Source organism: Janthinobacterium silvisoli, from assembly GCF_014200725.1.
Classification (GTDB): domain Bacteria; phylum Pseudomonadota; class Gammaproteobacteria; order Burkholderiales; family Burkholderiaceae_D; genus Janthinobacterium.
This window is the reverse complement of sequence record NZ_JACHCL010000009.1, coordinates 55,993-113,035: the sequence shown is the minus strand read 5'-3', so window position 1 is coordinate 113,035 and position 57,043 is coordinate 55,993. Positions and strand designations below refer to the sequence as shown.

The 57,043-nt window shown below is 61.0% G+C and carries 54 protein-coding genes and 1 tRNA gene (1 of these 55 cut by a window edge); 37 read left to right on the top strand and 18 right to left on the bottom strand.

Annotation, left to right across the window (positions count from 1 at the left end):
• Nucleotides 1-21: 21 nt before the first annotated feature.
• The 3 genes from HDE75_RS25230 to HDE75_RS25220 form a co-directional block, all read right to left on the bottom strand.
• Complete coding sequence (locus HDE75_RS25230) at nt 22-1,317, bottom strand: MFS transporter (RefSeq protein ID WP_183682415.1); 1,296 nt, start codon at nt 1,315-1,317, stop codon at nt 22-24.
• 45 nt (nt 1,318-1,362) lie between these two features.
• Nucleotides 1,363-2,244, bottom strand: coding sequence for an N-acetylmuramic acid 6-phosphate etherase (locus HDE75_RS25225; RefSeq protein WP_183682413.1), 882 nt, complete (start codon nt 2,242-2,244; stop codon nt 1,363-1,365).
• Nucleotides 2,245-2,333: 89 nt separating this feature from the next.
• The gene (locus HDE75_RS25220) at nt 2,334-3,074 is read right to left on the bottom strand and encodes a GntR family transcriptional regulator (RefSeq protein ID WP_183682410.1); all 741 of its coding nucleotides are present in this window, start codon (nt 3,072-3,074) and stop codon (nt 2,334-2,336) included.
• Between the two features lie 347 nt (nt 3,075-3,421).
• On the opposite strand from HDE75_RS25220, the gene HDE75_RS25215 reads away from it, so the two are divergent.
• From HDE75_RS25215 to HDE75_RS25165, 11 genes are all read left to right on the top strand, one after another.
• A complete protein-coding gene (locus tag HDE75_RS25215; protein ID WP_260174388.1) occupies nt 3,422-4,699 on the top strand; it encodes a D-amino acid dehydrogenase in 1,278 nt (425 codons plus the stop codon).
• 77 nt (nt 4,700-4,776) lie between these two features.
• Nucleotides 4,777-5,220: a YchJ family protein gene (locus tag HDE75_RS25210; protein WP_183682407.1), complete on the top strand. Its 444-nt coding sequence runs from the start codon at nt 4,777-4,779 to the stop codon at nt 5,218-5,220.
• Nucleotides 5,221-5,260: 40 nt separating this feature from the next.
• The gene (locus HDE75_RS25205) at nt 5,261-6,883 is read left to right on the top strand and encodes a carboxyl transferase domain-containing protein (protein ID WP_183682404.1); all 1,623 of its coding nucleotides are present in this window, start codon (nt 5,261-5,263) and stop codon (nt 6,881-6,883) included.
• A gap of 15 nt (nt 6,884-6,898) precedes the next feature.
• Entirely contained in the window at nt 6,899-7,687 is a 789-nt protein-coding gene (locus tag HDE75_RS25200; protein WP_183682401.1) for an enoyl-CoA hydratase/isomerase family protein, read from the top strand.
• A gap of 20 nt (nt 7,688-7,707) precedes the next feature.
• Complete coding sequence (gene bioA / locus HDE75_RS25195) at nt 7,708-9,036, top strand: adenosylmethionine--8-amino-7-oxononanoate transaminase (protein ID WP_183682398.1); 1,329 nt, start codon at nt 7,708-7,710, stop codon at nt 9,034-9,036.
• Between the two features lies 1 nt (nt 9,037).
• Nucleotides 9,038-10,234, top strand: a complete 1,197-nt coding sequence (bioF, locus tag HDE75_RS25190) for an 8-amino-7-oxononanoate synthase (RefSeq protein WP_183682395.1) — start codon at nt 9,038-9,040, stop codon at nt 10,232-10,234.
• A complete protein-coding gene (gene bioD, locus HDE75_RS25185; RefSeq protein WP_183682392.1) occupies nt 10,224-11,006 on the top strand; it encodes a dethiobiotin synthase in 783 nt (260 codons plus the stop codon). Before bioF ends, bioD begins: the two co-directional genes overlap by 11 nt.
• Before the next feature lie 46 nt (nt 11,007-11,052).
• Nucleotides 11,053-12,099: a biotin synthase BioB gene (gene bioB, locus HDE75_RS25180; protein WP_183682390.1), complete on the top strand. Its 1,047-nt coding sequence runs from the start codon at nt 11,053-11,055 to the stop codon at nt 12,097-12,099.
• Between the two features lie 88 nt (nt 12,100-12,187).
• Nucleotides 12,188-14,200, top strand: coding sequence for an acetyl/propionyl/methylcrotonyl-CoA carboxylase subunit alpha (locus HDE75_RS25175; RefSeq protein WP_183682386.1), 2,013 nt, complete (start codon nt 12,188-12,190; stop codon nt 14,198-14,200).
• 9 nt (nt 14,201-14,209) lie between these two features.
• Nucleotides 14,210-15,142, top strand: a complete 933-nt coding sequence (locus tag HDE75_RS25170; protein WP_183682383.1) for a 2-hydroxyacid dehydrogenase — start codon at nt 14,210-14,212, stop codon at nt 15,140-15,142.
• A 1-nt stretch (nt 15,143) separates the two neighbouring features.
• Entirely contained in the window at nt 15,144-16,064 is a 921-nt protein-coding gene (locus HDE75_RS25165; RefSeq protein ID WP_183682379.1) for a hydroxymethylglutaryl-CoA lyase, read from the top strand.
• A 128-nt stretch (nt 16,065-16,192) separates the two neighbouring features.
• Here the strand turns inward: HDE75_RS25165 and HDE75_RS25160 are convergent.
• A tRNA-Pro gene (locus HDE75_RS25160) sits at nt 16,193-16,269 on the bottom strand.
• A 165-nt stretch (nt 16,270-16,434) separates the two neighbouring features.
• On the opposite strand from HDE75_RS25160, the gene HDE75_RS25155 reads away from it, so the two are divergent.
• Complete coding sequence (locus HDE75_RS25155; protein WP_183682376.1) at nt 16,435-17,076, top strand: hypothetical protein; 642 nt, start codon at nt 16,435-16,437, stop codon at nt 17,074-17,076.
• Nucleotides 17,077-17,177: 101 nt separating this feature from the next.
• On the opposite strand, the gene rsmI is transcribed toward HDE75_RS25155, so the two are convergent.
• Entirely contained in the window at nt 17,178-18,086 is a 909-nt protein-coding gene (rsmI, locus tag HDE75_RS25150) for a 16S rRNA (cytidine(1402)-2'-O)-methyltransferase (protein WP_183682373.1), read from the bottom strand.
• Nucleotides 18,087-18,146: 60 nt separating this feature from the next.
• On the opposite strand from rsmI, the gene HDE75_RS25145 reads away from it, so the two are divergent.
• From HDE75_RS25145 to HDE75_RS25115, 7 genes are all read left to right on the top strand, one after another.
• Nucleotides 18,147-19,451 carry a penicillin-binding protein activator gene (locus tag HDE75_RS25145; RefSeq protein WP_183682370.1) on the top strand — a complete coding sequence of 435 codons (1,305 nt, stop codon included), beginning with the start codon at nt 18,147-18,149 and terminating at the stop codon, nt 19,449-19,451.
• A 10-nt stretch (nt 19,452-19,461) separates the two neighbouring features.
• Entirely contained in the window at nt 19,462-19,812 is a 351-nt protein-coding gene (locus tag HDE75_RS25140) for a YraN family protein (protein ID WP_183682367.1), read from the top strand.
• Between the two features lie 57 nt (nt 19,813-19,869).
• Nucleotides 19,870-20,466, top strand: coding sequence for a phosphoheptose isomerase (locus tag HDE75_RS25135; protein ID WP_183682364.1), 597 nt, complete (start codon nt 19,870-19,872; stop codon nt 20,464-20,466).
• A complete protein-coding gene (locus HDE75_RS25130; protein WP_183682361.1) occupies nt 20,459-21,133 on the top strand; it encodes a BON domain-containing protein in 675 nt (224 codons plus the stop codon). The genes HDE75_RS25135 and HDE75_RS25130 overlap by 8 nt, the downstream gene beginning before the upstream one ends.
• Before the next feature lie 65 nt (nt 21,134-21,198).
• Nucleotides 21,199-21,720 (top strand): TlpA disulfide reductase family protein, encoded by a 522-nt coding sequence (locus HDE75_RS25125; protein WP_183682359.1) that lies wholly within the window; start codon nt 21,199-21,201, stop codon nt 21,718-21,720.
• A 98-nt stretch (nt 21,721-21,818) separates the two neighbouring features.
• Entirely contained in the window at nt 21,819-22,409 is a 591-nt protein-coding gene (locus HDE75_RS25120) for a sigma-70 family RNA polymerase sigma factor (protein WP_183682356.1), read from the top strand.
• On the top strand, nt 22,406-23,101 hold the full coding sequence (locus HDE75_RS25115) for an anti-sigma factor (protein ID WP_183682352.1): 696 nt from the start codon (nt 22,406-22,408) through the stop codon (nt 23,099-23,101). Before HDE75_RS25120 ends, HDE75_RS25115 begins: the two co-directional genes overlap by 4 nt.
• Nucleotides 23,102-23,103: 2 nt before the next feature.
• Here the strand turns inward: HDE75_RS25115 and HDE75_RS25110 are convergent, their stop codons facing one another.
• Together HDE75_RS25110 and HDE75_RS25105 are read right to left on the bottom strand one after the other, a co-directional pair.
• On the bottom strand, nt 23,104-23,526 hold the full coding sequence (locus HDE75_RS25110; protein ID WP_183682349.1) for a PaaI family thioesterase: 423 nt from the start codon (nt 23,524-23,526) through the stop codon (nt 23,104-23,106).
• Nucleotides 23,527-23,628: 102 nt separating this feature from the next.
• Nucleotides 23,629-24,786 carry a PepSY-associated TM helix domain-containing protein gene (locus HDE75_RS25105; protein WP_183682346.1) on the bottom strand — a complete coding sequence of 386 codons (1,158 nt, stop codon included), beginning with the start codon at nt 24,784-24,786 and terminating at the stop codon, nt 23,629-23,631.
• Nucleotides 24,787-25,030: 244 nt separating this feature from the next.
• Between HDE75_RS25105 and HDE75_RS25100 the strand changes: the two genes are divergently transcribed.
• From HDE75_RS25100 to HDE75_RS25085, 4 genes are all read left to right on the top strand, one after another.
• On the top strand, nt 25,031-25,579 hold the full coding sequence (locus HDE75_RS25100) for a YbhB/YbcL family Raf kinase inhibitor-like protein (protein WP_183682343.1): 549 nt from the start codon (nt 25,031-25,033) through the stop codon (nt 25,577-25,579).
• Nucleotides 25,569-26,402 carry a helix-turn-helix transcriptional regulator gene (locus HDE75_RS25095; RefSeq protein ID WP_221291997.1) on the top strand — a complete coding sequence of 278 codons (834 nt, stop codon included), beginning with the start codon at nt 25,569-25,571 and terminating at the stop codon, nt 26,400-26,402. Before HDE75_RS25100 ends, HDE75_RS25095 begins: the two co-directional genes overlap by 11 nt.
• 56 nt (nt 26,403-26,458) lie before the next feature.
• Complete coding sequence (locus tag HDE75_RS25090) at nt 26,459-26,803, top strand: hypothetical protein (RefSeq protein ID WP_183682340.1); 345 nt, start codon at nt 26,459-26,461, stop codon at nt 26,801-26,803.
• A 96-nt stretch (nt 26,804-26,899) separates the two neighbouring features.
• Nucleotides 26,900-29,104 carry a TonB-dependent receptor gene (locus tag HDE75_RS25085; protein WP_183682337.1) on the top strand — a complete coding sequence of 735 codons (2,205 nt, stop codon included), beginning with the start codon at nt 26,900-26,902 and terminating at the stop codon, nt 29,102-29,104.
• A gap of 115 nt (nt 29,105-29,219) precedes the next feature.
• Here HDE75_RS25085 and HDE75_RS25080 read toward each other — a convergent pair whose 3' ends face one another.
• The 6 genes from HDE75_RS25080 to pdxR all read right to left on the bottom strand — a co-directional run bounded on the left by HDE75_RS25080 (nt 29,220) and on the right by pdxR (nt 36,887).
• Nucleotides 29,220-30,893, bottom strand: a complete 1,674-nt coding sequence (locus HDE75_RS25080; protein ID WP_183682334.1) for an NRAMP family divalent metal transporter — start codon at nt 30,891-30,893, stop codon at nt 29,220-29,222.
• A gap of 8 nt (nt 30,894-30,901) precedes the next feature.
• Entirely contained in the window at nt 30,902-32,233 is a 1,332-nt protein-coding gene (locus HDE75_RS25075; protein ID WP_260174382.1) for a carbohydrate porin, read from the bottom strand.
• 544 nt (nt 32,234-32,777) lie between these two features.
• Nucleotides 32,778-33,440 carry a uracil-DNA glycosylase gene (locus HDE75_RS25070; RefSeq protein ID WP_183682330.1) on the bottom strand — a complete coding sequence of 221 codons (663 nt, stop codon included), beginning with the start codon at nt 33,438-33,440 and terminating at the stop codon, nt 32,778-32,780.
• 143 nt (nt 33,441-33,583) lie between these two features.
• Nucleotides 33,584-34,600, bottom strand: a complete 1,017-nt coding sequence (gene lipA, locus HDE75_RS25065) for a lipoyl synthase (protein ID WP_183682327.1) — start codon at nt 34,598-34,600, stop codon at nt 33,584-33,586.
• Nucleotides 34,601-34,636: 36 nt separating this feature from the next.
• Nucleotides 34,637-35,341: a lipoyl(octanoyl) transferase LipB gene (lipB, locus tag HDE75_RS25060; protein WP_183682325.1), complete on the bottom strand. Its 705-nt coding sequence runs from the start codon at nt 35,339-35,341 to the stop codon at nt 34,637-34,639.
• Between the two features lie 88 nt (nt 35,342-35,429).
• Nucleotides 35,430-36,887, bottom strand: a complete 1,458-nt coding sequence (gene pdxR / locus HDE75_RS25055; RefSeq protein ID WP_183682322.1) for a MocR-like pyridoxine biosynthesis transcription factor PdxR — start codon at nt 36,885-36,887, stop codon at nt 35,430-35,432.
• Nucleotides 36,888-37,000: 113 nt separating this feature from the next.
• Here pdxR and HDE75_RS25050 point away from each other — a divergent pair, with 113 nt between their 5' ends.
• Nucleotides 37,001-38,200: a multidrug effflux MFS transporter gene (locus tag HDE75_RS25050; protein WP_183682318.1), complete on the top strand. Its 1,200-nt coding sequence runs from the start codon at nt 37,001-37,003 to the stop codon at nt 38,198-38,200.
• On the opposite strand, the gene HDE75_RS25045 is transcribed toward HDE75_RS25050, so the two are convergent.
• The 3 genes from HDE75_RS25045 to HDE75_RS25035 all read right to left on the bottom strand — a co-directional run bounded on the left by HDE75_RS25045 (nt 38,193) and on the right by HDE75_RS25035 (nt 41,405).
• Entirely contained in the window at nt 38,193-38,468 is a 276-nt protein-coding gene (locus tag HDE75_RS25045) for a DUF493 family protein (protein ID WP_183682316.1), read from the bottom strand. The two genes, HDE75_RS25050 and HDE75_RS25045, sit on opposite strands and share 8 nt — an antisense overlap.
• A 366-nt stretch (nt 38,469-38,834) precedes the next feature.
• Entirely contained in the window at nt 38,835-40,646 is a 1,812-nt protein-coding gene (locus HDE75_RS25040; protein ID WP_183682312.1) for a DUF6600 domain-containing protein, read from the bottom strand.
• 117 nt (nt 40,647-40,763) lie between these two features.
• The gene (locus tag HDE75_RS25035; RefSeq protein WP_183682309.1) at nt 40,764-41,405 is read right to left on the bottom strand and encodes a LysE family transporter; all 642 of its coding nucleotides are present in this window, start codon (nt 41,403-41,405) and stop codon (nt 40,764-40,766) included.
• 181 nt (nt 41,406-41,586) lie between these two features.
• Between HDE75_RS25035 and HDE75_RS25030 the strand changes: the two genes are divergently transcribed.
• Nucleotides 41,587-42,534, top strand: coding sequence for a DUF808 domain-containing protein (locus HDE75_RS25030; RefSeq protein ID WP_183682306.1), 948 nt, complete (start codon nt 41,587-41,589; stop codon nt 42,532-42,534).
• 75 nt (nt 42,535-42,609) lie between these two features.
• Here HDE75_RS25030 and HDE75_RS25025 read toward each other — a convergent pair whose 3' ends face one another.
• Nucleotides 42,610-42,936, bottom strand: coding sequence for an Imm32 family immunity protein (locus tag HDE75_RS25025; RefSeq protein ID WP_183682450.1), 327 nt, complete (start codon nt 42,934-42,936; stop codon nt 42,610-42,612).
• A gap of 233 nt (nt 42,937-43,169) precedes the next feature.
• Here HDE75_RS25025 and HDE75_RS25020 point away from each other — a divergent pair, with 233 nt between their 5' ends.
• The 11 genes from HDE75_RS25020 (at nt 43,170) to HDE75_RS24970 (ending at nt 54,921) form a co-directional block, all read left to right on the top strand.
• Nucleotides 43,170-44,822: a methyl-accepting chemotaxis protein gene (locus HDE75_RS25020; RefSeq protein WP_183682303.1), complete on the top strand. Its 1,653-nt coding sequence runs from the start codon at nt 43,170-43,172 to the stop codon at nt 44,820-44,822.
• A 22-nt stretch (nt 44,823-44,844) separates the two neighbouring features.
• On the top strand, nt 44,845-46,299 hold the full coding sequence (hemN, locus tag HDE75_RS25015) for an oxygen-independent coproporphyrinogen III oxidase (RefSeq protein ID WP_183682300.1): 1,455 nt from the start codon (nt 44,845-44,847) through the stop codon (nt 46,297-46,299).
• A gap of 9 nt (nt 46,300-46,308) precedes the next feature.
• Entirely contained in the window at nt 46,309-47,052 is a 744-nt protein-coding gene (locus HDE75_RS25010) for a sulfite exporter TauE/SafE family protein (RefSeq protein WP_183682296.1), read from the top strand.
• Entirely contained in the window at nt 47,052-49,475 is a 2,424-nt protein-coding gene (locus tag HDE75_RS25005) for a heavy metal translocating P-type ATPase (protein WP_183682293.1), read from the top strand. Before HDE75_RS25010 ends, HDE75_RS25005 begins: the two co-directional genes overlap by 1 nt.
• A 3-nt stretch (nt 49,476-49,478) precedes the next feature.
• Entirely contained in the window at nt 49,479-49,655 is a 177-nt protein-coding gene (gene ccoS / locus HDE75_RS25000) for a cbb3-type cytochrome oxidase assembly protein CcoS (RefSeq protein WP_183682290.1), read from the top strand.
• A gap of 171 nt (nt 49,656-49,826) precedes the next feature.
• Nucleotides 49,827-51,254 carry a cytochrome-c oxidase, cbb3-type subunit I gene (gene ccoN / locus HDE75_RS24995; protein ID WP_183682287.1) on the top strand — a complete coding sequence of 476 codons (1,428 nt, stop codon included), beginning with the start codon at nt 49,827-49,829 and terminating at the stop codon, nt 51,252-51,254.
• A 15-nt stretch (nt 51,255-51,269) separates the two neighbouring features.
• Nucleotides 51,270-51,884: a cytochrome-c oxidase, cbb3-type subunit II gene (gene ccoO, locus HDE75_RS24990; RefSeq protein WP_183682284.1), complete on the top strand. Its 615-nt coding sequence runs from the start codon at nt 51,270-51,272 to the stop codon at nt 51,882-51,884.
• Between the two features lies 1 nt (nt 51,885).
• Nucleotides 51,886-52,080 carry a cbb3-type cytochrome oxidase subunit 3 gene (locus tag HDE75_RS24985; RefSeq protein WP_183682281.1) on the top strand — a complete coding sequence of 65 codons (195 nt, stop codon included), beginning with the start codon at nt 51,886-51,888 and terminating at the stop codon, nt 52,078-52,080.
• Nucleotides 52,073-52,993, top strand: a complete 921-nt coding sequence (gene ccoP / locus HDE75_RS24980; RefSeq protein ID WP_183682278.1) for a cytochrome-c oxidase, cbb3-type subunit III — start codon at nt 52,073-52,075, stop codon at nt 52,991-52,993. The genes HDE75_RS24985 and ccoP overlap by 8 nt, the downstream gene beginning before the upstream one ends.
• The gene (ccoG, locus tag HDE75_RS24975) at nt 52,993-54,381 is read left to right on the top strand and encodes a cytochrome c oxidase accessory protein CcoG (protein ID WP_183682276.1); all 1,389 of its coding nucleotides are present in this window, start codon (nt 52,993-52,995) and stop codon (nt 54,379-54,381) included. Before ccoP ends, ccoG begins: the two co-directional genes overlap by 1 nt.
• Before the next feature lie 15 nt (nt 54,382-54,396).
• Entirely contained in the window at nt 54,397-54,921 is a 525-nt protein-coding gene (locus HDE75_RS24970) for a FixH family protein (RefSeq protein WP_183682273.1), read from the top strand.
• Nucleotides 54,922-54,924: 3 nt separating this feature from the next.
• Here the strand turns inward: HDE75_RS24970 and fnr are convergent, their stop codons facing one another.
• The gene (gene fnr / locus HDE75_RS24965) at nt 54,925-55,683 is read right to left on the bottom strand and encodes a fumarate/nitrate reduction transcriptional regulator Fnr (protein WP_183682270.1); all 759 of its coding nucleotides are present in this window, start codon (nt 55,681-55,683) and stop codon (nt 54,925-54,927) included.
• A gap of 217 nt (nt 55,684-55,900) precedes the next feature.
• Here fnr and HDE75_RS24960 point away from each other — a divergent pair, with 217 nt between their 5' ends.
• On the top strand, nt 55,901-57,043 hold the 5' end (the start) of the coding sequence (locus HDE75_RS24960; protein ID WP_183682268.1) for a hybrid sensor histidine kinase/response regulator. Its footprint extends 1,944 nt past the window's final position; 1,143 of the gene's 3,087 nt are visible here — the first part of the coding sequence; it begins with the start codon at nt 55,901-55,903; its stop codon lies off the right edge, out of view.

Sequence of the window (57,043 nt, the reverse complement as noted above, 5' to 3'; positions counted from 1 at the left end):
CACGCACAGCCATCATGAACGTCAGGCAGCCTTCTTGCCGAATTCGGGATCGATCTTGACCAGCGCCGCCATGATGAAGGCGGGCACGGTGGCGATGCAGACCCAGATGAAGAAGTGCTGATAGCCTAGCCATTGCTGTATCCAGCCGCTGGCCATGCCGGGCAACATCATGCCCAGAGCCATGAAGCCCGTACAAATGGCGTAATGGGCGGTTTTATGGGCGCCGTCGGACACCATGATCATGTACAACATATAAGAAGCAAAACCGAAGCCATAACCGAATTGCTCCAGTGCGATGCCGCCAGCGATCAGATAGATATTGCTGGGCAAAGCCGTGGCCAGGTAAACAAATACCAGGTCGGGCAAGTGCACAGCCAGCACCATGATCCACAACATACGCTTCAAGCCGAAGCGGGAAATCACATAACCGCCCAGCAAACCGCCCAGGGTCAGCGCGATCACGCCGATGGTGCCGTAGACCAGGCCGACTTCTTCCGTGGAAAGTCCCAGGCCGCCCTTGCTCACGGGGTCCAGCAGGAAGGGCGCGGCCAGTTTCAGCAATTGCGCTTCGCCAAGGCGGAACAGCAGTAAAAAACCGAGGATGACGACAATATCTTTTTTCTTGAAGAAGGCGGCAAAGGTGGCAAGGAATTCCTGCAGCGGCGAGGCGCCGTCACGCGCGATGCTGGGCTTATCGTCGGCTGGCTTGGGCAACACAAAATAGTGATAGATGAAGAGGGCGATGAACAAGCCCGCCAGGATGGCGAACACGCTGGACCAGGCCAGTTGCACATTGCCCGTGACATGCGTCAGATAGCCGGCCAGAAACACCAGGCCGCCCTGACCGGCGATCATCGCCAGGCGATAAAAGGTGCTGCGCACGCCGACGAAGGCCGCTTGCTGGTGTTGCTCCAGGCCCAGCATATAAAAACCATCGGCGGCAATATCATGCGTAGCCGAACTGAAGGCCATCAGCCAGAAAATCGCCAGGCTGATCTGGAAGAAATGGGGCAGGGCCGTGGTCAAGGCCACCAGCGCCAGCGCCGCGCCGATCACCAGCTGCAAGCCGATAATCCAGAAACGCTTGGTACGGTACATATCGATGAAGGGCGACCATAGCGGCTTGATGACCCATGGCAGGTACAGCCAGCTCGTGTAGAGCGCGATATCGGTATTGGAAAAACCGTAGTTCTTGTACATGATCACGGACAGTGTCATGACAACAACATAAGGGATGCCCTGGCCAAAATACAGGGTGGGGATCCACTGCCATGGATTAGTCGCGCGCGCTGGCGCGCTGTGTTTCACAAGCTCCATACATCCTTCGTCTTCGACCGGACAAAAGAATGATGCGCCATCGGATCAAGCCGCCAGTGCTGCCCGCACACTGCCGTTCGCTCCGGCCAACAATGCCTGTGCCTGGTCTGTGGTGATTTTTTTTAACAAGGCAACCATCGCCACCTTGACGTGAAACTGGCATTGCTCCAGCACTGCCCTAGCCTGCGCTTCATCGGCGCCGGTGGCGTGCATGGTCAACCGCACCGCCCGCAAAATCAGCTTGGCGTTGGTCGGCTTCAAGTCTACCATCAAGTTTCCATAGGTTTTATGCAAACCGACCATCAGCGCACTGGAAATCGTATTCAGGGTAATTTTTTGCGCCGTGCCCGCCTTTAGCCGGGTGCTGCCAGAAATCACTTCCGCGCCCGTGTCGAGCACGATGCCGTATTCCGCCTTCAGCGCCACCGGCGCGCCGGGATTATTGGCGATGCCTATTGTCAAGGCGCCCGCCTCGCGCGCCGCCCGCAACGCCCCCAGCACATACGGCGTGGCGCCGGATGCGGCCAGCAGGATCACCACGTCGTCCGGCTGCGGCTGAAGAGTGAGCAAGTCCAGCCCTCCTTGCTCAAGATCATCTTCCGCGCCTTCGACGGCGGTGAACATGGCGCCCTGGCCACCGGCCAGGAGGGCGACCGCCCGCTCGGGCGGCCAGGAAAAGGTGGGATTCAGTTCTACACTGTCGAGCACGCCAAGCCGCCCCGAAGTGCCCGCGCCCACATACAGCAGGCGCCCGCCAGCGGCGATACGGGGCAAGGCGGCCGTCACGGCTGCGCGGATATGCGGCGACGCCAGCCGCACCGCTTCGACGGCCCAGAACTGGTCATCGACAAAGGCCGCCACCAGTTGCTCGACCGGATAAGTATCCAACTCCGGATGCCGCCGGCTCGGGGTTTCAGTTTTCAGCATGACTTCCGAACATGTTAAACGATGAAACCAGTTTAATACCAAGCAAAGCAGTCAGCCATGAAAGGATGTCAGGCGGGCATAACGGGGACTTATGGACTGCGGCGCATTTCTGCTACGAAATCGTAATGATCGCTGCGGCAGTAAGAATGCGTCAGCTCCACCGCCTCGCCCGTTTCCAGGTAGGCGATACGCGTGATGAACAGCACGGCCTGGCCATCGGGCACGCCCAGTTGTTCGGCCAGCACGGCTGTCGCGTTCATGGCGCGGATGTGCTGCAAGGCGCGCACGGGCGCTTTGCGGATGCTGTTTAAATAGGCATACAGGGAATCGCCCACGGCAGCCGGGTCCGGTACCACGCTGAACGGCAAAACGCTCACTTCATATGCCATCACCACGTCGTCAGCCAGGCGCAAGCGTTCCAGGCGCGCCACCTTGGTATTCTGGGGCAGGCCCAGGCTCAGTTGATCGTCGCTGCTGGCAATCACCACTTCGCGCTTGAGCCAGCGCGAACCGGGACGGTAGCCGCGCTGCTGCAATTGTTCGGAAAAGCTCGACAGATTCGATAGCGGCTGCTCGATACGGGGGGCAATATAGTTGCCCGATCCGCGGCGGCGCACGACGAGGCCCTGCTCGACCAGCTGGTCGATGGCCTTGCGCGCAGTCACGCGCGACACGTCGAGCAATTCGGACAGGGTACGTTCAGATGGCAAAGCCTGGTCTACCTGGTAACGACCGTTACGCACGTCATCGCTCAGCTTGCGGGCGATCTGCATATATAAAGGCGAATTGTCATTTAAATCGACCTTGATTTCCACACTGGTCCGGCTCATACAGTTCTCCTTGTATGACTAGTGTAATAGCGAAGGCGCTTGTGCGTATGCCATCCAACCATGAATAAATGGAAAATGGGCATAAATAACGGTTATAAAGTGAAAAAAACAATGTTTCAGTGTTCCAAACGTCAACATTGATAAACAAATAGACAATGTTGTATTTGATCACGCACCAGATTGTGGCAGGCAGTTTCCATGCAACTGCGCGGAAATGCCGTGCTATGCATTCCTGGAAGTTATGGCTGCACCATGATGTTTCATTGGCTCGCTTGTTTCCCAGCCTCTAAGCTTTCATCGACTGCTCCCGCACCATGGGAGTGCAACGAATGCAATACAGGCGAGGCATGATGCAAGAAACCCGGCAGCACCCAGGAGCAGGACAGCAAGTCATCATCATCGGTGCTGGCATCGTCGGCCTGACCTCGGCCTGGTGGCTGGCAGAGGCCGGCTACAAGGTCACGGTGCTGGAACGCAACGAACAGGTGGCCATTGCCGCAAGTTATCGCAATGGCGGCCAGCTCAGCTATCGCTATGTGGCGCCGCTGGCGGACGCGGGCGTGCCCCTGAAAGCGCTGGCATGGATGCTGCAAAAAGATGGGCCGCTACGCTTTCGTCCCGAGGCGGACTGGCGCCAATGGCGCTGGCTGGCAAGTTTCCTGCGCAACTGCAACGCCGCCAGCAATGCCCGCACCACCGCCAAGCTGCTGGAATTGGGCGAACTGAGCCGAACCGGCATGGCCCAGCTGGAACTGTCCGTGCCACCGGAAGCCTATGCCTGGCGCGATGCGGGCAAATTGATCGTCTACCGCTCGCCCGCGATTTTCCAGCGCGCCGTGGCCAGGCCGGAATCGGAAGAAGTCCGCATCGTGCTGACGCCAGAGCAAGCGGTACAGCGCGAACCGGCCCTGGCCGCGCTGCAGGGTGCATTGGCAGGCGGCATTTTTACCGAAGGCGAGGCGGTGGCCGATTGCCACGCCTTTTGCCAGGCTTTGGAAGCGCGGCTGCTGGAGCACCCCAACTTTGCTTTGCTGCTCAAGGGCGAAGCGCGCCAGTTCATGACGAACCGCGGCAAGATCAGCGGCATCGATACCAGCCTGGGCTTGCTGGAAGCGGATCACTACGTACTGGCGGCCGGCATCCAGAGCCGCGACCTGGCCGCCAGCGCCGGCATCTATCTGCCGCTGTATCCCTTGAAAGGCTACAGCCTGAACGCGCCGATCCGCGCACAAGACCTGGCGCCCGAGATCAGCATCACCGATTTCGAGCGCAAGGTACTGTATGCGCGCATCGGTGGCAGCCTGCGCGTGGCCGCGATGGTCGACATGGTGGGCGCCGATACCCGCATCGATGCGAGCCGCATCGCCGGCCTGACCCGGCTGGCGCGTGAAGCGATGCCGCAGGCGGCCGACTATGAGCAAGCCACGGCCTGGGCCGGCTTGCGGCCCGCCACGCCGAACAGCGCGCCGCTGGTGGGCCCTAGCAAATATAGCAATCTATGGCTGAACGTGGGCCACGGCCCGCTGGGCTTTACCTTTGCAGCCGGCACGGCGCGTGTCCTTGCCGACCTGATGGCTGGCCAGGCGCCACCGTTTACGCTGGATTTCCTCAGCCCCAGTCGATAAGCGGGCAGGCGGCAACCGGCAAGGCCGATATGGCGGATAATTGCGGGACTTTCCTGTTTCCACGTCGATAAGACCGCATGCCCACACCCCAAAAAACTGCTGCCTGCCCCTGCGGCGGCACTGCCTACGCCACTTGCTGCGGACCGTATATCACGGGCGCCGCCCTGCCGCCCACCGCCGAAACCCTGATGCGCTCGCGCTACACGGCCTTTACCCTGCGCGACGAAGCCTATCTGCGCGCCACCTGGCACGCCAGCACCCGTCCCGGCGAGCCTTTGTTTGCCGATGAAGAAAAAGTGCACTGGCTGGGACTTGAGGTAAAATCTGCTTTACGTTTACGTCAACGTAAAGCAAAATCAGCAGATCAAACCGAAGAGAGTAACCGCGACACCGTCGAATTCGTGGCCCGCTACAAAGTCAGCGGCCGCGCGCACCGCCTGCATGAAGTCAGCCGCTTCGTGCGCGAGCAGGGTGAAGGCGGCTTGCGCTGGTTTTATCTCGACGGCAGTTTTCCCGAATAGCGCGACCCGAGAGACCGGGCGATAATAAAAAGGAACCGCAATGCCGCACATCGAAAGCAAACTCAATCCGCGCAGTGAAGATTTCAAGGCCAATGCCGCCGCCATGCAAGCCATCGTCGACGATTTGCGCGACAAGGTGGAAAAAATCGCCGCCGGCGGTGGCGAGGCGGCAGCTGCCAAGCATCTGGCGCGCGGCAAGCTGCTGCCACGCGACAGGGTGCAGATGCTGCTCGATCCCGGTACGCCTTTCCTCGAGTTTTCGCAGATGGCGGCCTACGCCATGTACCAGGACGCCAACGGCGTCGATGCGGCGCCCAGTGCCGGCATCATCACCGGCATCGGCCGCGTCTCGGGCCAGGAATGTGTGATCGTCTGTAACGACGCGACCGTCAAGGGCGGCACGTATTACCCGATGACGGTCAAAAAGCATTTGCGCGCCCAGGAAATCGCCGACCAGAACAACCTGCCCTGCATCTACCTGGTCGATTCGGGTGGCGCCAACCTGCCGAACCAGGACGACGTCTTCCCGGACCGCGACCATTTCGGCCGCATCTTCTATAACCAGGCCAATTTGTCGGCCAAGGGCATCCCGCAAATCGCCGTGGTGATGGGTTCTTGCACGGCTGGCGGCGCGTATGTGCCAGCCATGAGCGATGAATCAATCATCGTCAAGGAGCAGGGCACGATTTTCCTCGGCGGCCCGCCACTGGTAAAAGCGGCCACCGGCGAAGTGGTGACGGCGGAAGACCTAGGCGGCGGCGACGTGCATACGCGCTTGTCGGGTGTAGTCGACCATCTTGCGCAAAACGATTTGCATGCGCTGTCGCTGGCGCGCACCATCGTTTCCAACTTGAACCGGGTCAAGCCGCAGCAGATGGCGCTGCGCGAATCTGTCGAACCGAAGTACGCGCCGCAGGAACTGTATGGCGTGATCCCGGTCGATACGCGCAAGCCGTTCGATGTACGTGAAGTGATCGCGCGCATCGTCGACGGCAGCGATTTCGATGAATTCAAGGCCCGCTACGGCACCACCCTGATCTGCGGTTTTGCGCATATCCATGGCATGAAAGTCGGCATCATCGCCAACAACGGCATTCTGTTTTCGGAATCGGCGCTGAAAGGCACGCATTTCATCGAACTGTGCTGCCAGCGCAAAATCCCGCTGGTGTTTTTGCAAAATATCACCGGCTTCATGGTGGGCCGCAAATATGAAAACGAGGGCATCGCCCGCAATGGCGCCAAGATGGTCACCGCCGTGGCCACCGCTAGCGTGCCGAAGTTCACGGTAATTATCGGCGGCAGCTTCGGCGCCGGCAATTACGGCATGTGCGGCCGCGCGTTTTCACCGCGCTTCATGTGGATGTGGCCCAATGCCCGCATCTCCGTCATGGGCGGCGACCAGGCCGCGTCCGTGCTGGCAACCGTCAAGCGCGACGGCATCGAAAGCCGGGGCGGGCAGTGGAGCGCGGAAGAAGAAGCCGCGTTCAAGCAGCCGGTCAAGGAGCAGTATGAACACCAGGGCCACCCATACTATGCCACCGCACGCCTGTGGGACGATGGCGTGATCGACCCGGCCGATACCCGCATGGTGCTGGGCCTGGGCCTGTCGGCAGCGCTGAACGCCGAAATCCCGGACACGAAGTTCGGCGTTTTCCGCATGTGACCGGGAGGAGAGAACATGGAATTCGAGACACTGAAAATCGTCATCGAGGGCAATGTCGCCACCGTGACCCTGAACCGCCCGGATGTGCGCAACGCCTTCAATGAAACCACGATCGCCGAACTGGCGCGCGCTTTCGAAGGCCTGGGCCGCAGCGAGATGGTGCGCGCCATCGTCTTGGCCGCCAATGGCGCAGCGTTTTGCGCCGGTGCGGACTTGAACTGGATGAAGAAAATGGCCGGCTACACGCATGCCGAAAACCAGGCCGACGCGCTGCAGCTGGCGCAGATGCTGCGCACGATTTACCTGTGCCCGAAGCCCGTGGTGGCCAAGGTGCAGGGCGACTGTTATGCCGGCGGCATGGGCCTGGTGGCCGCATGCGATATCATTCTGGCTGCGGAAGACGTGCATTTCTGCCTGAGCGAAGTGAGGCTGGGACTGATCCCGGCCACTATTTCACCGTATGTCATCAAGGCCATGGGCGAAAACGCGGCACGCCGCTACTTCCTGACCGCGGAGCGATTCTCCGCGCAGGACGCGCTGCGGATGGGCTTTGTCCACGAAGTCGTCGCCGCCGAAACATTGGACGCGAAAACCGCGGAAGTGCTGAAAGCGCTGACGGGCAATAGCCCGCACGCGGTGGCACAGGCGAAGACGCTGGTGCGCGAGATCGCCGGCCAGCCCGTCGACGACGCATTATTGTTGGATACCGCCGAACGCATCGCGCAGATCCGCGCCTCGGAACAGGGGCGCGAAGGCGTGCAATCGTTCCTGGACAAGCGCAAGCCGAGTTGGCTCATGGGCTAGCAATATCTATTGGAGCAGTTTTGAAAGCAGAAAAACAATCGGGCTGGGTCGAACGCAGTCTGCGCAGCGTGTGGCATCCGTGTACGCAAATGCAGCACCACGAGACTGTGCCGCTCATCCCCGTCAGCCATGGCCGCGGCGCCTGGCTGTACGACCACGAAGGCCGGCGCTACCTGGACGCCATCAGCTCCTGGTGGGTGAACCTGTTCGGCCATGCCAATGCGCGCATCAATGCGGAATTGAAGGATCAGCTGGACCGCCTGGAACACGCCATGCTGGCTGGTTTTACTCACGAACCGGTGATACAACTGTCGGAAAAACTCTCCGCCCTCACCAATGGCGTGCTTGGTCACAGCTTTTATGCCTCGGATGGCGCCTCGGCGGTGGAAATCGCCCTGAAAATGAGTTTTCACGCCTGGCGCAATAGCGGCCAGAGTGAAAAACAGGAATTCGTCTGCCTGAAAGGCAGTTACCACGGCGAGACCATCGGCGCGCTGGCCGTCACCGATGTGGCGCTGTTCAAGGATGCCTACGGCCCGCTGCTGCGCGCGACGCAAACCGTGATATCGCCCGACTACCGCCAGGCGAATGAAGGTGAAACAGCGCAGGACGTGGCGCGCCGCGCCGCCTTTGAAGTGGAACAGCTGTTCCAGCAAAAAGCGGACAAGATCGCCGCCATCATCATCGAACCGCTGGTGCAATGCGCCACCGGCATGGCCATGCACGACCCGCTGTACCTGTCGCTGGTGCGCGCCTTGTGCGACCGCTATCAGGTGCATCTGATCCTCGATGAAATCGCCGTCGGCTGCGGCCGCACGGGTACTTTCTTCGCCTGCGAACAGGCTGGTATCTGGCCCGACTTCGTCTGCCTGTCGAAAGGCATCAGCGGCGGCTACCTGCCCTTGTCCTTGGTGATGACGCGCGAAGATATTTATCAGGCCTTTTACAGCACCGACGTGCGCCGCGGCTTTTTGCATTCGCACTCGTACACGGGCAACCCGCTGGCTTGCCGCGCCGCGCTGGCGACTTTGTCCATCTTTGAAGAAGACCAAGTATTGGTAAGCAATCAGGTGCGCGCCGCGAAAATCACGCAGGCGCTGGCGCCGCTGGTACAGCATGAAAAAGTCGTCAATTTCCGCCAGCAGGGCATGATCTGGGCCTTCGATGCAGTCGACGCGGCGCCTGATTTTTCGCGCCGCTTCTTCAGCACGGCGCTGGAGCATGAACTGTTGATGCGCCCCATCGGTTCCACCGTGTACCTGATGCCGCCGTATATATTGAACGACGAAGAAATCGCCGGCCTGGGCCAGCAGACCCTGGCGGTCTTCAATCAAGTGATCGGGGCCTGAAATGGAACTGATCACCCGCCTGAAACAGCAGTTGCACGGCCTGGAAGAGCGCAGCCTTATCCGCCGCCGCCGCACCGTGGAAACGCCGTGCGCGCCACGCCTGACGGTGGACGGCCGCGACATGCTGGCCTTTTGCAGCAATGACTACCTGGGTCTGGCCGCGCATCCGCGCATCGTGGAAGCGCTGAAGGAAGGCGCCGACCTGTACGGCGCCGGCAGCGGCGCTTCACACCTGATCAGTGGCCACAGCCGCGCCCACGCGCAGCTGGAAGAACGGCTGGCCAGCTTTGTCGGGACCAACCTGGAACACGCACGCGCCCTGTATTTCTGCACCGGCTATATGGCCAATCTGGCTGTGCTGACAGGCCTGGCGGCTGGCGACCCGGAAACCGAGATTTTTTCGGAAGCGCTGAACCACGCCTCGCTGATCGACGGCACGCGGCTGTCGCGCGTCAAGACGCGCGTGTATCCGCACGCCGACCTGGCTGCCTTGGCCGCCTTGCTGGCAGAAAGTAAAGCAAAGAACAAGATCGTCGTCACCGACAGCGTTTTCAGCATGGATGGCGACCTGGCGCCGCTACCCGCGCTACTGGCCCTGTGCGAACAATACGGCGCCTGGCTGGTGGTCGACGATGCGCACGGCTTTGGCGCACTGGGAGAGAACGGCCGCGGTGCACTCGAACATTTTGATCTGCACTCGCCGTATCTGGTGTATGTGGGGACTTTGGGCAAATCGGCCGGCGTAGGCGGCGCTTTTGTCGCGGCGCATGAAGCCGTGATCGAAACCCTGATCCAGAAAGCGCGCCCGTACATCTTCACCACCGCTGCCCCGCCGGCGCTGGCGCACGCGCTGCTGGCCAGCCTCGATATCATCGCCGGTGAAGAAGGAACACAGCGCCGCGCACACCTGGCCGCGCTGATCGCGCAGTGGAACGATGGGCTACAGCTGCAACGCTGGCAAGCCTTGCCATCGTTGACCGCCATCCAGCCCGTGATCATCGGCGACAACGCCGAGATGATGGGCATCGCAGCGGCGCTTTACCAGCAGGGACTGTGGGTGGGCGCGATCCGTCCGCCTACCGTCCCCCTCGGCACGGCCCGCCTGCGCGTCACCCTGTCGGCCGGCCATACGATGCAGGAAGTGGCGCAATTGATCAATGCAGTCAACACGCTTGAAAGGACTCGCCATGAGCCTTGAAGACCCTATCGCGGCCAGCGACCTGGCCGTGCAGCCCAGCCCTGCCGCAGCAGCAGTCGGCCTGCCGCTGCCATTTGCCTGTTTCGTGACGGGCACCGACACGGAAATCGGCAAGACCCTGACCTCGTCGGCGCTGCTGCACGCGCTGGTACAGCGCGGCGTGCGCGCCTGCGGCATGAAGCCGGTGGCAGCCGGCGCCGAGCTGCGCGACGGCGAGCTGCATAATGAAGACGCCGACAGCCTGATCGCCGCCGGCAACGTCACCATGCTGCGCAGCCTGACCACGCCGTATATGCTGAAGGAACCAGCTGCGCCGCATATCGCCGCCGCGCTGGAAGGCGTCAGCATCGATTCGGTGCCCATTTTGGCCGCCTACCTGGAAATCGCCGCCGCCTCGGACGCGGTGGTGGTCGAAGGCGTGGGTGGTTTCCGCGTGCCCCTGTCCGCCGATTACGATTCGGCCGACCTGGCGCAGCAGCTGGACTTGCCGGTGATCCTGGTAGTCGGCATGCGCCTGGGCTGCATCAGCCAGGCCCTGCTGACAGTCGAAGCGGTCGAAGCGCGCGGCTTGAAGGTAGCGGGCTGGGTCGCCAATACCCTGGAAGTGGAAATGCGCTTCCTCGATGAAAATATCGATGCACTGATCGAGCGCATCCCGGCGCCGCTGCTGGGCAGGGTGCCGCGCCTGGCGCAGCCTTCCGCCGAAGCGGCCGCCGCCTATCTCGATTTTACGGGCTTGCCGAATTGGCCCGCCCAACGCCCGAACAATTAAACGCATCACTCAATATATATACCAAAATATCAGCGAAGGAATCACCATGTCTCAAGTCCAAGAAGCAGCAAAAACCGTCGAACTGCACCGCCCAACGGCGCGCATCACCCTGCCCGAAGCGGCCACCTGGCCATTGGAAGATGTGCTGGCCCTGTTCGACCTGCCATTCAATGACCTGATGTTCAAGGCGCAGCAAACCCACCGCGTCAATTTCCCTGACGGCGACGTGGAACTGGCCACCCTGTTGTCGATCAAGACCGGCGGCTGCGAAGAAGACTGTGGCTACTGCCCGCAAGCAGCCCGCTATGACACGGGTGTGGAAGCGAAAAAAATCCTCGACATCGACACGGTACTGGACGCAGCGCGCCAAGCCAAGGCCAACGGCGCCACGCGCTTCTGCATGGGCGCCGCCTGGCGTAGCCCGAAAGACCGCGACATGGAAAAAGTCGAAGAGATGGTCAGCAAGGTCAAGGCCCTGGGCCTGGAAACCTGCGCCACCCTGGGCATGCTGGAAGAAGGCCAGGCCGACCGCCTGAAAAACGCCGGCCTCGATTTCTACAACCACAACCTGGACACGGCGCCCGAGTTCTACGACAACGTGATCTCCACGCGTGAATACCAGGACCGCCTGGACACTCTGGGCCGCGTGCGCGAAGCAGGCTTGAAAGTATGCTGCGGCGGCATCGTCGGCATGGGCGAAACGCGTTTGCAGCGCGCCGGCCTGATCGCCCAGCTGGCCAACCTGAATCCGTATCCTGAATCGGTACCGGTAAACCACCTGGTGCAAGTGGAAGGTACGCCTTTGTACGGCCTGGACGCGCTGGACCCGTTCGAATTCGTGCGCACGATCGCCGTAGCCCGCATCACCATGCCAAAAGCGCGCGTGCGCCTGTCCGCCGGCCGCCGTCAGATGGGCGAAGCCGTGCAAGCGATGTGCTTCCTGGCGGGCGCCAACTCGATTTTCTACGGCGACAAGCTGCTCACCACCGACAACCCGGAAGCAGAAGACGACCGCACCCTGTTGAACAAGCTGGGCCTGCAAACGCGCGGCGCCATGCTCGAATCGGTACAGAAAGAGAAGTGCGGCTGCTGATAAGCGCCCAAGCCGGAGGCAGGCTTACCAGCCAGCCTCCGCACAACCAATAAAAAACTTCCAGCCACGAGCTGCAAAGAGAGAGACCATGTTCACTAAAATCCTGATCGCCAACCGCGGCGAAATCGCTTGCCGTGTCGCCGCTACCGCGCGCCACATGGGTATCCAGACTGTTGCCGTGTATTCGGAAGCGGACGCCAAGGCCAAGCACGTCGCCGTGTGCGATGAAGCGGTGCTGATCGGCCCGGCCGCAGCCAAGGAAAGCTATCTGTGCGGCGACAAGATCATCGCCGTGGCGCTGGCCACGGGCGCGCAGGCGATCCATCCAGGCTACGGTTTCTTGTCCGAGAACGCGGACTTCGCCGACGCCTGCCACGCGGCGGGCCTGGTCTTTATCGGCCCGCCGGCATCGGCCATGCGCGCCATGGGTTCCAAGTCGGCGGCCAAGTCGCTGATGGAAAAGGCCAATGTGCCGCTGGTGCCTGGCTACCATGGCGAAAACCAGGATGCTGATTTCCTGCACACGCAAGCCGACCAGATCGGCTATCCGGTGCTGCTGAAAGCGTCAGCTGGCGGTGGCGGCAAGGGCATGCGCGTGATTGAAAATTCGGCCGATTTCAAGGCAGCCTTAGCTTCCTGCAAGCGCGAAGCGATCAGCTCTTTTGGCGACGACAAGGTATTGGCTGAAAAATACCTGTCGCGTCCACGCCATATCGAAATCCAGGTGTTTGCCGACACTGTGGGCAATTGTATCTACCTGTTCGAACGCGATTGCTCGGTGCAGCGCCGCCATCAAAAAGTGCTGGAAGAAGCGCCGGCACCTGGCATGCCGGTCGAGCGCCGCGCCGCCATGGGTGAAGCGGCCGTGGCAGCCGCCAAAGCTGTCGGCTATGTGGGTGCGGGTACGGTGGAATTTATCGCCAACCAGGATGGGTCGTTCTACTTCATGGAAATGAACACGCGTCTGCAGGTGGAACATCCGGTAACGGAAATGATCACCGGTACCGACCTGGTGGAATGGCAGTTGCGCGTCGCCTTTGGCGAACCACTGCCGAAAAAACAAAGCGAATTGACGATACGCGGCCACGCCATCGAGGCGCGCATCTATGCGGAAAACCCGGAGAAGGGTTTCTTGCCGTCGATCGGCACTTTGCGCCATATGCACTCGCCGCAAGCCGTGACGTTCGAGCTGGGCGGAACCAGCGTGCCAGCCGGCGTGCGCATCGATTCGGGCGTGCGCGAGGGCGATGCGATTTCGCCATTCTATGACCCGATGATCGCCAAACTGATCGTCTGGGGCGCTGACCGCCGCGAAGCGCTGGCGCGCATGGCGCAGGCGCTGTCGGAATACCAGGTCGTGGGACTGGCCACCAATATCGCTTTTCTGAAACGCCTGGTGCTCGGCCAGGCATTCTCCAGCGCAGACCTCGATACGGGTTTGATCGAACGCAATCACGATGCCCTGTTCCCTGCGCTGCAAGCGGCACCCGATACGGCCCTGGCCCTGGCATCCGTGGCCCTGCTGACGCAGGAAGCGGCCGCCAACGATGGCAGCGGCCCGTGGGGCAATGCCCAGGGCTGGCGTTTGAACAGCGCGCTGAAACGCAGCCTGTCTTTTGCCGATGAATTTGCGCTGGCCAGTGATAGCAAAGCGTATGCAGTGCGCGTGACGTATGCCGCCGATGGCTGGCTGTTCAACGACCAGCCTGTGAGCCTGACAACAGACAAAGGCATGGAGCTGCATATCAAGCTGGGCGAGCGCGCCGTGCACGGCACGGTGCTGCGCGACGGCGAACAGTTCCACGTGTTTACCGGCGGCGCGCACTACACCTTGCACTACAACGATCCGATGGCGCATGCGGGCGAAACGGAAGCCGAAGGCGGACGCCTGACGGCGCCGATGCCGGGCAAGGTGGTGGCAGTATTGGTGGGCAAAGGGCAGGATGTGAAAAAGGGCGAGCCGCTGGTCATCATGGAAGCGATGAAGATGGAGCACACCATCGCCGCGCCGCACGACGGCCTGGTGGAAGACGTGCTGTATGCCGTCGGCGACCAGGTGGCCGATGGCGCGCCGCTGCTCGCTTTCAAGGCGGCAGCCTGAGTCAGCACCATGCGCATCCTTCTACAACGTTCGGACGGCAAGCAGGCGGCGTGGATCGCCGATTTTAACTCCCAGCTGCCCGAGGCCGAGATCGTTTTCTGGCGCGATGGTGAGCCAGTAGCGCCCTGTGACTACGCGGTCGTCTGGCAACCGCCGGCAGCCATGCTGCCCGCATTGAGCGAAGTGAAAGCCATCTTCAACACGGGCGCTGGCGTGGATGCCTTGCTCAAATTCGGCGAGGCGCTGCCCGCGCACGTGCCGCTGGTGCGCCTGGACGATGCAGGCATGGGTGTGCAGATGGCTGAATATGTCAGTCACGCCGTGCTGCGCCATTTCCGCCGCTTCGACGATTATGAAGCGCAAGCCCGCGCCGGCATCTGGCAGCCATTGCCTGCTTTTGACAAAGCCGATTTTCCCGTCGGCGTGCTGGGCATGGGCGCACTGGGCACGCGTGTGCTGGACGCGCTGGCGCAATTCGAGTTTCCCCTGCGCGGCTGGAGCCGGAGCCAGAAGCAGCTCGATGGTGTGGACTGCTTCGCAGGCGAGGAAGGGCTGGAAACCTTCTTGCGCGGCACGCGGGTACTCGTCTGCATGCTGCCGCTCACGCCCGACACGCACAACCTGCTGGACCGCACACGCCTTTCCATGCTACTGCCCGGCGCTTATGTGATCAACGTGGCGCGCGGCGCGCACCTGGCTGAACCGGATCTGCTGACCCTGATACGCTCGGGCCATATCGCCGGCGCCACCCTGGACGTGTTCCGCAACGAGCCGCTGCCGCAGCAGCACCCGTTCTGGCAAGAGCCACGCATCACCATCACGCCGCATATTTCAGCCGCTACCCTGCGCCGCGAAAGCGTGGTCCAAATCGCCGCCAAGATGCGGCGCCTGCAAGCTGGCGACACGGTCGCCGGCATCGTCAACCGTTTGCAAGGATATTGAGATGAATCCGCAGCCAAATTTGCCCAAGCAAGTAAAAATCGTCGAAGTCGGTCCGCGCGACGGCCTGCAAAACGAAAAGGAAACCATCAGCGCCGCCGTCAAGATCGAGCTGGTCGACAGGCTGACGCAGGCCGGTTTCGCCAATATCGAAGCGGCGTCCTTCGTGTCGCCCAAATGGGTGCCGCAGATGGCCACCAGCGCGGAAGTGATGCAAAAGATCGCGCGCCGTCCCGGCACGATCTATTCCGCACTGACACCCAACATGCAAGGTTTTGATGCGGCGCTGGCGGCAAAGGCCGATGAAGTAGTGATCTTCGGTTCAGCCTCGGAAGCGTTTTCGCAAAAGAATATCAACTGCTCGATCGCCGAATCGATCGCCCGCTTCGAAGGCGTGGCGAAAGCGGCCAAGGAACACGGCTTACGCCTGCGCGGCAGCATCAGCTGCGCGTTTGGCTGCCCATATCAGGGCGAGGTGCCACTCGATGCCGTGGAAGACGTGGTTGGGCGCATGCGCGACCTGGGCTGCGACGAAATCGACATCGCCGACACCATCGGCGTAGCCACGCCACGCAAGACGCAAGCCGTGATGGACCGCGCCATCCGCGCCTTCCATGTGGGCGGCTTGTCCGGCCACTTCCACGATACCTATGGCCAGGCGCTGGCGAATATCTACGCCAGCCTGGAAACAGGCATCGCGATTTACCATTCCTCCGTATCGGGTCTGGGCGGCTGCCCCTACGCCAAGGGCGCCACCGGCAATGTGGCCACAGAAGACGTGCTGTACATGATGGCTGGCCTGGGCATCAGTACCGGGATCGACCTGGACCTGGTGGTGGACGCGGGCCAGTTCATCTCGCAGCAGCTGGGCCGCAAGGGTTCCAGCCGGGCAGGCAATGCGATTGCGGCGAAGCGCGTCGCCTGAAATTTGGGGTCAGACCCTCAATGCCGCTAGCATCAATCCCGGCGCCAACGCAGCCGGGGGTCTGACCCCGGCCGTACAGACGAAAAAAAACCCATAAGCCGAAACTTCTGGGTTTTTTTCTACAAATTTGGTCGGAGTACAAGGATTCGAACCTTGGACCCCCTGGTCCCAAACCAGGTGCGCTACCGGGCTGCGCCACACTCCGAAGACCAAGATAATACAGACCGTATCGACTTCGGTCAAGGGTCAGGTGAAACTCTATGTAAATTATTTACGGGCGGAACAAAGGCTCATGTATTTTTAAAAACTTGCGATGTATGCGACACTGGGGTCGCAGGTTTTCCCGATCAGCCATCAGGTGAGGACGGCAATGCATTTCAGTACAGAAATCCACACGCAAGGGAATGCCATCCCTTTCTTGCGCAACCGGCGCGGCATCGCACTGGGCATTGCTGTGTCGTTGCTGCTGCACGCCGGCTTGATCTATGTCTGGCGCGCGGTGAAACCGGTGGCAATTCCCGATACCGGCCCCCGTGTGGAATCGATCGCCGTCTGGATACGCCCGCTAGCCGCCAAACCTCCGCCGCCACCGATTGCGGAAGCCAAGCCGAAACCCGAGCCCAAGCCGATCAGCACGCCGAAAAAAGCCATCAGCAGGGAAGAGACGCCCCTGATCACGGCGCAGCCACCCAGCCAGAATACGATCACTATCGCGCCTGCCACGCCACCGGCGCCAGTGGCGACGCCCGATGCACTGAGCAGTGACACGCCGAAGTTCGACATGAATGCGGCCCTGAAAACCGCGCGCAAGGTCGCCAGCGAACGCGATCCCTCGAAGGTAGGCACGGCGGTGGGGCAAATCCCCGACAAACCGCTGCAAACGGAAACCCAGCTGGCGCGCGATATCGCCGAAGGCAAGCGCGGCGATTGCCGCACCGCTTATGCGGGCGCCGGCATCCTGGCGCCCGTACTGATGCTGTTGGATAAAAAGGATAGCGGCTGCAAGTGGTAACACACTGACAAGATACCCAGATTGGCTACGATCCACCCCAATCTGGGCAGGATGGACCGAACTTATTCCTGCTCCTTATTCCTGCTCCTTATTCCTGCCCCTTATTCCTGCCCCTTCAGCTGCAAGGCCCGCTCATATAAAGCGTTTTTCTTGCGGCCGGTGATTTGCGCCGTCAGGTTGGCGGCCTGTTTCACGCTGCATTCGGCCAGCAGGATGTTCAGGATGCGCTCGGCTTCCACGTCTTCCGCATCCTGCGCTTCGGTGGCGCCTTCCAGCAAGACGACGAATTCGCCTTTTTCGCGGTGCGCATCGGCGCGTATCCAGGCGACCGCTTCCGACAGGGGGCAGCGGTGCACTTCTTCAAACAGTTTTGTCAGTTCGCGCGCAAACACCACTTGCCGGGTCGGCTCGAACGCTTCGGCCAGGGCCGTGGCGCAATCGAGGATGCGGTGCGGCGCTTCGTAAAACACCATGGTGGCGGTGACGCCGCGCAGACTGTGCAAGATGTTTTCGCGCTGTTTGGCCTTGGCCGGCAGGAAGCCGACAAAATAAAACTGGTCATTGAGCAAGCCGCTGGCGGAAATGGCGGTGATCGCCGCCGATGGGCCCGGCAAAGGCAACACGCGCAAGCCGGCCGCGCGCACGGCATCGACGATGCGTGCGCCAGGGTCGGAGACAGCCGGCGTGCCCGCGTCGGAAACGAGCGCGATGCGCTCGCCGGCCTGCAGGCGGGCGATCAGGGTTTCCGCCACTTCGCGTTCATTATGTTGATGCGCAGCAATCAAAGGCTTGTTCAAGCCAAAACGCGTCATCAGGTGCGCCGTATTGCGGGTATCTTCACAGGCGACGGCGTCGGCCAGGCTCAGCAGATGCAGTGCGCGCAGGCTGATATCGGTCACATTGCCGATCGGCGTGGCCACTACATACAATGTTGCTATAGGATAGACCTGGTGCGCCGCCTCTGTCATGATGGGAAGGTTGGCGATTAAACTACTTTCTTGTACGGTCATTTTGGGGGTCAGATGCTTGCTAATAGTGTGAAGTTACTGCTTGTTTGTGGCGCGGCTGGCATGCTGAGCGCTTGCAGCACGCCTTGCGACGCGCCCGGGCAATTGTGCGCGCCTATTGAATCAAACACAAGTGCGCTGCCGCCACCCAAGCCAGTGCCCCCGCCGCGGCCACCGCGCCCGCCAGCACCCGAAGCGGTGACGTTTGCCGTGGCGGTGCCGAATATTACCTCGTATGACGAGGGCGGCACGCCCAACGTGGCGCCCATCCCGAACAAACCGGCCACCGGCATAGGGCAAGACATGCCCCCCGCCACGGCGCCAGCGCCATCCGATGGCCAGCTGCACCACATCGGCCTGCTGCTGCCGCTGCGTTCGGAAACCCTGGGCCCGGCCGCCGAACTGCTGCGCGCCGGCTTCATGGCCGCCTATGAGCGCGACCGCAGCGGCTTTGAAGTGAGCGTGACCGATACGGGCGAGACCACCAGCGACGTACTGAACACCTTTGCCCAGGCGCAAAGAGAACAGGATATCGTGGTGGGGCCTTTGGCGCGCTCGGCCGTGACGGCGGTGGCCAATAGCGATCTGGTCACCAAACCGACGATCGCCCTGAATCATCCCGACAACCGCGACGAAGCGCGCCTGCCCGCCAAACTGCTGGTAATGGGCCTGTCAATCGAAGCGGAAGCGCGCCAGGTGGCTGCCTGGGCGGCCAGCGAACAACCGGGCGCCAGCGCGCTGATCCTGTCGGCCGGCGCGCCATCGCAACGCCGCATCAGCACCGCCTTCAAGCAGGAATGGCTGCGCCAGGGCGGCAAGGTGGATGTACTTGAATTGTCGGCCGTGAACGGCTACCTGAGCGACGCCGAAATGGTGCAGCTGCGTGCGCGCTTGGCCGCCACGCCACCGGGCCTGCTGTTTGCCGCGCTGGACGCCGACCAGGCGCGCCAGCTGCGCGTGGCCATCGGCAGCGACCTGCCTTTATATGGCACGTCGTCGCTCAACCCAGGTGCCGGGCGCGGCGCCAGCGGCCCCGAACTGGACGGCGTGCGCCTGCTGGACTTGCCATGGCAGGTGCAGCGCGATCATCCGCAAGTGATGGTGTATCCGCAACCGCCACAGCCAAACGACCGCCGCCTGACAGCGGACATGGAACGCCTGTATGCGCTGGGCATCGACGCCTTCCGCGTGGCGCGTGAAGTGGCGCTGCGCCAGGGTGCCCCCTTTACGCTCGACGGCGTAACCGGCCGTTTATCGGTGCGCTCCGATGCTGGCCAGCTGCGTTTTGAACGCACGGAACAGGCAGCCAGCTACCAGAACGGCGCCGTAGCCGTGTGGCCGCCAGCGAACACGCCGCCAGCACAATAAGCCAGCCGCCATGCCTGCACAGAATACGCAAATACTGGGGCGGCAGGCGGAGGACGATGCGCTGGCGTATTTGCTGCTGCAGGGCCTGGTGCTGCTGCAGCGCCATTTTTTGTGCAAGGGCGGGGAACTCGACCTGATCATGCGCGATGGCAAAGTGATCGTGTTTGTCGAAGTGCGCCGACGCAGCAGCACGGCTTTCGGCGGCGCCCTGGCCAGCATCACGCAGCCCAAGCAGCGGCGCATGGTGCGCGCAGCCCAGACCTATCTGCTGGGGCAAAAAAAGCTGCCGCCCTGCCGCTTCGACGCGGTAGCCATCGATGGTACCCACATAAGCTGGCTGAAAAACATTTTGGATATGTAAGCATTTTTTACAGTGCTTGTTCGCCATACCGCGCGCCTGCACTATAATCGGCAGACTATGAATAATCAACGCATCCTCTCGCACTTCCACGAAAGTGCCGAACTCAAGATCCAGGCCGCTACGGTACTGGCACAACCGATTGCACAAGCGATCGAGCTGATGTTTTCCGCATTGTCCAATGGCAACAAGATTCTCGCCTGCGGCAATGGAGGTTCAGCGGCCGACTGCCAGCACTTTGCTGCTGAGCTGGTGGGCCGTTTCGAGCGCGAACGTTTTCCACTGCCGGCGCTGGCGCTGACCACGGACACCTCGATCATGACGGCTGTCGCCAACGATTACAGCTACCGCGAGATTTTCTCCAAGCAAGTGCAGGCATTTGGCCAGGCTGGCGATATCTTGCTGGCCATCTCGACGTCGGGCAATTCGGCCAACGTGATGGCAGCCGTGGAAGCGGCGCTTGAGCGCGAAATGCGCGTCGTAGCACTGACGGGCAAGGACGGCGGCGCCATCGGCAAGATGCTGACCGACGCCGACGTGCATATCTGCGTACCGGCCTCGCGCACGGCACGTATCCAGGAAGTACATTTGACAACCATACACTGCATTTGCGACGGCATCGACGTTGCTTTGTTCGGAGGAGATGTGAATGACTAAATTCGGTACTGGCCCAGGCTGGAAACGCGTACAACGCCCGCTGGCGACCGCACTCTTGTGCGGCGCCATGATGACCTCACTCACCGGCTGCATCGAACTGATGGTTGGCGGCGCAGTGATGGGTGGCGTCGCCGCGTCAGACCGCCGCACCCTGGGCGCCCAGACCGAAGACAAGTCGATCGCATTGAAAGGCGAATCGCGCATCCCCGCCATCGTCGGCGATATCGGCCATGTGAACGTCACCAGCTTCAACCGCCGCGTCCTGCTGACGGGCGAAGTGCGCGATGAAGCGATGAAACGTGCCGTCGAGAACGAAGTACGCGGCATCGAAGGCGTGCAATCGGTAGACAATGAGCTGATCATTGCCGGCCCCGCCAGCTACACTTCGCGCACCAACGACACCTTGATCACCACCAAGGTCAAGGCTAGCCTGGTGGACATGAAAACCATTTCTGCCGCCTCGTTCAAGGTGGTGACCGAAAACGCCACCGTCTTCCTGATGGGCCGCGTGACCCAGCGCGAAGGCACGGTCGCAGCCGATGTGGCGCGCGGCGTGGGCGGCGTGCAAAAAGTGGTCAAGGTGTTCGACTACATCACGGAAGCGGAACTGAAGCAATTGCAACCGGATCCGCCGCAAAAAAGCACGAGCAGCAATACGGCCAGCTAGTCTGCAGCAATCATTGCGATACGGCGATATAATGGCCGTATCATCCCGCATCTTGTGTGAAAACTATGTCAACACCGACTCCTGCCACCAAGTCCTGGCTCAAGCCAGCCCTCATCGCCGTGCTCGTGGCCGGCGTGGCGGCGGCAGCGTATGCGTCGGTCAGCAAGAAACAAAGCGCACCCGATGTGAGTTTCCACACCATACAGGGCGACACCATTACTTCGGCCAGCCTGCGCGGCAAGGTGGTGATGGTCAATTTCTGGGCCACCTCCTGCACCACTTGCGTGGCGGAAATGCCGGAAATGGTCGATACGTACAACAAGTACAAGGGGCAAGGCCTGGAATTCGTGGCCGTTGCCATGAAGTACGACCCCGCCAACTACGTGCTCAATTTCGCCGAAACGCGCCAGCTGCCATTCAAGGTAGCGCTCGACGTGACGGGCGATGCGGCCAAGGCCTATGGCGACGTGGCCCTCACGCCGACCACGTTCGTGCTCGACAAGCAGGGCAAGATACTCAAGCGCTATGTGGGCAAGCCGGAATTTGCGGAACTGCACAAATTGCTGGAATCGGCGCTGGCGGGTTGAGGCACAGTGAAACACTGCAGAAAACTTTGTTGCTAAGTATTGCAAAGTTGTTATAACCTGCCTCTGCTTGATTTCCGTTCATCTTGTGAAGGCCAGCCGTGTCCTCCGACGCCCAAACGCTCGACCCGCAACAACTCAAAACCTGGCTACTCGCCGCCGGCAACAAGGACGCTTCCGCGTTCCGTCTGCTGTATCAATCCACATCATCGAAACTGTTTGGCTTCGCGCTGCGTATATTGCATAAGCAAGAGCTTGCTGAAGAAGCCTTGCAAGAGGGTTTCGTCGCGATCTGGAACAACGCCGCCGCCTACCAGAGCCATCTGGCGGCGCCGATGACCTGGATGGCCACCATCGTGCGCAACAAGGCGTTCGATGTGCTGCGCCGCAGCGACGACACAGTGGAAATCGATGCCGAACAGTTTGATAGCGAAGTCATGAATGCACTACGAGATCCCCAGGCCACGCCGATAGAGTCGCTGCAGCTGAGCGGCGATGCCAAGGCGCTGGCGTTTTGCATGTCGGCCCTGGAAGGGCTGCACCGGCAGGTGGTCGCGCTCGCGTATTACCATGACCTGTCGCATAGCGAAGTGGCGCAGCAGATGTCGCTGCCAATCGGTACCGTGAAGACGTGGATACGGCGCAGCCTTGAGCGGCTGCGCACGTGCCTGGCGAAACGGGAGGCCTCATGAATATCCGCGGCAACGATACGCTGCGCCAGAAACTGGCTTCCGAATACGTGCTGGGCACCTTGAAGGGCGGCGCGCGGCGCCGTTTTGAAGGCTGGCTGCACAATGACGCCGACTTGCGCAATATCACGGCCGAATGGCGCCAGCGCCTGGAGCCGATGGCGGAATTTGCCACGCCGGTGGCGCCGCCAAAACGGGTCTGGAAGCAGATCGAGCAGCGCTTGCACCTGGCGCCGCAAGGTGGTTGGGCACTGTGGCGCGATTCGCTGTCATTCTGGCGCTCGCTCGGCATGGCGTCGAGCGCCATCGCGGCCCTGCTGGTGATCGTGGTGGCCACGCGTCTGCTCGAAGCGCCGCAAATTAACTATGTGGCCAGCCTGACCGATGAGAAAGCGCAGACCGCCCTGCTGCTGACGGCTGACAGCCGCCACGGCGCGCTGGAAGTGCGCATGGTCGGCAACGCACCCGTGCCTGCTGATCGCGACCTGGAACTGTGGGCCGTGCCGAAGAGCGGCAACCCGCGCTCGTTGGGCTTGCTGGCCGACAAGGGCAGTGTAAAACTGGCCCTGAACCAGCGCGCCATCGGCAACGACGTGGCCCTGCTGGCGGTCACCCTGGAACCGAAGGGCGGCTCGCCGAATCCGGATGGACCGACGGGGCCGATCTTGTATAAAGGTAACTGGGTAAAAATTTAAGCTTACTTCGGATACAGAATCATCTGCGTGCAGCGGAACAGGGCAATTGTCTTGCCCGTTTCCTTGCTTTTCACCACGGCATCCCACACTTGGGTATTGCGGCCTTTGTGTTCGACTTTGGCAGTGCAGATGATGGTGCCGTCGCGGGCCGTGCCCAGGTGGTTCGATTTGAGTTCGATGGTGGTAAAGTTGCTGGCGCCTTCGGGCAGGTTGGCGATGCAGCCATAACCGGATGCTGTGTCGGCCAGGGTCACCACGCTGCCGGCGTGCAGATAGCCATTCGGCGCCAGCAAATGCGGCAAGACCGGCAATTCCGCCGTCAGCTGGCCATCGCCGACCGAGGTGATGACGATGCCCAGGTGGCCGGGCAGGCGGCCGATGCCGCGTTCATTGAGTACTTCCAGGGTAATGTCGGGATTGCTCATGGTCTCTCTCTATGCTTGTTATCGTCAGTAGTCTCCGGACAGCCAGGCTGGCCGAAATTACTACGATGATAGCAATTTTTCCGACCAGGCTTGCGCCAACGCTTATTTCCGGCTGCGCCGCCGCTTCCACCAGATCATGCTGCCAGTCAGCAGGAACGCCAGCGGCATCAGCCCAAACACCATGATGATGCTGCGTCCCACCACGCCAAAAGCCTGGCCCGAGTGCAAGGGGAATTGCCAGCCCAGGAAACGTTCGCCCGCCGAGGCCGTCAAAGGGTCGCTGATACGCAAGGTCTGGCCGCTGCGCGAGTCGAGCGTAATGCGCGTGGCGCCATCGCCCTGGGCGATTTCGTCTGGCTGGCGCACTCTTATGTCATAGGGCACGTTCGGCTTGGCCGGCAAGGCGATGCGCGACACTTGTCCGTGCGGATACAGTTGCTGCGCAGCCGACATGGCCTCGGCCACGCTGATCGCGGGACCATGCTGGCTCACATTGCTGAGCTTATCCTTGTCGATCACGCCCGACACCATGCCGACCACCGGCACGACCAATTGCGGCAAATTGAAATAAATGCCGGAAAAGGCCAGCAGCGCCAGCACGGGCGCGGCAACAAAGCCGGCCGCCTTGTGGAAGGTGTAATTGAAACGGGGCCAGGAACCGCCATGCGACACCGTCAGCGCGCGCCGGATGGCTTTCCACTGCAGGCGCGGCCACCACAGCCAGATGCCGCTCAGCGCCATCAACAGCAAGACCACGCCGGAAATACCGGTAATCGTCTTGCCCACGTCGCCCGTCAGCAGATAGCGGTGCAAATGGAACATGCCTGACATCAAGAGCGGACGCGACAGGCCGAAACGGCCCCATTCGCGCTCGCCCTTCACTTGCAGGGTGTAGGGGTCGACCATCACCTGGCGCACGATGGCGACCTGGAAGGCGTCGGGTTTGCCCTTCTGGCGATAGCTGGCCACGTAGACATCGTGCTCGTCTGACGGCGGATTGATCTGGCTGGGCTTGCCGTAGGCAGGGTCGGCCGTGAGCCGGTCGACCACGGTTTGCACCGTAGCGGGCGTCACCTGGAACACCTGGCCCTGGGCCGGTTTGCTCGCTTGCAAGAGTGTGGGATTGAGCCAGGTATCGAGTTCCGGCATCCAGGCAATCGCCGAACCGGTCAAACCCAGCAAGACGAACAGGGCGCCGAACCACAGGCCGGCATACAGGTGCAGCTTGCCGATCAACAACTTGCTCAGGCGTTTGGACATGGCGCGATTTCTTGACAGGTAGAAAGGAAATTTTTGGCTGCGGAACGATAGCATGAAAGCACGCGAATGCGTATCGTTATCAATCAATGGCGATGAGCTAAGCAAAAACAGTACACAAACGCCCTGAAATAAATCAAAAATAGAGGTTTTTGAGCGTTTCTGCACTATAGACGAGCGGATCGGCATCATGGCGACTGCTGGCGCGGCATACACTTTCCCTTATACTTTACTGAAAGGGAATACCATGAAACACACCACACTCCTGGCCGCCATCGCTGGCCTCATCCTCCACGCTGGCGTGCAAGCCGCCCCCGCCTTCACCGTCAGCAGCGACGATGTAGCCGATGGCAAGATGATGGGCAGCGCGCAAGTCTACGAAGGTTTTGGCTGCTCGGGCGGCAACCTGGCGCCGCAACTGGCGTGGCAACATGCGCCGGCCGGCACCAAGAGTTTCGCCGTTACCGTCTACGACCCGGATGCGCCTACCGGCAGCGGCTGGTGGCACTGGGGCGTGTTCAACTTGCCAGCGGCCACCTCATCCTTGCCGCACGGCGCAACGGCCGCCACCTTGCCCGCTGGCGCAGTGCAAGGCCGCAATGATTATGGCAACAACGCCTTTGGCGGCGCCTGCCCACCGGCCGGCGACAAGCCGCACCGCTACCAGATCACCGTGTGGGCCTTGAAAGTGGACAAGCTGCCGCTGGACCAGCAAGCCAGCGCCGCCATGCTTGGCTATATGCTCAACGCCAATGCGCTGGGCAAGGCCCGCATCACGCCAGTGTATGGCCGATAAGCCCGTCACCGACATGCAGGAAGTCGCCTTGAGCGAGCTGCGCATCGCGCGCGGCACCATCGAGGCGCGCCGTGCGCAAAACTTGCGCCGGGTGCCCGTATTCCAGACCAGCTTGTGCCGCATACGGCAGGGCGAAAAGTTGCTCGAATGGGGAGAGCGCCAACTGCGCGCCAGCACTAGCGAGCTGGTATTGATGCCGGCCGGGCAAGAACTGGGCGTGGCCAATTTGCCTGGCAGCCACGGTTATCTGGCGGAAGTGGTCAGTTTTTCACCGGCCCTGATCGCCCGTTTCCGCTCCCGCCATGGCGGCTTGATCGATGGCCAGCTGCGCCAGGCGGCCACGGCCAGCCTGTGCGTACCGCTTGATACCCACGCAGCGCTGGCCTGGGACCAATTGATGGCCAGCCTGGCGAATGGCGCGCCGCCTGCCCTGCAAGCGCACCAGGCGGAAGGTTTGTTGCTGGTATTGGCGCTGGCTGGCCATTGCGGGCCACTGCTGATGGACCGCCGCGATCCACTGGCGGCGCGGGTGCAGCAAGTGCTGCTGCTCGATCCTGCGGCCGACTGGAGCGTGCCCAGGGTGGCGGCCCAGTTAAAGCTGGGGGCATCGACCCTGCGGCGCCAGCTTGCCCTGGAGCATAGACATTTCCGCGACATCCTCGACGATGTGCGCCTGGGGATGGCGCTGCAAGAGTTGCAAGCTGGCATCTCTCCGATAGGCGACATCGCCGCCGCCTGCGGTTACGCTTCCGCTTCGCGTTTTGCCGCGCGCTTCCGCCAGCGGTATGGCCTATCGCCCCGCGACCTGCGGGCCACAGTCTAAAGCAAGTTAATTGCAACAAGATGACAGGATAGGGGTTTTCTTGCTACTATTCGCTCATGTCTATCCGCCAGCCACACCGAAAACCAGCCAGCCACGCGAAGTCCCGCTTCGCGATTGCGCCATGGCGCGTGTGCCTGGCCATGTTCAGCGCACTGGCGCTGGTGTTCCTGCTGTCGACCGCTGTCACGCATTTGCACAAGAGTGCACTGGCAGCCGAAGATTGCACGCTGTGCGCCACCGTCATCGACAAGGTCGCCGACCTGACCGTGCCACCGGTCGTTCTTGAACCGGTCGCCCAACTATTACCCTACCGCTTGCTGGCCGTCGTGCCAGTCACGCTGACACCCGCCATTCCCCTGTTGCTGCCGCCCGTGCGCGGCCCGCCGTCAATCTCCTTGTAGTTCCCACGCTGTTTTTTCTTTTTTTTCAGGCAACGCCAGGCCGCGTCTACGCGCGCCGCAGGCATCGTCTGGCGTTGACTATTTTTGAGGTTTTCCATGCAACACACTCCACGTTTGAGCGCGCTGTCGCTCGCCCTTGCCAGCCTGTTTTCCGTTTCCGCCTATGCAGCCGATGTTGCCCCAGCGCCCGCAGCCGACCTCAGTTCGTCTGCCGATGCCAGCGCCGATACGTCAGCAACCGCCGCACCGCAGGACATGCAAACAGTCGAAGTCACTTCGGCCCATTTGAAGAGCGCCCGCATCGAGTTATCACCGAAGATCGGCACCACTGTCTACAGCATCGATAGCCACATGGTGAATATGCTGGGCCAGGGCGATAACACGCCATTCAATGAAGTGCTGCTGCGCCTGCCAGGCGTGTCGCAAGACTCCAAGGGTTCCGGTGCGCTGCACGTGCGCGACGATCATGCAAACGTGCAATACCGTATCAATGGCGTACAGTTGCCAGAAAGCATCTCCGGTTTCGGCCAATCGATCGATACGCGTTTGGTCGCCAACACGGATTTCGTCACGGGCGCCTTGCCTGCCCAGTTCGGCCTGCGCACGGCTGGCATCGTCGACATTGAAACCAAGGAAGGTGGCGTGACACCAGGCGGCAGGGTCGGCGTCCTGGTCGGCAGCAACAACTACGTCGAGCCTAGTGCTGAATTTTTTGGCAGCGTAGGCAAGTTCAACTACTATCTGTCGGGCAGCTATCTGGGCAACTCGATCGGCGTGGAAAATCCACAACCGACGCGTAGCCCCTTGCATGACAAGACGCGCCGGAACAAATCGTTCGGCAGCCTGTCGTATTTCCTCGATGACAATACGCGCCTGGGCGCCATGTTTGGCACCTACAACGGCCGCTTCCAGATTCCAAACAATCCGGACCAGGCGCCAGGCTTCTCGCTGGCTGGCCAGAGCGATGCCGCTGCCGGTACGTCCACCCTGCCATCGTCGCAGCTCAATGAAAACCAGCGCGAAGTGAACCGTTTCCTGGTGCTGTCGCTGCAAAAGAGCCTGGGCGACCTGAACTACCAGGTATCGGCTTTCCACCAGTATTCGGAATTGCATTTCACGCCAGACCCGATCGGCGACCTGATCTATAACGGCGTGGCGTCCGACACGCTGCGCTCGAACAGCGCTTCGGGCGCCCAGTTCGACCTCAGCTATAAACTCAATCCGACCCATACGCTGCGCACCGGCCTGGCTTACACGCGCCAAAAAACCATCAGCAACAACACGGTGGGCGTATTCACGACCGGCGACGACGGCTCGCAAAACTCGACCACGCCGACCACCATCGTCGACAACAGCGGCAAGACGGGCACGCTGGCCAGTTTCTACCTGCAGGATGAATGGCATATCAGCAAGCCGCTGACCCTGAACTATGGCGCCCGCTTCGATAAAGTCTCGGCCTTCACCAGCGAACAGCAATGGAGCCCGCGCGTCAACCTGGCTTACCAGGTCGCGCCTGGCACGGCCCTGCACGCCGGCTACTCGCGCTACTTCACGCCGCCACCACAAGAACTGGCAGCGCAAAGCAGTATCGACCTGTATGCGAACACGACCAATGCGCCAGCGGTGCCGACCTCGGACAACGTCAAGGCCGAACGCACGCATTACTATGACGTCGGCATCAGCCACCAAGTCACTTCCAAGCTGACGGTGACGGCAGACGTGTACTACAAGAAAATCACCAACCTGCTCGACGAAGGCCAGTTTGGCCAGGCGCTGATCTTGTCGCCATTCAACTATGCCGAAGGCTATGCCAAGGGCCTGGAATTGTCGGCCATCTATAGCGAGAAAAACTGGGGCGCCTTCCTGAACGCCAGCACGCAAAAAGCGCAAGGCCGCAACATCATCTCGGGTCAATCGCTGTTCGGTGCGGATGAGCTTGCTTACATCAGCAAAAACTATATCTACCTCGACCACGACCAAACCTACACCATGTCGGGCGGTGCGCATTACCACTTCGGCGATTCGCAAGTAAGTACTGACTTCCTGTACGGCAGCGGCTTGCGCGATACACCGGACGGCGCGGCGCCGAACTCGGGCCACTTGCCGCATTACTTCACGGTCAATGCAGCACTGACCCACACGTGGAAAAACACGCCTGTGGGCAAGGTCGAAGGCCGCTTGGCCCTGATCAACCTGTTTGATAAATCGTATCTGCTGCGCGACGGTTCCGGCGTGGGCGTAGGAGCACCGCAATACGGCGCACGCCGTAGCCTGTACGCAGGCTTGTCGACCAGCTTCTAATCAAGGACAGCGACGCCAGGCGGGGCTACAGAGCGCTCGCCTGGCAACTGTGATTACCGTGATGAAAAGGACGCCATCTGGCGTCCTTTTTTTATGTTCGTCCGGTTTGCCTGGCCTATTCGGCGCCAAACACCAGCTGGACCATCTTGAACATCAGCATCAAGGCCGCAATGATCAGATAGCCGCGCAAGGCCGCCATCCACAAGCGGTTCAGCAAGCTGATCTGGGCCGGTTGCAATTGCTCGATCGGCGGCATGCGCCAGCTGTCGCGCAAGCTCTTGTCGATGGCGCTCTGCTGCACATCGACCACGCCACGCCGCTTTTCGAACCATTTCACGCCGATCGCCGACGCAGCCGTCAGCAAGCTGCCTGAGACCAGTATCCAGACGATCTGGGTACCGGAAATGCTGGGGAACAAGACCGACGCGGTCAGGATGATCGACATCATCACCAGCGCTGCGACGATGGCGCCGGCGCCGTAATTGATCAGCCGCGAATTGACCCACGGGCCGAGGACTTGCTTGTCATTGCAGAGCAGTAGCAAGAACACGGTGGCGCCCGGCAACAATACGCCGGCCAGGGTTTGCACCATATTCGTCAGCAGGCCCAGCGACACGCCCGGCGTCAAGACCAGCGCCGCCGCGATCGCGATCAAGCCGCAGTACACGGCATAAAAACCCTTGGCATCGCCGGCCTTGCGGTGCAGCGAATGTTTCAACGACAAGATATCGCCCAGGGCATAAGCGCTCGACAGCGATACCGCCGACGCGCCGATGATGCTGGCGTCGATCAGGGCCAGCGCAAACAGGACGCCGGGCAGACGGCCATAATATTTCTCGATGCCATGGGCCACCGCACCGGCATCGACGAAGTTGCCGAACTCGGGACGCCCGCCAAAGGTCTGCGCGCAAAACGCCATCATCGCGGCCGCGCCGACGATGACGATCACGATGCCCAGCCACAAATCGATCCGTTCATATTTGATGAAGCGCGGCGTGATGCGCTTGTCGATGACATAGCTTTGCTGGAAGAACAGTTGCCAGGGCGCCACGGTGGTGCCGACAATCGCGATGATCAGCAACATCACTTCGCTTAACTTACTGCCCGGCGGCAAGCCAGGTATCAGCAAGTCATGCGCCATTTGCCCGACCGGCGGATGTATCATCAGCACCACCGGCACCAGCAGCAGGCTTCCAAAGACCAGCAGCATGGCGAAGCGTTCGAAGCGCCGGAAATTACCGGTGGTCGCCACGCCCATGATGATGATGGCGGCCGCCACCAGCCCCCACAGTTTCGATACGCCCAGGTAGTCGAGGCCGAGACTGATGCCGATGAATTCCGTGACGATGGTCAAGGCATTGAGCACGAACAGATCGATCACGCTGAACGCGCCCCAGAATTTGCCGAAGCGCTCAAAGATCAGGCGTGCATGGCCGACGCCAGTCACCGCGCCCAGGCGCAGCACCATTTCCTGGTTGATATAGAGCACCGGAATGAGCATCAGCAAGGTCCACAGCAAGGTGGTGCCATAGTTTTGACCCGCCTGGGTATAGGTGCCGAAAGCGCCGGCGTCATTGTCACCCACCATCACGATCAGGCCGGGGCCGAGTATCGCCAGCAGGGTCTTGAATTTGGCCCACCAGGTGCGGCGCGGCGCATGGTCATGGGCGCCGATGGAACCGAAAGCGCCATGGATATCTCCGACATGGGCTTCGTCCAGGACGGCGCCGGCATAGGAATGGGCAGAGGCGGGCGAGGGGGGAACTTGCTTGAGTAAAGTGTGGGACATGATGCACCTCAGAATTCGGCATGCAGCCGGACAGTGTCGACATTCACCGGACCGCGGTCGGTGTTATAGCCGGGATTGTTGATGTGCTGAAAACCCAGCATCAGCGAAGTAAAGCCTGTCAGGTTCAGGTTGTAATACAGCTCCATGATCTGTTCAGGCTTGTAATTGAGCCGGCCATCGCCGATGAAACCGCCGAGCCCGCCCAGCGCCAGATAATCGCGGTGCGCCTGGCTCAAGCCATTTTCGGCATACGCCACGGCGAAGGTATCCTTGGGCCGATGCCAGCGGCTGCCGCTGAGCGACACGCCGCCGCTCAGCGAACGCTCGATCTCGGTGAAGGAATAGGTTTCGGTCTGCCCATCGTTCCAGCTGGCGCGGGCGAACAGGCCCACATCGGGGCGCAGCGCATGTTCCAGGCTAAGGCCATAACCGATCTTGTTTTGCTCCTTGCGTACATCCATCACGGAAGGAATTCCGCCGGTCAGGGCAGCGGCTGCGATGGCATCATTGAAACTGCCCATGATTTCATGGTTGCGGAAAGCCATCAGCCTCAGCTTGCCCGATTGGCTGCCCAAGGCATAGTCGCGCTCGATTTCAACTTGATCGCCATGCAGCCGGCCGTAGCGGGTATCGAGCGGCTGGCCATTGGCGATCACCGGCACCAGGTAGCGGCCGGCACGAAACGCCCAGTCGCCGTCGTAATACTCGGCGGCAGCGCCCCAGGTGTAGCCGCGCGCATCGGCTGCATAATCGAAGGCGCCGTGGGTCAGCAAGGCCCAGTTGGTAAATTGCGTGCGCGGATCATGCGCATAGCTATTGTTGTCGAAGATATCGATGATGCTCATATTGCCCACGGTAATCACCAGACGGCGCCGGTCGACCATACCGGCCAGCTGGTTGGCGCCCGATGCGACCGCATCCTGGCCACCGCCAAGATCAAAAGTTTGCTTGAGGTACAAGCGCGCCCGATAAAACGTCGGGGTCGGGCCGCTGGTCTTTTGCTGCTCGCTATTGGTCAGCCCTCCCAGACCATGCAGATCGGAAAACGGCACCGCCTGGATCATTTCCGGATTGAAATACAGCTCCGTGCCATGCCACGGCCGGTAGCCGAAATAAGCGGTCGCGGTCAGCGAGTACGATTTTTCACGCCCGGGCATCAGGCTGTTGTCGCCCGAGTACGGCGCGGAAAACGCATCCTTGTGCTGCCACAGATACGTAGTCTGGAAGTTTGCGTTCCAGTTTTCATCGGGCATGGTTTCCTGCGCATGCAGCGACAGTGGCATATACAGAAAACGCCCCAGCAGGAAAACGATGGCGACCTTCTTTTTGTTTTGAAACATGGCTAACTCCTCTGTGTATAAACATGGAAGCCAGGCATCGGTTCACCGTTCGCGCAGCCCGACAGCGTGCCTGCGGCGCGCGCCGCATCACAGCCGCTCAGCCGGGAAAGCCGGGCGGTATCAGGTCGTGCCGGGGCCTCGGATAAGCACCGAAGACCTGGCAATCAATATATGTAGTGGGAGTAAGCAGAATCGGCGCGACAGGCTGCGCGCAGATAGGGATACCACCATCCGCCGACGGCAAGATAGTGGCAAGGTTGTGCTTGCGGAATCTTACCGGGACCGGACCAAATACAATGTTTGGCAACAACTACAATCGGAACTAGCGCCCACGCAAGGACTCCATGAAAGTGAAAACAGGGCGAGTGTAGGCAGCGCCATTTCCTGCGTCAAGCGCAAAAAGCCGAAACAAATGAGATCGATACTGTCGCGTTGCGGCGCGTGGACAGCTTAAGAAAGCTTTTGAAAATACGCAGGATCTTTGGTTGACCAGTGTTGTCCAGGCCGCTACCGTGACCGCCTGCGGAGCAAACCGGAAGCCCGCTCAAGCCCAGCTGATTGGACTTTTTCCTTTTGACACCAGGTAGTCATTGGCCTGGCTGAACGGCTTGCTGCCAAAGAAACCTCGGTGTGCCGACAGCGGTGAAGGATGGGGCGCCGCCAGGATGCGATGCTTGCGGGCATCGATCAAGCTGCGCTTGGCTTGCGCATAGCCGCCCCACAGAATGAAGACCAGATTATCGCGTTCGTTGGACAGGGTGTGGATCGCACTGTCCGTCAACTTTTCCCAGCCCTTGCCCGCATGCGATCCCGCCTCACGGGCGCGCACCGTCAGCACGCTGTTGAGCAAAAACACGCCTTGTTCGGCCCAGTCCGACAAATCCGTGCGGCTGCGCTGCAGGCCGAGATCGTTGTGCAATTCCTTGAAGATGTTTTGCAAGCTGGGCTGGGGAGGGTTGCCTTCAGGAATAGAAAAACACAAGCCCATGGCCGCCCCCGGCGTGTGATACGGGTCTTGCCCCAGGATCACGGCTTTGACGGCATCGAAGGGCGTCGTATCAAAGGCACGGAAGATATCCTTGCCGCGCGGGAAACACGGCCCCGCCTTGTACTCTTGCTTGACGAGCGCGACAAGATTTTCCCAGTACGGCTGTTCAAATTGCGGCTGCAGCCGCGCTTTCCATGAGGCTTCGATGCGCACGTCCATGCCCAGCTCCGTATTAATCTATCAATCCTGATAATCAAACACCTTAGTATAGCCCGCAGGGAAGCGCGTTTGCCAACGATTCAGGCAGGCAAAAAAAAGCCGCCCTGCTATACAGCGGGCGGCTCTTGATATGGCGCAGGTACTTAGAAATTGAGCGCCGATTCCACGCCAGCGCTATGCGCCTGTTCATCTGCATGGTATGAGCTGCGCACCATGGCGCCGACGGCGGCGTGGGTGAAGCCCATCTTGTACGCTTCGGCTTCGAACATCTTGAACACGTCCGGGTGCACGTAGCGGCGCACTGGCAAGTGGCTGTTCGATGGGGCCAGGTATTGGCCGATGGTCAGCATGTCGATGTCGTGCTCGCGCATGTCGCGCATCACTTGCAGGATTTCCTCGTCGGTTTCACCCAGGCCAACCATGATGCCGGACTTGGTTTTTACGCCCGGGTACATGGCCTTGAAGTCTTTCAGCAGTTTCAGCGAGTGCATATAGTCCGAACCGGGGCGCGCTTCCTTGTACAGGCGCGGCGCCGTTTCCAGGTTGTGGTTCATCACGTCAGGCAAGCCATCCTTGAACAGCAGCAAGGCTTTTTCCAGGCGGCCACGGAAGTCGGGCACCAGCACTTCGATGCGGGTGTTGGGCGACAGGGCGCGCGTTTGCTGGATGCACTCGACGAAGTGGCCGGCGCCACCGTCGCGCAAGTCATCGCGGTCGACCGAGGTGATGACGACGTAGTTCAGGCGCAGCTTGGCGATGGTTTTCGACAGGTTCGCCGGCTCTTCCTTGTCCAGCGGATCAGGGCGGCCATGGCCCACGTCGCAGAACGGGCAGCGGCGCGTGCACTTGTCGCCCATGATCATAAAGGTGGCCGTGCCCTTGCCGAAGCATTCGCCGATGTTCGGGCAGCTGGCTTCTTCACACACGGTGACCAGATTGTTTTCGCGCAACACGTCCTTGATTTCATAGAAACGGGTCGATGCGGAGGCAGCCTTGACGCGGATCCAGTCCGGCTTTTTCAGGCGCTCGATCTGTTCGATCGGGATGATCTTGATCGGAATGCGCGAGGTCTTGCTGGCGCCTTTTTGCTTTTCGCTCGGATTGTAGACGGGAGCGGCGGTAGCGACGGGGGCGTTGCTGGAAATGGTCTCAGAAGTCATGGCTGCGTACCCTTGCGGGCGTGTTGGTTTGTTTGCTCAGGCAACGACTGCCTGAGGCGCGCCTGCGGCGCTATTCACTTCGCTTACATCGAGTAATACGGTCAATTCATGGGCCAGCGCGCGCTGCACTTCAGCCAGCGGCACGTCCACGCCCATGCTGCGCATGTCCACCGTTTTCAGACCGGAATAACCACAGGGGTTAATCCAGGAAAACGGCGCCAGGTCCATCGCCACATTGAGCGACAGACCATGGTAGGTGCAGCCGTTGCCGCGCACTTTCAAGCCCAGCGCGGCGATCTTCGCACCCTTATCCGGGCCGCCGGCGATATAAATGCCAGGCGCGCCATCGATGCGCTCGCCTGCAAGATTATACGCCGCCAGCACATTGATGATGGCTTGCTCGATTTTATGCACGAACTGGCGCGCATACAGCTTGCCGCCCGGCTTGTTGCGGCGCAAGTCCATCAACAGGTAAATCACCACCTGGCCGGGACCGTGGAAAGTGACTTCACCGCCACGGTCAGTCTGCACCACGGGAATCGCATCGGCGCCCGCCAGCAAATGGCCGCGGTCGGCCGCCAGGCCCAGCGTAAATACGGGCGGGTGCTCGACGATCCACAGCTCATCGCGTGTTTCCGTGGTACGGGCATCGGTAAAGGTCCGCATGGCGGCGAAGGTCGGTTCGTAATCAACGCGACCGAGCTCGCGGATCAGCGCAGCTTCAGTGTGGGTGGTGGTCATGACAACTCTGTAGTCGGCGGCGTAGCCGTGATTATAAAGCAGGCCAGCGATTACTTCAGGGCAGCATGCGGTTCACCGCCCGAAAGCATTAATAGATGACCAACAAACTGGCCAGTTTTTGCGTCGCATGGCGTATTTGCGCCAGGCTCAGGGCCGTATAGCCGATCAGCACGGCCGGCGCCAGTTTCACACCGTGGCAAAAATCACCGAGCGGCTGCAGCGCCAGGCCCGCCTGCGCGGCCTGGGCGCAAAATGTCCGTTCATCGCTGCCTGGCGGCAGCCACAATATGCAATGAAAGCCTGCTTGCTGGCCGGAAATCGTGTAACGACCGGGCGCATCGCGCTCCAGGCAGGCCAGTAGCAGATCGCGCCTTTCCTTGTAGGCGTGGCGCGCCTGGCGCAAGTGGCGCACGAAAGCGCCGTCCTCCATCCAGGCGGCCAGCGCCAGCTGTTCCGTCATGCCCACCGAGCGGCCCGTTACCTGCAGGGTGCGCAGCAGCAGGGGGAGCAGGCCAGGCGGCAACACCATGAAACCCACGCGCAAGCCCGTAAACAAGGTCTTGTTGAAGCTGCCGCAATACACCACGCGCTGGTATTGATCCAGCGCCTTCAGGGCTGCCAGCGGGGCGCTCTGGTAATTGAATTCGCTGTCGTAATCGTCTTCCACCACCCAGGCGCCGCTATCGCTGGCCCATTCGAGCAATTCCAAGCGCCGCGTGACAGACATGGTCACTCCCAGCGGGGACTGGTGCGCCGGCGTCACATACACCAGGCTGGCGTCGGCATGCTGGCGCAGGGCCGTGCAATCGATGCCTTCTGCATCGACGGCAATATCGACGGGCAGGGCGCCGCTCATGGCAAACAGGGTGCGCGCGGCCGGGTAGCCGGGATCTTCCAGGCAAACCTTGTCGCCCGCCCGCACGATGCTGCGCGCCAGCAAATCAAGACCGTGGCGGATGCCGGTGGTCACCACGATATCTTGCGGGCTGCATTTGACGCCCCGGTACTTGCCCAGGTAATCGGCGATTTGCCGGCGCAAGCCCGGCGCGCCAGCCGGATCGTCGCTGCACAGCTGTTCTGGCGTAGCGGCAAACAGCGCCCGCGTCGCACATTTGGACCAGGCCGTCATGGGAAACAGGCTGGCGTCGGCGCGCCGCGCCACGAACGGCAAGCCCTCGCGCACGCCCGTATCGGACACCGGTGCCGGCTCGGAAAATGGCCCGGCCGGGGTGGCATCTTCAAATCCTGCCATCAGGAAACGTTCCGGCACCACGGCGCACACGCGGGTGCCCGAACCGGGGATGCGCGTCACATAGGCTTCCGCATGCAGGCGGTCGAACACGGCTTCGATGGTGCCGCGCGATACTTGCCAGCGTTCGGCCAGGGTGCGGCTCGATGGCAAGCGGCTGCCGGCTGGCAGCAATTTGCCCAGGATGGCCGAACGCAGCGCTTCATAAGCGCCCGTTTGTTTGCTGACGCCTTCCTTGTCCAGCCAGTTGGCGGGACGGGGCAAGTCCAGCGCCAGCGGTGATTTTCCTCGTGGCATGATGGCGATGGTCACTCAAGTGGTCCAATAGGATTTCTCATATCCGGTGCTTCTTATTAAACCACAACCATTCTATTCTCAGCGCTCCACTGAACACGTCTTTGTGAATAGCCATGCATAAACCGCTACCCTTATGGGCCTGGAGCGCCATCCTCTTGCTGCTGGTATGCCTGTCGCGCATCAGCATCGATATCTATCTGCCTTCACTGCCCGCCATGGCAGATGCGCTGCATGCCAGCGATGCACAGCTGCAATTGACCCTGAGCCTATTCATGGCCGGTTCGGCCGCGTCGATGCTGGTCTGCGGCCCGCTGGCCGACCGCCATGGCCGCCGCCCCGTGCTGCTGGCCGGCATGGCGATCTACCTGCTGGCCAGCATCGTTTGCGCCTGCGCCACCAGCGCACCCGTACTGATCGCCGCGCGCGTGCTGCAGGCATTCGGCGGCTGCAGCGGCACCATCATCTGCAGGGTGATGGTGCGCGACCGTTTTGATCCGGCAACGCAGGCGCGCATGCTGGGGCGCATTTCGATGGGCATGGGCTTGTCGCCCATCGTCGCGCCCTTGCTTGGCAGCGTACTGGAAGTGACGTTGGGCTGGCGCGCCGTGTTCATGGTGCTGTGCGCACTGGGTTTCCTGTCCGTACTGCTGATCGCCCGCTACCTGCCGGAAACCAAACCCGCCAACGCGGTACCGCATGGCAATGTGCTGCGCCTGTACCGCCGCCTGCTGGGCGACGCCTACTTTCTACGTTATGCGCTGGCCATCGGTTTTGTGTACTGCACCTACTTCCCCTTTATCGCGGAATCGTCGGTGCTGTTGCAAAGGGGCTGGCAGCTGTCACCGGGCGCGTATGCGCTGGTGTTCGGCCTGACGGTCAGCGGCTATATGACGGGATCGAAGCTATTCCAGAAATGGGGGCCGCGCCATGGCGCCGACCGCATGCTGGGCCTGGCCGTGGCGCTCAATCTGGCGGGCGCGGCCAGCCTGCTGGTGCTTGGCAACCTGGCGCCATGGAACCTGGCGTCGCTGGTGGTGCCCATGATGGTAGTGATGCTGTCGGTGGGCATGGCCATCCCCGCTTGCCAGCTGGCCGTGCTGCAGCCGTATGGTGCGCAGGCGGGCAGCGCATCGGGCCTGTTTTTCTTTATCCAGATGGCGATTACGTCCGCCTGCGGCGCGCTGATCGCTGCCCTGTCCGACGGCAGCGCGCAGCCCATGCTGTGGGTCACGGCGGGCGCCAGCGCGGCCTTTGCCGCCGTCTGCCTGCTGTCGGCGCGGGTACGGGCGCCGCAGGCCAGCATGTTTACATGACGATCTTGACCATCGGGTGTGCCGACAGGGCCGTGTACAGGGCGTCGAGCTGTTCGCGGCTGACGGCGCGCACGGTAACGGTCAGGCCCGTGTAATTGCCCTTGCCGGATGGGCGCTCTTCCAGACGGCCTGCATGGAAGGTCGGATCGTGGCTGATGACCAGTTCCATGATGGTGGGCGCGAAGTCGACATGCGTCGGCCCCATGACCTTGATCGGGAAATCGCTGGGATATTCGATCAGCGACTCGCTGGGGGGAATGGTTTGCATATTCGTTCCTATCACGTGCAGAAATTAAGAGCTGGCAACGCGATTGCATTGCCTATACCGGTATTGTAGCCAAAATTGCGAACCGGCTGCAGGCATCGGGCTTCCACACGACAATTGAAGACATAAAAAAAGGCCAGCCCGAAGGCTGGCCAAAGCTATTTCAAATCGGAAAAAAAGAAATAGGGTGAAACCCTGTGCTATCTCGTCGCGTTCATCGCGCCAGCTTGCAGGCTGGTCGGGGCGATGAGCATTACGTTGCATTCGCAATAATAGAAGATTAGCAAAAGATTCCTCTCAGAACAAGAAAATTGCGACGAACGGTAGAAATTGCGGCCTGAATGTTAAAAATAACGGCCCAGGCCGTCCCTATTGCTGTTGCTGGCGCATGTCCTGCGGACGACGCAGTTCCCGTCCTTCACGCGGCTCGCGCTCGATACGCTGCTCTTGCCGTACTGCCGGCGCTTGCATGATGGCGCGCGGCGCAGCCTGTGGTTGCGGCTGGGGCGGCGCGGCTGGCGCAGGCGATGGAGAGGGCGCCTGCGGTTCGCGCCGGCGTTCGCGCTCCCAACGCTGCGGCGCCTCTTGCGCACGCTCGTCACGCAACTCACGCTCACGTTCACGGCGTGGAAAAGCCATCGGATTCTGCACGGGTGGCAGGGCGGGAACGGCCGGCATTTGCGGCGTCGGCGGCACGGGCGGCGCCGCTGGCATGGCAGGTGCGGGCGGCGCCGTCACGATGGGCGGCCGCACAAACGGCGGACGCGCCACGGGCGGACGGGGCGCCGCCGGATTCATCACCGGCGCCGGTGCGTTGGCACGCCAGTCAGGCTGCGGCTGCGCCACTTCCAGCGCTTCCGTTTGCAAACGGGCGGGACGCCGGTTCCATACACGCGTCTCGATCTCGCGGCGCGGCGTCACTTGCGGCCGCTGCCAGCCGGCAGCCGGCGGCGGCGCCGTCGTCAATGGCATGTTTTGCAGTTGCGGCGCAGGCAGGGTGACGCGGCTGCCACGCGGTACGTCCACCGTGCGGTGCGATCCAAAACGGTCGCCCGGCAGCATGCTCAAACCGTCGCGGCGCTCACGCTCGTAGGGCAGTGGGCGGCGGCCATCGGCGATCCGGTTGATACGGCGTTCATACTCGGGCGTGACGCGGTAGCCCGGCACGTAGCGGTCGCGTGGCGAGAGCGGGTACCAGCCGATGCCGCCTTGTCCTGGCCTCCCTTCGGGCCGCTGGCCATGCGGCTGCCAGTGATTACCGCCCACCCAGCCGACCAATGCAGGCGCCCAGGGAATGCGCCCCCGCTCGCGGCCCGGCGCCCAGCACCAGCGCGATCCCACCAATACCCAGCGGCCATAATGCGATGGCGCGTAGCCCCAGGGCGCATTGTCGACCCAGGTCCAGCCCCATGGCGCAACCCAGGTCCAGCGTCCATCGCTGTAGGGCGCCCAACCCACGGGCACCGTGCGCGGCAGCCACAGGGGGCCATAATCAGCATCATCCTGCCAGGAACCATACCGGTCCAGCTCTTCATAACCGGTAATGTCCTGCGTCACGTAGCGCAGGGCTGGCGTGGCCACCGGCAACGCTTCCGGCCAGTTGTCGAAGGCCACGCGCTGCAACGGTCCCGTGCGCACTTCATCATCCGTCAGTTCGGCACTTTTCCCTGCGAGCAAGGTGATGCTGGCGGTGCTGCCATCCACATCCGCCACACCTTCGAGCACGCTGACCACGCTGGTGCCTGGCTGGCGTTCGGCATCGACGCGTACCCAGCCCGGCTGCGCCAGGCTAACCCTGGCTTGATTCGTCGTCAGCTCGAAACCGCGCAAGGCATCCGGGTTACGCACGCGCACGCTGACGCTGCCATAACTGAGGTGCAATTTGAAATTGTCGTCATCGAGCTGGTTCACTTCCAGTTCGGAATCGCCATCGAGACGCACGGCCACAGGACCCAAACGAAATTCCGCCTGCGCGCCGCGCATGGTGCTCAAATGGTTGTCGGTGGTCACGGGCCAGTTCAGCAGCGCGTCTTGCGCTTCGCCATCACCGCTGCGCACCAGCACCTGCCCCTCGACCGTGGAAATGCGGCCCACGCGGGCAGGCGGATCATCGGCCAGCGCCAGGCCCATCACCGACGACAGGGCCAGCGCGCACAGGGTTTTTAAAAAGAACGGACGCATGGCAGCGCTCCAGGCAGAGTGATGGGGCCATTACAGCGCGATCAACATCGCGCCACAAGCGGGCTTACAAATATTTGCAAATATGGCAATGCACGAGGCGCGCTGCCGGAAACCCGTTCAATTCGTCACATGGGCGCCACGCTTGACGAAGAACAGCGCCGTGCCCACGGCCATCAACAAGCCGCCAAAGAAGCGGTTCTGTTTTTTGACTGCCTTGGCGTCGCGGAAGAAACGCTGCATCGAGGACGCCAGAAAGGCGTAGCTATGCATGACCATCAGGTCGATGGTGCACATGGTGACGGCCAGGATCAGCAATTGCGGCAGCACCGGCGCGCCGGCGCTGATGAACTGCGGCAAGACCGCCACCATGAAGATGATGCCTTTGGGATTCGTCACATTTGTCAGGAAACCCGTCAGTACGCGCCGGCCGCCCGATGGCAGCGCCGCTTGCGCATGCAGGTCACCCGTCACCGCCACCTTTGCGCGCCATTGCGACAGCCCCAGGTAAATCAGGTACAGCGCACCCACCGTCTTGACGATATTGAAGGCCACCTCGGAAGCGAGCAGCAGGGAGCCGACACCGGCGCCCGCAATGAACAGCACCACCAGCAAGCCCATCTGCAGACCCAGGATGGTGGCGCTGGTTTTTTTCACGCCATACGACAAGCCGTGCGACATCGACAGCACGGCGCCGGAACCTGGCGAGACGGCGATGATGGAGGCGGCGATGACAAAGGTGATCCAGGTGGCAAAGCTCATGCTGATTCCAAAAAAATAATAACGAACAGCAATTTTACTCCGCTACGTGCGGGACTGCCGGCCATCCTTGAGGTAAGATCTTCGGCCGGAGCAGATTGTCGTCCAAACAAAAATAACATCATGAAAAACAACACTTTCCTGACACAAACATTCCCTGCCACCACCCTGGGAGCGCACTGAGATGGCCGGCGGCAGCCTGTTGGCCTTGCTCGACGACATCGCCAGCGTGCTCGATGACGTTGCCCTGATGACCAAGGTGGCAGCCAAGAAAACGGCCGGCGTACTGGGCGACGACCTGGCGCTCAATGCGCAGCAAGTGTCCGGCGTGCGCGCCGAGCGCGAATTGCCCGTGGTGTGGGCGGTGGCCGTCGGTTCGCTGAAAAACAAGGCGATTCTGGTGCCTGCCGCGCTGGCCATCAGCGCGCTGGCTCCGTGGGCCATCACGCCGCTGCTGATGCTGGGCGGCGCCTATCTGTGTTTCGAAGGTTTCGAGAAAATCGCCCACAATTATTTGCATCCCGGCGACAACCGGAAAGCCGAGCTGGCGCAAGCCGCACGCGATCCGCAAGTGGACCTGGTGGCGCTGGAAAAGGATAAGATCAAGGGCGCCATCCGCACCGACTTCATCCTGTCGGCGGAAATCATCGTGATCGCCCTGGGCACGGTGGCAACCGCCGCTTTCGCCGAGCAGATGACGGTGGTGGCAGGTATCGCCGTGATCATGACGGTGGGCGTGTATGGCCTGGTGGCCGGCATCGTCAAGCTCGACGACGCAGGCTTTTATCTGTCTGCGCGCAAGGGTGCCGGCAAGTGGATGAACGGTGTGCGCAGCGTCGGCCGCCTGCTGGTATCGGCCGCACCCAAACTGATGAAACTGCTGTCCGTGGTGGGCACCGTGGCCATGTTCATGGTCGGCGGCGGCATCCTCACGCACGGCTGGCCCTGGGCCAGCAGCCTGCTGCACCAGGCAGAAGTGGCGGTCGATGGCGTGGCCGTGATCGGGCCCGTTCTGGCAGCGGTGACGCCCAGCCTGATCAACGCCATCGCTGGTGTGATCGCGGGTGCGCTGGTGCTGGCTGGCGTCACGGCGGTTTCGGCTTTGTTGCGCAGGGTCACAGCGCGTCAGTAAGCTTAATCACTAAGCTTGGTCACTAAGCTTAGTGATTAAGCTTGCTGAGCACCGCCTGCATACACTGCAGTCAGCTTATACAGTTTTTATCAAGCGGCTATTGAGAGCGATGAAATCCACATTCTCTTCATGGTCAAAATCTTCAATGACATCTTGAAGGTGCATATGTTCCACGCCATTCGTTGACATCGCAGATGCAGCACTGATAAGAAAAACACCAAGATTTCTGATTGTCTCTGGATCAGCAAGGATCGAAACCTCGTCCAGTTGGATATTTTTATCACTCCCAACAGCAGTTCCTTGAACCGTAAATTTAGTGAGTCTTTTCATAGATTGAACCCTTGCCTCGACTTCCTGTGCCAGGCCACGCTGGCGTATCTGCTGCACGACAAGTTCGACCAACGCGTCGTGCTTACAGGATGTCGATTGGCAAAATAAATAAGTAATCTGGAACTATAAGCGGAAACCCGGCCAACCATCCGCCATGTAGTCATCGCAGGCCCCGGCAAATTAGCCAGACCAATTTTAAGGATTTTGATCTACATCAATAAATTTGCTTGGTCGACTCCTTACACTGATCCCCGTTCTTGCAGTCATGCAAGCTTTACTCTACAACCGATCAGGAAGCCGCGACCATGCGCCAAAATTTGCCAGTGACTAACCGTGAAGTCCCCGTGCTGGAGGACCAGGCCATCGTGTCGAAAACGGATATGAACGGCAATATTGTGTATGTGAATCCCTACTTCAGCCAGGTCAGCGGCTTCAGCGAGGCAGAGCTGCTGGGCGCGCCGCAAAACATCGTGCGCCACCCGGACATGCCGTCCGAAGCCTTCGCCGATCTGTGGGCCTCGATCCAGGCGGGCACGCCATGGACGGGCCTGGTCAAGAACCGCTGCAAGAACGGCGACTTCTACTGGGTGCGCGCCAACGTCACGCCGATCCGCGAAGCGGGCAAGACCATCGGCTATATGTCGGTGCGCGTGAAAGCCGACAAGGACCAGGTGAAAGTGGCTGAAGAGGCGTACGCGGCCATCCGCAGCAAGCAGGGCGGCAAGATCCTGATCAAGAATGGCCAGATCGTGCGCCCCGGCCTTGCGCACCTGATGCACAACCTGACGCATATGTCGCTGAACCTGCGCATCTGGATGGCGACCTCCATCGTCAATTGCTTGCAATTGCTGGTGTGCATCATCAGCCTGTTTGCCAGCGGCGGCAAGGTCACCAATTACGCCATCTTCGGCGCCACCCTGTTCGGTTTCCTGATCAACGTTTTCCTCTGGTACACCTTGCGCAGTTCCGTGCTGCAACCGCTGGGCAAGGCCTTGAACGGCGCGCGGGCGATCGCCGCCGGCGACCTTTCGGGCAGTTTTGAAACGGAAAGCACCGATGAAGTGGGGCAATTGCTGCGCGCCCTGCAGCAGATGAACAGCAACCTGATCGCCACCATCCGCGACGTGCGCATCAACGTGGAAACCATGGCCGTGGCGACCAAGCAAATTGCCGTCGGCAATATGGACTTGTCGGGCCGCACCGAATCGCAGGCCGCCAGCCTGGAAGAAACGGCGTCCAGCATCGAGGAATTCTCATCGACCGTGAAACAGAATGCAGACAATTCCGTGCAAGCCAATGAACTGGCGCTGGCGGCTTCAAAAGTGGCGGTGCAGGGCGGTGAAATCGTCGCCGACGTGATCACCACCATGGACGAGATCAACACCTCGTCGAAGAAGATCGTCGACATCATCGGCCTGATCGAAGGCATCGCTTTCCAGACCAATATCCTGGCCCTGAACGCGGCCGTGGAAGCGGCGCGTGCTGGTGAACAAGGCAAGGGTTTTGCGGTGGTGGCGGGCGAAGTGCGCAACCTGGCGCAACGCTCCTCGCTGGCGGCAAAAGACATCAAGCAGCTGATCAATATTTCCGTCGGCAAAGTGGACGCCGGCATGCAGCAGGTGAACCGCGCGGGCGCCACCATGGAGCAAGTGGTCAGCTCGGTGCAGCAAGTAACCACCATCATGCAGGAAATCTCGATTGCCTCACGCGAACAAAGCATAGGCGTGGACCAGGTCAACCAGGCCATCGCCCATATGGATCAGGTAACACAGCAAAATGCCGCGCTGGTCGAAGAAGCGGCGGCGGCGGCTACCCGCCTGGCGGACGAAGCGGCCAGCCTGTCGCAAGCCGTCAGCCTGTTTAACTTTGGCAAGATGCCTCCGCCACGCCGCGTGACCATCGTCGGCGCCACCGCCAACACGGCCAAACCGGCAGCCCTGAAACGCCTGGCCGCCTGACACTCAAGTATCAACACACATCATGCCTACAGTACTCAACATCCCTAATACCGAACTGGACGCGGTGGTTGAATTCGACCCTGTCATCATCGGCAAGATGAGCCAGTCCGGCCCCCGCTACACGTCTTACCCGACGGCCGACCGTTTTACCGCCGAATTCGGTTATGGCAATTTCCTCGAAGCACTGGCTGCGCTGCGCATGCGCGGCGGTCGTCGCCCTCTGTCGCTGTATGTGCACGTGCCGTTTTGCGACACCCTGTGCTACTACTGCGCCTGCAACAAAATCATCACCAAGGACCGCAGCAAGGCGGCCACCTACCTCAGCTATCTGAAGCAGGAAATCGCCATGCAGGCGAAGTTGTTTTCTGGCATGAATCAAATTGAACAACTGCATTTCGGCGGCGGCACGCCAACCTATCTGAGCGAAAAACAGATGGATGAATTGATGTCCCATCTGCGCCAGCATTTCGACTTTGCTTCTGACGAAGAGGGCGAATATTCGATCGAAATCGATCCACGCACGGTGACGCGCGAACGCGTGTTTTCGCTGCGGGCACAAGGTTTTAATCGCATCAGCCTGGGCGTGCAGGATTTTGATGATGCCGTGCAAAAAGCTGTCAACCGCATCCAGCCCGAAGCGGAAACGGTAGCCATCATGCAGGCCGCGCGCGATGCGGGTTTCCGCTCGATCAGCATCGACCTGATCTACGGCTTACCGAAACAAAACCTGGACACGATGACGGAAACCTTGCGCAAGGTGATCGCCGCCAGCCCCGACCGCATCGCCCTGTACCACTATGCCCACATGCCGCATCTGTTCAAGCCACAGCGCCGTATCCTCGATGCCGACATGCCTGACAGCAGCACCAAGCTGTCCATGCTGGGCCTGTGCATTGCGCGCCTGACGGCCGCCGGTTATGTGTATATCGGCATGGACCATTTCGCCAAGCCCACCGATGAACTGGCGATTGCCCAGCGCCAGGGCCGGCTGCACCGCAATTTCCAGGGCTATTCCACGCGCGCCGAAGCGGACCTGATCGCCTGCGGCGTGTCGGCCATCAGCTCGGTAGGCGCCGTCTACAGCCAGAATGAAAAGACCTTGGACGCGTATTACGAAAAGCTCGACGAAGGCATGCTGCCGATTGCGCGCGGCATCAAGCTCGATACGGATGATGTCTTGCGCCGCATCATTATCCAGATGCTGATGTGCAATTTTGAATTGTCGATCAACACTATCGAGCAAGCGCACCCGGTACAGTTTCGCCGCTATTTTGCAGCCGAACTGGAACAACTGCGGGTGCTGGCCAAAGATGGCTTGCTGCTGATCGAAGACGATTGGCTGACGGTGACGCCGAAAGGGCGTTTATTGATACGCAATATCTGCATGGTATTCGACCGCCATCTTGCACAGGCGCGCGCGGCAGCGGCCGCTGCTCCCGATACCGTGCTGCCGCTGCGCTACTCGAAGACGGTATAACGCCTAGGCATGAACGCGCTCCTGCCACTATTTTTGGTCGGCCTGGCCGGCAGCGTGCACTGCATCGGCATGTGCGGCGGCATCGTGGGTGCGCTATCGATTAGCACATCCGCACCGGCACGCCCTGTGATCGCCATCGCCGTGGCCCGCCCGCAGTTCCAGACCAATGCTCTACGCGTGATCGCCTACAACGGCGGGCGCATCGCCAGCTATATGCTGGCGGGCGCCATCGCGGGCAGTCTGGCGGGCGCCGGCATGCTGCATATCGCCAGCCTGCAAGTGGCTGGCTACTGGCTGGCGAACGCGATGCTGGTGGCGCTGGGACTGTACCTGATGGGCGCCTGGTCGGGCCTGGCGCGGCTGGAATCGCTGGGAAACGTGCTGTGGCGCCGCGTACGCCCTTTGCTCAAACCCATGCTGCCGATGGACACCGCCTGGAAGGCGCTGGCCGTAGGCGGCTTGTGGGGCTGGGTACCGTGCGGCATGGTCTACAGCGCCTTGCTCACAGCCATGCTGCAAGGTTCCGCCCTGCATGGCGCGGCAGCCATGGCCGCCTTCGGCCTCGGCACCTTGCCTACCGTATTTGGCATGGGGCTGCTGGGCGCCCGTTTGCGCTCGCAGATGCAGCACCGCCATGCGCGCCTGGCGGCCGGCTTGCTGGTGCTGGGCTTTGGCCTGCTGGGCTTGCTGCGCGCCGCCCATGGCGTGTCGCTGGGCTGGCTCGATGCACTGTGCGTGACGGGCCACGCCTGATGAACGCCGTTTTGCAATCTGCCAGCTGCTTCCATTGCGGCTTGCCCGTGCCTGCCGGTGCGCACTGGAACGTCGTCATAGACGATGTGCCACGCGCCATGTGCTGCCCCGGCTGCGAGGCGGTGGCGCAAACCATCGTCGATATCGGTCAAAGCAGCTATTACCGCGAGCGCGCTGAATACGCTGACAACGCGAGCGAAACCGCCATGCTGCCGCCCGAACTGCGCTTGTACAGCAATGACGACGTGCAATTCGCGCGCGACGCCGACAGCTGCGAAGCCACTTTGTCTGTGGTCGGCATACGCTGCGCCGCCTGCGTCTGGCTGATCGAGCGCCAGCTGCTGCGCCTGCCGGGCGTGCAGGCTGCCAGCCTGAATGTGGCCACCGAGCGACTATACGTGCGCTGGAGCAAGCAACAGTGCGCGCCCGGCGATATCCTGCAAGCCGTGCGGCAAGTGGGCTACACGGCGTATCCGTATGATGCCGTGCGCCATGGCCAGCAATTGCAACAAGCCAGCAAGACTCTGGGCCGCCAGCTGTTTGTGGCGGGCCTGTCGATGATGCAAGTGATGATGTATGTGGCGCCCGCCTACCTGGCCGAAGACGGCACCCTGGACGACAATATGGCCAGCCTGATGCGCTGGGCCAGTCTGCTGCTGACCTTGCCCGCCATCTGCTATTCCGCCATGCCGTTTTTCCAGGGCGCCTGGTCCAGCCTGCGCGCCCGCACACTGGGCATGGATGTGCCCGTCAGCCTGGGCATACTGGCCGCCTTCTTTGGCAGCGTGGTGGCCACGTTTACGGGCCGGGGCGAAGTGTATTTCGACTCGGCCACCATGTTCATTTTCCTCTTGCTGTGCAGCCGTTATTTCGAATTGCAGGCGCGCCGCAAGGCGGCTTCTGCGCTGGAACGCTTGCAGCATGCGCTGCCTGCTTCCGCCTCGCTGCTGGCCAGCTTTCCCGACAGCCGCGCAGCCACCCTGGTGCCGGCCGGCAGCCTGGCAGTGGGCGACATCATCCTGGTGAAACCCGGTGAAGCGATTGCGGCCGACAGCGTCATCGTCGAAGGCACGAGCGCGCTCGATTTGTCGCTGCTGACGGGCGAAAGCGCGGCCCAGCGACGCAAGGCGGGCGAGCGGGTGCCGGGCGGCGCGATCAACGCCAGTGCCGCGCTCATCTTGCGCGTGCTCAAACCGGCGCGCGACAGCACCTTGTCCGACTTGTTGAAATTGATAGAACGGGCCGGCAGCGGCAAGCCGCAAATCGCCTTGTGGGCCGATAAAGTGGCTGCCTGGTTTGTGCTGGGACTGCTACTGTTTGCTGCCGCCGTATTTGCCTTCTGGCACTGGCATGATCCGGCGCAAGCCTGGCCGGTGGCGATTGCCGTGCTGGTCGTGTCGTGCCCCTGCGCACTGTCACTGGCCACGCCGACGGCGCTGGCGGCCGCTACCGACAGCCTGCTGCGGCGCGGCGTGCTGATCGTGCAGCCGCATGTATTGGAAACCTTGCACCGGGCCACGCATATCGTGTTCGACAAGACGGGCACCCTGACTGTGGGCCGGCCCGTGCTACAGCAGATTGAGGCCCTGGCCAGCATGACGCAAGACGAGTGCCTGCAAGTGGCCGCCGCACTGGAAGCGGGCAGCGCTCACCCGCTGGCGCAAGCAATACTGGACGCGGCTGGAGAGCCGCGTTGCCACGCCGAACAATTGCAGGAAGTGCAGGGCCAGGGACTGGAAGGCGTGGTTGACGGCGTGCGCTATCGCTTGGGCAATGCGGCGTTCGTGGCGGCCATCGCCGGCCCGCCGCTGGGTGACACGGCGATTGGCGTGCAAGGCAAAACACCGCTGTATCTGGGACTGCAAGGCCAGTGGCTGGCGCATTTTCTACTGAGCGATGCCTTGCGCCCGGAAGCGCAGGAAGTCATCAACTATTTCCACAAGCGCGGCAAGCAGGTGGTGCTGCTCAGCGGCGACCAGGAAGCGCTGACGCAAAGCGTGGCTGCGCAACTGGGCATCGCCACCGCGTGCGGCGAATGCCTGCCCGATGAAAAGCTCGATTTCGTGCAGCAGCTGCAAGCACAAGGCGCGGTGGTGGCGATGGTGGGCGACGGCATCAATGACGCCGCCGTGCTGAGCGCGGCCGACGTGTCGTTCGCCATGGGTTCCGGCGCCGCGCTGGCGCAAGCGCATGCCGATACGGTGCTGCTGTCGTCGCAATTGCGCTCGGTGCAAGACACCGCCAAAACAGCCGCCCGCAGCATGTCCATCATCCGTGAAAACCTGGGCTGGGCTACCCTGTATAACGTCACCGCGATTCCCGCCGCTGCGCTGGACTTTTTAAATCCCTGGCTATCCGGCGTGGGCATGGCGGCCAGTTCGGCGGTCGTGATCGCCAACGCCCTGCGCCTGCGGAAAAGTTAAACCATGGAAGCACTCTACCTCCTGATTCCCCTCAGCATCATCGTCGTCTTCATCGCGCTCTGGGTCTTCTTCACGGCGTCGGACGGCGGCCAGTTCGACGACCTGGTGGGGCCCGGTTTGCGTCTGTTGCAGGATGACGATACAAGTGTCCAGACACCGCCTGAAAAGCCACGCGACTGACTGCGTTTGCAGCGATCTTGTGCGGCTTTTTTTACCTGGATCACGTTTCATTTTCCTGCCGGTTCAATACGCTTTTTCATCTGGAGAATTTTGATCCACATCAAAGTTTTTTGACAGTTAAACAATTACTCTCTGGCCATCATCATAGATCGTCATTCCGGGAGAGCATTTGTGGATCAATCGCTGAACTATAACTACAAGATCGTGAAGCAATTTGCGATCGCGACTGTGGTTTGGGGCATCATCGGCATGCTGGTTGGCGTCATCATCGCCGCCCAGCTGGCGTGGCCTGCCCTCAACCTCGACATACCATGGCTGACCTATGGACGGCTGCGGCCGCTGCACACGAATGCAGTGATTTTCGCCTTCGGTATCTGCGGCCTGTTCGCCACTTCCTACTACGTGGTGCAGCGCACTTGCCAGGTGCGCCTGTTTTCCGACAAGCTGGCCGCGTTCACCTTCTGGGGCTGGCAAGCAGTGATTTTGTCGGCTGTCGTCACCCTGCCGATGGGCCTCACGCGCGGCAAGGAATACGCCGAGCTGGAATGGCCGATTGCCATCCTGATCGCCGTCGTCTGGATCGCGTATGCCATCGTGTTTTTCGGCACCTTGATCAAACGCAAGGTGAAACATATCTATGTCGCCAACTGGTTTTTTGGCGCCTACATCCTGGCCGTGACCATTCTGCACGTAGTCAATGGCGCCGTGATGCCAGCCTCGGCAGGCAAGTCCTACTCCGCCTACAGCGGCGTGCAAGACGCGATGATCCAGTGGTGGTACGGGCATAACGCGGTGGGCTTTATCCTGACGGCTGGCTACCTGGGCATGGTGTATTACTTCATCCCGAAACAGGCCGAGCGTCCCGTGTATTCCTACCGTTTGTCCATCGTCCATTTCTGGGCGCTGATCTTCACCTATATGTGGGCCGGCCCGCACCATCTGCACTACACGGCCTTGCCTGACTGGACGCAATCGATCGGCATGGTGTTTTCCTTGGTATTGCTGGCGCCATCGTGGGGCGGCATGATCAACGGCATCATGACTTTGTCGGGCGCCTGGCACAAGCTGCGCACCGACCCGATTTTGAAATTCATGATCGTCTCCTTGTCCTTCTACGGCATCGCCACCTTCGAAGGTCCGATGATGTCGATCAAGACCATCAACTCGCTGTCGCACTACACCGACTGGACCGTGGCCCATGTGCATGGCGGCGCTTTGGGCTGGGTGGGTTTCATCACCATGGGTTCGATCTATTATCTGCTGCCGCGCCTGGCGGGCAGCACGAAAATGTATAGCACCCGCCTGGTCGATATGCATTTCTGGGTGGCCACCATCGGCATCGTGCTGTACATCGCCGCGATGTGGATCGCCGGCGTGATGCAAGGCTTGATGTGGCGCGCCGTCAACCCGGACGGCACCCTGACCTACACCTTTGTCGAAAGCGTGAAAGCCACCTATCCCTACTACGTGGTGCGCGTGGCCGGCGGCCTGCTGTATCTGTCGGGCATGTGCATCATGGGCTACAACACCTACATGACCTTGCGCGGCAGCAAATTGCCCGTCGCCCGCATCCCCGAACTGAACGCGGCGCACGCCTGACAGGAGCAATAGCAAATGAAATTTTCACACGCATGGATAGAAAGAAACCCCTGGCTGCTGATCGCCCTGGTCACGCTGGTGATCAGCGTCGGCGGCGCCGTCGAGATCGTTCCCCTGTTCTTCCAGAAGAGCACCACGGAACCGATTGCCGGCCTGAAACCGTACTCACCGCTGCGCCTGGCCGGCCGCGATATTTATGTGCGCGAAGGCTGCTACAACTGCCACTCGCAAATGGTGCGTCCGCTGCGCGCAGAAACGGAACGCTATGGCCACTATTCGGTCGCTGGCGAGTTCGTCTATGACCGCCCCTTCCAGTGGGGTTCCAAGCGCACCGGGCCCGACCTGGCCCGCGTGGGCGGCCGCTACAGCGATGAATGGCACCGCACGCACTTGAACAACCCGCGCGACGTAGTGCCCGAATCGAATATGCCGTCCTACCCCTGGCTGGCGAAAACCAAGCTGGTGCCGGACGAGATCATGCCCAAGATGCGCGCGCTGCGCCGCCTGGGCGACCCGTACAGCGATGCAGAGATCACCGCCGCGCCGGAACAGCTGAAAGACAAGACGGAAGAAGACGCCCTGGTCGCCTATCTGCAAGGCCTCGGAACATTAATCAAAACAAGGAATTAGCATGGCAATCGACAATCTGTTCGACAGCGCCAGCAGCGTCATGACGGTAGTTTCCTTTACGACGTTCGTGGGCATACTGTGGTGGACCTTCAGCCGCAGCAAGAGCGATATCGAGGCGGCGGCGCAACTGCCCTTCGATGACGAGATCCTGGACCAGCCCGCTGCAGTGACGGCAGAGGAGCGGACCCATGTCTGACTTCACCAGTGAGTTCTGGAATATCTACATCATCGTGCTGTCTTTGCTGGGTATCATCGGCTGCGGCGTGCTGCTGTACTCGCAATCGAAGATCAAGGTCGCCCCTGGCGCGCCCGCCGACGGCACCACCGGCCACGTATGGGATGATGATTTGAAGGAGCTGAACACGCCGATGCCGCGCTGGTGGATGTGGTTGTTCTACATCACCATCGTCTTCGCGCTGGCCTATCTGTTCCTGTATCCGGGCCTGGGCACCTATGCCGGCAAGCTGGGCTGGAAATCAACAGGCCAGTACGAAGAAGAGCTGAAAAAAGCGGAAGCCGATTACGGTCCGCTGTTCAACAAGTACCTGCGCCAGGACTTGAAGACGGTGGCGGCCGATCCACAGGCGCTGGCCATCGGTCAACGCTTGTTCCTGACTTACTGCGCGCAATGCCATGGTTCGGATGCACGCGGCAACAAGGGTTTTCCCAACCTGACCGACAGGGACTGGCTGTACGGCGGCGAGCCGGACGTCATCAAGACCACCATCCTGCATGGCCGCAATGGACAGATGCCGCCCATGGGCGCGGCCCTGGGTTCGGAAACCGATATCGAAAACGTGGCCCACTATGTGCTGAGCCTATCCGGCTCCACCGCGGATCCGATCAAATCGGTGCTGGGCAAGGCCAAGTTCGGCGCCTGCATGGCGTGTCACGGCGCCGATGGCAAGGGCAACCAGCAGCTCGGTGCGCCTAACCTGACAGACAAGATCTGGCTGTATGGCGGCAGCGCCGACACCATCATGGAAACCATACGCAAGGGGCGCAACAACACCATGCCAGCTTTCGGTGAATTCCTCGGTGAATCGAAAGTGCATGTGCTGTCGGCCTATGTGTGGAGCTTGTCGAATCCCCAGCCAGCGGCAAAATAATGTCTGAGCCTCAAGTCATCCAGATGTACGCGGCCCGCGAGCAGATCTACCCTCGCGAGGCCAAGGGGCGCTACGCCACCTGGCGCTGGGTTTGCCTGTGGCTGACCCAGCTGGCGTTCTACGGCTTGCCGTGGCTGAGCTGGAACGGCAGGCAAGCGCTGCTGTTCGACTTGACCACGCGCAAGTTCTACATTTTTGGCGTGGTGCTGTGGCCGCAGGATTTTATCTACCTGGCGGCCCTGCTGATCATCTGCGCCTATCTGCTGTTTCTCGCCACCGCCATTGCCGGGCGCGTCTGGTGCGGCTTTGCCTGCCCGCAAACCGTGTACACGGAAATCTTCATGTGGGTCGAACGCAAGATCGAAGGCACGCGCAGCGCGCGCATGGCGCTCGACAAACAAGGCCCATCCTTGCACAAGACCGCCAGGAAAACGACCAAGCACCTGGCCTGGGGCGCCATCGCCCTGTGGACGGGTTTTACTTTTGTCGGCTACTTCACGCCGATAAAGGAACTCGCGCATGAAGTGTCTACGCTTAATTTCGGCCCGTGGGAATGGTTCTGGGTCTTGTTTTACAGCCTGGCCACCTATGGCAATGCGGGCTGGCTGCGCGAACAAGTGTGCAAATACATGTGCCCGTATGCGCGCTTCCAGAGCGCCATGTTTGACCAGGATACCCTGATCGTCACCTACGATGCGAAGCGCGGTGAACCACGTGGCGCACTGAACAAGAAAGCCGCCAGTGGCGATGCAAATCTGGGTGCCTGCATCGATTGCAGCTTGTGCGTGCAAGTGTGTCCGACCGGCATCGATATCCGCAAGGGCTTGCAATATGAATGCATAGGTTGCGCGGCTTGCGTGGACGCCTGCAACAGCGTGATGGACAAGATCAAGCGGCCACGCGGACTGGTGCGCTACAGCACGGACCATGCACTGGCCAACAACTTCGATTCAAAACAGATACGCCGGCGCGCCATGCGCCCGCGCGTGCTGATCTACACCGCCATCCTGGCCCTGATCAGCATCGCCGTCGGCAGCTCCCTGCTCTTGCGCACGCCGCTGAAACTGGACGTGATACGCGACCGTGGTTCGCTGGGGCGTGAAGTTGAAGACGGCATGATCGAAAACGTGTATCGCCTGCAAATCATGAATACGTCCGAGCAGCGCCAGACCTACCGCATCACGGTCGACGGCTTGCCGGGCTTGACCCTGCTGACGCGCGATGAAGTAACTGTCGAGCCGACGGAAACGCTGGCCTGGCCGATACGCCTGCGCACGCCGCACGGCGTGGGCGAAAAAGGTTCAAACAAGATCGACATTGCACTCACGTCACTAGCCGATGCCTCGCTGCATGTGCATGAAAAAGCGGTGTTTTTTGTACCGCGCTAAAGAAAAGGAAAACCTATGTCCCATCCATCGCCACTGCAAGCGCCTGTCGCTCCCTGGTATAAACACCGCTGGCCCTGGCTACTGATGGTGGGCCCTGGCCTGTCCGTCATCGTCGGGAGCGTCATGGCCTATATCGCCTTTACGCAACCCGACGCACTGGTGGTCGGTGATTACTACAAGCAAGGAAAAGCCATCAACCAGGACTTGCGGCGCGATACGGTCGCCAGCAACCTGGCCATGGACACCAGTCTGTCCTATGACGTGGCGCAAGGACGCTTGACAGGTTCCGTGCACAGCTTTGGCAAGGCTTACCGGGCGCCATTGCAGCTGCACCTGGCGCACGCCACCTTGCCGGAAAAAGATATCCGGCTGCTGGTGCAGCCCGATGCGCAGGGGAACTTCTCAGTGGCGTTGACGATGCTGGAACGCAGCCGCTGGCAAGTGCTGGTGGAAAACGACAAGCGCGAATGGCGTTTATCGGGCATCTGGACCTGGCCGGTGCAGCGTGCGATTACACTGCGCGCCGACGAAGAACTGTAAAACTTATTTACAGTTGTCGGTACCGGCCGTAATCGCTTTCAACTTTGCTGGCTGCAAGATTTCGATCTCGCGGTTCGACACGCGCAGCCAGCCTTCCTTCTTGAATTTCGACAGCAAGCGGCTGACGCTTTCGATGGTCAGGCCCAGGTAATTGCCGATCTCTTCGCGCGACATGCGCAGCTGGAAATTGCTGCCCGAATAACCGCGTGCTTCATAGCGCGACGCCAGGTTGACGATGAAGGCCGCAAAACGCTGCGTCGCTTGCATATTACCCAGCAACAGCATCACGCTTTGCTCGCGCGTGATTTCCTGGCTCATCATGCGATGGAAATGGCGCAGCAGGGTCGGCATATTGCCCAGCAATTGTTCCAGGCTGGAAAACGGAATTTCACACACTTCGCTATCTTCCAGTGCCACCGCATAACAATGATGGCGGTCGGCGCTGATGGCGTCCATGCCCAGCAATTCACCGGCCATCTGGAAACCCGTCACCTGCTCTTCGCCGCCCGGATTGATCTGGTAAGTCTTGAAATGGCCCAGGCGGATGGCATACAGGTTCTGGAAGGCATCGCCGATACGGAATAGCGAAGCGCCACGCGGTACCTTGCGGCGGCGGCCGATGATCTGGTCCAGGCGGTCCATATCGCCCACATCCAGGCCCATCGGCAGGCACAGCTGGTGCATGCTGCACGTCGAGCAACGCGCGCGCAACGCCTCCACGGACACCACGGGTGGAATAGGCGAAAGTAGCGCTACAGTCATGGGTATACCTTTTAGAAAAATGCAACATCAAGTTTACTGCATAGTACGTTGCCATGCGACAATTTCAGCGAAAAACATTGCAAATAGCGATATCCAGCCTTTAATTATATGGCAACATCATGCAAGATCGCTATAGCACCGTCGTCGCCAGCGCCGCAACGCGAAAAGGCACAGGCTGATTGCTTGCCAAGCCAGGGTATTGATAGGAAAATAAATCATGAAACCTCTCGGCATCAAAGCAAAAGTCGCCCTGGCCACCAGCCTGACCTCGATCGCCATGATCGCGCTGGTCACCATGATCCAGGTGCAGCGCATGCGCGACGACTTCACCACGGTGCTGCTGAGCCAGCAAACGGCGCTGGTCGCGCGCACGGCGGAAGAACTCGACGACAAGCTGCAGATGTTGCTCGACATCATCTCGCAGACGGCGCAGCATCAGCCGCCCGAACTGATGCAAAACGCCAGCCAGTTGCGCACCTACTATGAACAGCGGGCCGTGCTGGCCCTGTTCGACGATGTGCTGGTGCTCGACAAGCAGGGCAAGGTGGTGGCCGACGTGCCCGCAGTGCCGGCACGCAACGGTATCGACGTGGCCGACCGGGACTATTTCCAGACGGTGATGCGCACGCGCAAAGCCATGATCACCGAACCCATGCTGGGCAAGACCAGCCACCTGCCCATCGTGCAAATGGTTGCCCCCGTGATCGATGGTAAAGGCGAGGTGGTGGGCGTGGTAATCGGCGTCTTGCGCCTGTACAAGGACAATCTGCTGGGCCATCTGCGCCAGGCCAAGGTCGGCAAGAATGGCTATTATTTTGTGCTCACGCGCGACCCCGTGCCCCTCTACGTACTGCACCCGGACGCCAGCCGCTTGATGCAGCCCCGTTCGCCAAACGCCAATCTGGCCACCACGCAACTGCTCAAGAACGATGGCGAAGGCAGCATGATCAGCACCAATAGCCAGGGCATACAAGCCGTCAACAGCTTCCAGCGCCTGAAATCGGTGAACTGGCTGCTGGCCGCCTCCTTGCCCGTCGACGACGCCTTTGAGCCATTCGACGGCGTGCTGTACCGGCTGGTGCTGTGGAGTGTCTTCGCCTCGCTGCTGGCCGCCCTGGTGCTGGGCTGGGTAACGGTGCGTTTGCTATCGCCGCTGGTGCGCCTGCGCAATACCCTGCTGGCCCTGCGCGTGAGCGGCAGCCGCTTTACCCCGATCCCGGTACAGCAGCGCGACGAGATCGGCGAACTGACCGACGCCTTCAACAGCCTGATGAGCGAGCGCGAACGGCTGCAGCAGGAAGTCGAGGTGCGGGCGGGCGAACTGGAGCAGGAACGCGACCGGGCCGAAGCGGCGAATCGC

Bases quoted from the DNA above. Each gene is read 5' to 3' on its own strand.
- HDE75_RS25230 (WP_183682415.1), bottom strand. From the start codon at position 1,317: ATGGAGCTTGTGAAACACAGCGCGCCAGCGCGCGCGACTAATCCATGG.
- HDE75_RS25225 (WP_183682413.1), bottom strand. From the start codon at position 2,244: ATGCTGAAAACTGAAACCCCGAGCCGGCGGCATCCGGAGTTGGATACT.
- HDE75_RS25220 (WP_183682410.1), bottom strand. From the start codon at position 3,074: ATGAGCCGGACCAGTGTGGAAATCAAGGTCGATTTAAATGACAATTCG.
- HDE75_RS25215 (WP_260174388.1), top strand. From the start codon at position 3,422: ATGATGCAAGAAACCCGGCAGCACCCAGGAGCAGGACAGCAAGTCATC.
- HDE75_RS25210 (WP_183682407.1), top strand. From the start codon at position 4,777: ATGCCCACACCCCAAAAAACTGCTGCCTGCCCCTGCGGCGGCACTGCC.
- HDE75_RS25205 (WP_183682404.1), top strand. From the start codon at position 5,261: ATGCCGCACATCGAAAGCAAACTCAATCCGCGCAGTGAAGATTTCAAG.
- HDE75_RS25200 (WP_183682401.1), top strand. From the start codon at position 6,899: ATGGAATTCGAGACACTGAAAATCGTCATCGAGGGCAATGTCGCCACC.
- bioF (WP_183682395.1), top strand. From the start codon at position 9,038: ATGGAACTGATCACCCGCCTGAAACAGCAGTTGCACGGCCTGGAAGAG.
- bioD (WP_183682392.1), top strand. From the start codon at position 10,224: ATGAGCCTTGAAGACCCTATCGCGGCCAGCGACCTGGCCGTGCAGCCC.
- bioB (WP_183682390.1), top strand. From the start codon at position 11,053: ATGTCTCAAGTCCAAGAAGCAGCAAAAACCGTCGAACTGCACCGCCCA.
- HDE75_RS25175 (WP_183682386.1), top strand. From the start codon at position 12,188: ATGTTCACTAAAATCCTGATCGCCAACCGCGGCGAAATCGCTTGCCGT.
- HDE75_RS25170 (WP_183682383.1), top strand. From the start codon at position 14,210: ATGCGCATCCTTCTACAACGTTCGGACGGCAAGCAGGCGGCGTGGATC.
- HDE75_RS25165 (WP_183682379.1), top strand. From the start codon at position 15,144: ATGAATCCGCAGCCAAATTTGCCCAAGCAAGTAAAAATCGTCGAAGTC.
- HDE75_RS25155 (WP_183682376.1), top strand. From the start codon at position 16,435: ATGCATTTCAGTACAGAAATCCACACGCAAGGGAATGCCATCCCTTTC.
- rsmI (WP_183682373.1), bottom strand. From the start codon at position 18,086: ATGACCGTACAAGAAAGTAGTTTAATCGCCAACCTTCCCATCATGACA.
- HDE75_RS25145 (WP_183682370.1), top strand. From the start codon at position 18,147: ATGCTGAGCGCTTGCAGCACGCCTTGCGACGCGCCCGGGCAATTGTGC.
- HDE75_RS25140 (WP_183682367.1), top strand. From the start codon at position 19,462: ATGCCTGCACAGAATACGCAAATACTGGGGCGGCAGGCGGAGGACGAT.
- HDE75_RS25135 (WP_183682364.1), top strand. From the start codon at position 19,870: ATGAATAATCAACGCATCCTCTCGCACTTCCACGAAAGTGCCGAACTC.
- HDE75_RS25130 (WP_183682361.1), top strand. From the start codon at position 20,459: ATGACTAAATTCGGTACTGGCCCAGGCTGGAAACGCGTACAACGCCCG.
- HDE75_RS25125 (WP_183682359.1), top strand. From the start codon at position 21,199: ATGTCAACACCGACTCCTGCCACCAAGTCCTGGCTCAAGCCAGCCCTC.
- HDE75_RS25115 (WP_183682352.1), top strand. From the start codon at position 22,406: ATGAATATCCGCGGCAACGATACGCTGCGCCAGAAACTGGCTTCCGAA.
- HDE75_RS25110 (WP_183682349.1), bottom strand. From the start codon at position 23,526: ATGAGCAATCCCGACATTACCCTGGAAGTACTCAATGAACGCGGCATC.
- HDE75_RS25105 (WP_183682346.1), bottom strand. From the start codon at position 24,786: ATGTCCAAACGCCTGAGCAAGTTGTTGATCGGCAAGCTGCACCTGTAT.
- HDE75_RS25100 (WP_183682343.1), top strand. From the start codon at position 25,031: ATGAAACACACCACACTCCTGGCCGCCATCGCTGGCCTCATCCTCCAC.
- HDE75_RS25095 (WP_221291997.1), top strand. From the start codon at position 25,569: ATGGCCGATAAGCCCGTCACCGACATGCAGGAAGTCGCCTTGAGCGAG.
- HDE75_RS25090 (WP_183682340.1), top strand. From the start codon at position 26,459: ATGTCTATCCGCCAGCCACACCGAAAACCAGCCAGCCACGCGAAGTCC.
- HDE75_RS25085 (WP_183682337.1), top strand. From the start codon at position 26,900: ATGCAACACACTCCACGTTTGAGCGCGCTGTCGCTCGCCCTTGCCAGC.
- HDE75_RS25080 (WP_183682334.1), bottom strand. From the start codon at position 30,893: ATGTCCCACACTTTACTCAAGCAAGTTCCCCCCTCGCCCGCCTCTGCC.
- HDE75_RS25075 (WP_260174382.1), bottom strand. From the start codon at position 32,233: ATGTTTCAAAACAAAAAGAAGGTCGCCATCGTTTTCCTGCTGGGGCGT.
- HDE75_RS25070 (WP_183682330.1), bottom strand. From the start codon at position 33,440: ATGGACGTGCGCATCGAAGCCTCATGGAAAGCGCGGCTGCAGCCGCAA.
- lipA (WP_183682327.1), bottom strand. From the start codon at position 34,600: ATGACTTCTGAGACCATTTCCAGCAACGCCCCCGTCGCTACCGCCGCT.
- lipB (WP_183682325.1), bottom strand. From the start codon at position 35,341: ATGACCACCACCCACACTGAAGCTGCGCTGATCCGCGAGCTCGGTCGC.
- pdxR (WP_183682322.1), bottom strand. From the start codon at position 36,887: ATGCCACGAGGAAAATCACCGCTGGCGCTGGACTTGCCCCGTCCCGCC.
- HDE75_RS25050 (WP_183682318.1), top strand. From the start codon at position 37,001: ATGCATAAACCGCTACCCTTATGGGCCTGGAGCGCCATCCTCTTGCTG.
- HDE75_RS25045 (WP_183682316.1), bottom strand. From the start codon at position 38,468: ATGCAAACCATTCCCCCCAGCGAGTCGCTGATCGAATATCCCAGCGAT.
- HDE75_RS25040 (WP_183682312.1), bottom strand. From the start codon at position 40,646: ATGCGTCCGTTCTTTTTAAAAACCCTGTGCGCGCTGGCCCTGTCGTCG.
- HDE75_RS25035 (WP_183682309.1), bottom strand. From the start codon at position 41,405: ATGAGCTTTGCCACCTGGATCACCTTTGTCATCGCCGCCTCCATCATC.
- HDE75_RS25030 (WP_183682306.1), top strand. From the start codon at position 41,587: ATGGCCGGCGGCAGCCTGTTGGCCTTGCTCGACGACATCGCCAGCGTG.
- HDE75_RS25020 (WP_183682303.1), top strand. From the start codon at position 43,170: ATGCGCCAAAATTTGCCAGTGACTAACCGTGAAGTCCCCGTGCTGGAG.
- hemN (WP_183682300.1), top strand. From the start codon at position 44,845: ATGCCTACAGTACTCAACATCCCTAATACCGAACTGGACGCGGTGGTT.
- HDE75_RS25010 (WP_183682296.1), top strand. From the start codon at position 46,309: ATGAACGCGCTCCTGCCACTATTTTTGGTCGGCCTGGCCGGCAGCGTG.
- HDE75_RS25005 (WP_183682293.1), top strand. From the start codon at position 47,052: ATGAACGCCGTTTTGCAATCTGCCAGCTGCTTCCATTGCGGCTTGCCC.
- ccoS (WP_183682290.1), top strand. From the start codon at position 49,479: ATGGAAGCACTCTACCTCCTGATTCCCCTCAGCATCATCGTCGTCTTC.
- ccoO (WP_183682284.1), top strand. From the start codon at position 51,270: ATGAAATTTTCACACGCATGGATAGAAAGAAACCCCTGGCTGCTGATC.
- HDE75_RS24985 (WP_183682281.1), top strand. From the start codon at position 51,886: ATGGCAATCGACAATCTGTTCGACAGCGCCAGCAGCGTCATGACGGTA.
- ccoP (WP_183682278.1), top strand. From the start codon at position 52,073: ATGTCTGACTTCACCAGTGAGTTCTGGAATATCTACATCATCGTGCTG.
- ccoG (WP_183682276.1), top strand. From the start codon at position 52,993: ATGTCTGAGCCTCAAGTCATCCAGATGTACGCGGCCCGCGAGCAGATC.
- HDE75_RS24970 (WP_183682273.1), top strand. From the start codon at position 54,397: ATGTCCCATCCATCGCCACTGCAAGCGCCTGTCGCTCCCTGGTATAAA.
- fnr (WP_183682270.1), bottom strand. From the start codon at position 55,683: ATGACTGTAGCGCTACTTTCGCCTATTCCACCCGTGGTGTCCGTGGAG.